Annotated in this window: 65 protein-coding genes and 2 riboswitches (1 of these 67 running past the window's edge); of the genes, 37 read left to right on the top strand and 28 right to left on the bottom strand. The window is 48.1% G+C overall.

Translation table 11 applies throughout. The features are described from left to right. The 12 genes from ACFO8Q_RS18840 to ACFO8Q_RS18785 form a co-directional block, all read left to right on the top strand. Positions 1–312, top strand: partial view of a methyl-accepting chemotaxis protein gene (locus ACFO8Q_RS18840; RefSeq protein ID WP_380027903.1) — the 3' end only. 507 nt of this gene lie to the left of the window's left edge; the window shows 312 of its 819 coding nt (coding positions 508–819); the start codon falls outside the window, past its left edge; its stop codon occupies positions 310–312. 141 nt (positions 313–453) lie between these two features. Beyond that, positions 454–1,224, top strand: a complete 771-nt coding sequence (locus tag ACFO8Q_RS18835) for an enoyl-CoA hydratase/isomerase family protein (protein WP_380027901.1) — start codon at positions 454–456, stop codon at positions 1,222–1,224. A gap of 17 nt (positions 1,225–1,241) precedes the next feature. After that, positions 1,242–3,005 carry an adenine deaminase C-terminal domain-containing protein gene (locus ACFO8Q_RS18830; protein ID WP_380027899.1) on the top strand — a complete coding sequence of 588 codons (1,764 nt, stop codon included), beginning with the start codon at positions 1,242–1,244 and terminating at the stop codon, positions 3,003–3,005. 79 nt (positions 3,006–3,084) lie between these two features. Beyond that, positions 3,085–4,059, top strand: coding sequence for a beta-ketoacyl-ACP synthase III (locus tag ACFO8Q_RS18825; RefSeq protein WP_380027897.1), 975 nt, complete (start codon positions 3,085–3,087; stop codon positions 4,057–4,059). Between the two features lie 377 nt (positions 4,060–4,436). Then, positions 4,437–6,029 carry a benzoate-CoA ligase family protein gene (locus ACFO8Q_RS18820; RefSeq protein ID WP_380027895.1) on the top strand — a complete coding sequence of 531 codons (1,593 nt, stop codon included), beginning with the start codon at positions 4,437–4,439 and terminating at the stop codon, positions 6,027–6,029. 114 nt (positions 6,030–6,143) lie between these two features. Then, complete coding sequence (locus ACFO8Q_RS18815; protein WP_380027893.1) at positions 6,144–7,043, top strand: PaaX family transcriptional regulator; 900 nt, start codon at positions 6,144–6,146, stop codon at positions 7,041–7,043. Positions 7,044–7,183: 140 nt separating this feature from the next. Next, positions 7,184–8,926, top strand: a complete 1,743-nt coding sequence (locus ACFO8Q_RS18810) for an adenine deaminase C-terminal domain-containing protein (protein ID WP_380027891.1) — start codon at positions 7,184–7,186, stop codon at positions 8,924–8,926. A 247-nt stretch (positions 8,927–9,173) separates the two neighbouring features. Next, a complete protein-coding gene (locus ACFO8Q_RS18805) occupies positions 9,174–10,727 on the top strand; it encodes a 4Fe-4S dicluster domain-containing protein (RefSeq protein ID WP_380027889.1) in 1,554 nt (517 codons plus the stop codon). Between the two features lie 114 nt (positions 10,728–10,841). Beyond that, complete coding sequence (locus ACFO8Q_RS18800; RefSeq protein WP_380027886.1) at positions 10,842–13,829, top strand: molybdopterin-dependent oxidoreductase; 2,988 nt, start codon at positions 10,842–10,844, stop codon at positions 13,827–13,829. Positions 13,830–13,931: 102 nt separating this feature from the next. Next, on the top strand, positions 13,932–14,516 hold the full coding sequence (locus ACFO8Q_RS18795; RefSeq protein ID WP_380027883.1) for a chromate transporter: 585 nt from the start codon (positions 13,932–13,934) through the stop codon (positions 14,514–14,516). A gap of 25 nt (positions 14,517–14,541) precedes the next feature. Then, positions 14,542–15,078, top strand: a complete 537-nt coding sequence (locus tag ACFO8Q_RS18790) for a chromate transporter (RefSeq protein WP_380027881.1) — start codon at positions 14,542–14,544, stop codon at positions 15,076–15,078. A 608-nt stretch (positions 15,079–15,686) separates the two neighbouring features. Further along, entirely contained in the window at positions 15,687–16,631 is a 945-nt protein-coding gene (locus ACFO8Q_RS18785) for an NAD(P)-dependent oxidoreductase (protein ID WP_380027879.1), read from the top strand. Positions 16,632–16,687: 56 nt separating this feature from the next. On the opposite strand, the gene ACFO8Q_RS18780 is transcribed toward ACFO8Q_RS18785, so the two are convergent. Then, positions 16,688–16,945 (bottom strand): DNA alkylation repair protein, encoded by a 258-nt coding sequence (locus tag ACFO8Q_RS18780; protein ID WP_380027877.1) that lies wholly within the window; start codon positions 16,943–16,945, stop codon positions 16,688–16,690. A 55-nt stretch (positions 16,946–17,000) separates the two neighbouring features. After that, on the bottom strand, positions 17,001–17,936 hold the full coding sequence (locus ACFO8Q_RS18775; protein WP_380027875.1) for a M23 family metallopeptidase: 936 nt from the start codon (positions 17,934–17,936) through the stop codon (positions 17,001–17,003). Between the two features lie 107 nt (positions 17,937–18,043). Here ACFO8Q_RS18775 and ACFO8Q_RS18770 point away from each other — a divergent pair, with 107 nt between their 5' ends. After that, entirely contained in the window at positions 18,044–18,928 is an 885-nt protein-coding gene (locus ACFO8Q_RS18770; protein WP_380027873.1) for a fumarylacetoacetate hydrolase family protein, read from the top strand. 86 nt (positions 18,929–19,014) lie between these two features. Here the strand turns inward: ACFO8Q_RS18770 and ACFO8Q_RS18765 are convergent, their stop codons facing one another. The 4 genes from ACFO8Q_RS18765 to ACFO8Q_RS18750 all read right to left on the bottom strand — a co-directional run bounded on the left by ACFO8Q_RS18765 (position 19,015) and on the right by ACFO8Q_RS18750 (position 20,419). Next, positions 19,015–19,344, bottom strand: coding sequence for a DUF2512 family protein (locus ACFO8Q_RS18765; RefSeq protein ID WP_380027871.1), 330 nt, complete (start codon positions 19,342–19,344; stop codon positions 19,015–19,017). 94 nt (positions 19,345–19,438) lie between these two features. After that, the gene (locus ACFO8Q_RS18760) at positions 19,439–19,768 is read right to left on the bottom strand and encodes a DUF1811 family protein (protein WP_380027869.1); all 330 of its coding nucleotides are present in this window, start codon (positions 19,766–19,768) and stop codon (positions 19,439–19,441) included. 1 nt (position 19,769) lies between these two features. Then, positions 19,770–20,108 (bottom strand): histidine triad nucleotide-binding protein, encoded by a 339-nt coding sequence (locus ACFO8Q_RS18755; protein ID WP_380027867.1) that lies wholly within the window; start codon positions 20,106–20,108, stop codon positions 19,770–19,772. Positions 20,109–20,140: 32 nt separating this feature from the next. After that, positions 20,141–20,419 carry a YqkE family protein gene (locus tag ACFO8Q_RS18750; protein WP_380027865.1) on the bottom strand — a complete coding sequence of 93 codons (279 nt, stop codon included), beginning with the start codon at positions 20,417–20,419 and terminating at the stop codon, positions 20,141–20,143. An 82-nt stretch (positions 20,420–20,501) separates the two neighbouring features. Here ACFO8Q_RS18750 and ACFO8Q_RS18745 point away from each other — a divergent pair, with 82 nt between their 5' ends. Beyond that, positions 20,502–20,912, top strand: coding sequence for a hypothetical protein (locus ACFO8Q_RS18745; protein ID WP_380027863.1), 411 nt, complete (start codon positions 20,502–20,504; stop codon positions 20,910–20,912). A gap of 15 nt (positions 20,913–20,927) precedes the next feature. Here ACFO8Q_RS18745 and ACFO8Q_RS18740 read toward each other — a convergent pair whose 3' ends face one another. After that, on the bottom strand, positions 20,928–21,446 hold the full coding sequence (locus tag ACFO8Q_RS18740; protein ID WP_380027860.1) for a hypothetical protein: 519 nt from the start codon (positions 21,444–21,446) through the stop codon (positions 20,928–20,930). Positions 21,447–21,594: 148 nt separating this feature from the next. On the opposite strand from ACFO8Q_RS18740, the gene mnmH reads away from it, so the two are divergent. Continuing rightward, positions 21,595–22,656: a tRNA 2-selenouridine(34) synthase MnmH gene (gene mnmH / locus ACFO8Q_RS18735; protein ID WP_380027858.1), complete on the top strand. Its 1,062-nt coding sequence runs from the start codon at positions 21,595–21,597 to the stop codon at positions 22,654–22,656. A 129-nt stretch (positions 22,657–22,785) separates the two neighbouring features. Further along, positions 22,786–23,130 (top strand): YmaF family protein, encoded by a 345-nt coding sequence (locus tag ACFO8Q_RS18730; protein ID WP_380027856.1) that lies wholly within the window; start codon positions 22,786–22,788, stop codon positions 23,128–23,130. Between the two features lie 533 nt (positions 23,131–23,663). Here ACFO8Q_RS18730 and ACFO8Q_RS18725 read toward each other — a convergent pair. The 5 genes from ACFO8Q_RS18725 to ACFO8Q_RS18705 form a co-directional block, all read right to left on the bottom strand. After that, entirely contained in the window at positions 23,664–24,662 is a 999-nt protein-coding gene (locus ACFO8Q_RS18725) for a phosphotransferase (protein WP_380027854.1), read from the bottom strand. 5 nt (positions 24,663–24,667) lie between these two features. Then, positions 24,668–25,117, bottom strand: coding sequence for a dual specificity protein phosphatase family protein (locus tag ACFO8Q_RS18720; protein WP_380027852.1), 450 nt, complete (start codon positions 25,115–25,117; stop codon positions 24,668–24,670). A gap of 88 nt (positions 25,118–25,205) precedes the next feature. Next, positions 25,206–25,742 carry an adenylyl-sulfate kinase gene (locus tag ACFO8Q_RS18715; protein WP_380027849.1) on the bottom strand — a complete coding sequence of 179 codons (537 nt, stop codon included), beginning with the start codon at positions 25,740–25,742 and terminating at the stop codon, positions 25,206–25,208. 105 nt (positions 25,743–25,847) lie between these two features. Next, positions 25,848–26,354 carry a molybdopterin-guanine dinucleotide biosynthesis protein MobB gene (locus ACFO8Q_RS18710; protein WP_380027847.1) on the bottom strand — a complete coding sequence of 169 codons (507 nt, stop codon included), beginning with the start codon at positions 26,352–26,354 and terminating at the stop codon, positions 25,848–25,850. Between the two features lie 19 nt (positions 26,355–26,373). Beyond that, positions 26,374–27,381, bottom strand: coding sequence for a phosphotransferase (locus ACFO8Q_RS18705; RefSeq protein WP_380027845.1), 1,008 nt, complete (start codon positions 27,379–27,381; stop codon positions 26,374–26,376). Between the two features lie 172 nt (positions 27,382–27,553). Between ACFO8Q_RS18705 and ACFO8Q_RS18700 the strand changes: the two genes are divergently transcribed. Further along, complete coding sequence (locus ACFO8Q_RS18700) at positions 27,554–28,273, top strand: DUF421 domain-containing protein (protein WP_380027842.1); 720 nt, start codon at positions 27,554–27,556, stop codon at positions 28,271–28,273. Positions 28,274–28,328: 55 nt separating this feature from the next. On the opposite strand, the gene ACFO8Q_RS18695 is transcribed toward ACFO8Q_RS18700, so the two are convergent. Beyond that, complete coding sequence (locus ACFO8Q_RS18695) at positions 28,329–28,649, bottom strand: hypothetical protein (RefSeq protein ID WP_380027840.1); 321 nt, start codon at positions 28,647–28,649, stop codon at positions 28,329–28,331. A 180-nt stretch (positions 28,650–28,829) separates the two neighbouring features. Between ACFO8Q_RS18695 and ACFO8Q_RS18690 the strand changes: the two genes are divergently transcribed. Beyond that, positions 28,830–28,958 carry a hypothetical protein gene (locus ACFO8Q_RS18690; protein WP_380027838.1) on the top strand — a complete coding sequence of 43 codons (129 nt, stop codon included), beginning with the start codon at positions 28,830–28,832 and terminating at the stop codon, positions 28,956–28,958. Positions 28,959–29,103: 145 nt separating this feature from the next. Continuing rightward, positions 29,104–29,289, top strand: coding sequence for a hypothetical protein (locus tag ACFO8Q_RS18685; RefSeq protein WP_380027918.1), 186 nt, complete (start codon positions 29,104–29,106; stop codon positions 29,287–29,289). 165 nt (positions 29,290–29,454) lie between these two features. Here the strand turns inward: ACFO8Q_RS18685 and ACFO8Q_RS18680 are convergent, their stop codons facing one another. From ACFO8Q_RS18680 to ACFO8Q_RS18665, 4 genes are all read right to left on the bottom strand, one after another. Beyond that, positions 29,455–29,577, bottom strand: coding sequence for a hypothetical protein (locus tag ACFO8Q_RS18680; protein ID WP_380027835.1), 123 nt, complete (start codon positions 29,575–29,577; stop codon positions 29,455–29,457). 50 nt (positions 29,578–29,627) lie between these two features. Continuing rightward, positions 29,628–29,756: a hypothetical protein gene (locus tag ACFO8Q_RS18675; RefSeq protein ID WP_380027833.1), complete on the bottom strand. Its 129-nt coding sequence runs from the start codon at positions 29,754–29,756 to the stop codon at positions 29,628–29,630. Positions 29,757–29,882: 126 nt separating this feature from the next. Beyond that, the gene (locus ACFO8Q_RS18670) at positions 29,883–30,074 is read right to left on the bottom strand and encodes a hypothetical protein (RefSeq protein ID WP_380027831.1); all 192 of its coding nucleotides are present in this window, start codon (positions 30,072–30,074) and stop codon (positions 29,883–29,885) included. A gap of 19 nt (positions 30,075–30,093) precedes the next feature. Beyond that, on the bottom strand, positions 30,094–30,312 hold the full coding sequence (locus ACFO8Q_RS18665; protein ID WP_380027829.1) for a hypothetical protein: 219 nt from the start codon (positions 30,310–30,312) through the stop codon (positions 30,094–30,096). A gap of 239 nt (positions 30,313–30,551) precedes the next feature. Between ACFO8Q_RS18665 and ACFO8Q_RS18660 the strand changes: the two genes are divergently transcribed. Beyond that, positions 30,552–30,770: a spore germination protein gene (locus ACFO8Q_RS18660; protein WP_380027826.1), complete on the top strand. Its 219-nt coding sequence runs from the start codon at positions 30,552–30,554 to the stop codon at positions 30,768–30,770. Between the two features lie 13 nt (positions 30,771–30,783). Beyond that, the gene (locus ACFO8Q_RS18655) at positions 30,784–31,047 is read left to right on the top strand and encodes a spore germination protein GerPB (protein ID WP_380027824.1); all 264 of its coding nucleotides are present in this window, start codon (positions 30,784–30,786) and stop codon (positions 31,045–31,047) included. A 27-nt stretch (positions 31,048–31,074) separates the two neighbouring features. Here the strand turns inward: ACFO8Q_RS18655 and ACFO8Q_RS18650 are convergent, their stop codons facing one another. Beyond that, positions 31,075–31,308, bottom strand: a complete 234-nt coding sequence (locus ACFO8Q_RS18650; RefSeq protein WP_380027821.1) for a hypothetical protein — start codon at positions 31,306–31,308, stop codon at positions 31,075–31,077. 119 nt (positions 31,309–31,427) lie between these two features. Here ACFO8Q_RS18650 and ACFO8Q_RS18645 point away from each other — a divergent pair, with 119 nt between their 5' ends. Further along, entirely contained in the window at positions 31,428–32,114 is a 687-nt protein-coding gene (locus ACFO8Q_RS18645) for a DUF421 domain-containing protein (protein ID WP_380027818.1), read from the top strand. Here ACFO8Q_RS18645 and ACFO8Q_RS18640 read toward each other — a convergent pair. Beyond that, positions 32,071–32,499 (bottom strand): hypothetical protein, encoded by a 429-nt coding sequence (locus tag ACFO8Q_RS18640; protein ID WP_380027816.1) that lies wholly within the window; start codon positions 32,497–32,499, stop codon positions 32,071–32,073. The genes ACFO8Q_RS18645 and ACFO8Q_RS18640 overlap by 44 nt on opposite strands. Positions 32,500–32,622: 123 nt before the next feature. Here ACFO8Q_RS18640 and ACFO8Q_RS18635 point away from each other — a divergent pair, with 123 nt between their 5' ends. The 3 genes from ACFO8Q_RS18635 to ACFO8Q_RS18625 are packed head-to-tail and all read left to right on the top strand — an operon-like array spanning position 32,623 to position 33,737. Then, positions 32,623–33,174 (top strand): Hsp20/alpha crystallin family protein, encoded by a 552-nt coding sequence (locus tag ACFO8Q_RS18635; protein WP_380027814.1) that lies wholly within the window; start codon positions 32,623–32,625, stop codon positions 33,172–33,174. A gap of 6 nt (positions 33,175–33,180) precedes the next feature. After that, positions 33,181–33,576 carry a hypothetical protein gene (locus ACFO8Q_RS18630; protein ID WP_380027811.1) on the top strand — a complete coding sequence of 132 codons (396 nt, stop codon included), beginning with the start codon at positions 33,181–33,183 and terminating at the stop codon, positions 33,574–33,576. Beyond that, a complete protein-coding gene (locus ACFO8Q_RS18625; protein ID WP_380027808.1) occupies positions 33,573–33,737 on the top strand; it encodes a hypothetical protein in 165 nt (54 codons plus the stop codon). Before ACFO8Q_RS18630 ends, ACFO8Q_RS18625 begins: the two co-directional genes overlap by 4 nt. Here ACFO8Q_RS18625 and ACFO8Q_RS18620 read toward each other — a convergent pair. Continuing rightward, the gene (locus ACFO8Q_RS18620) at positions 33,727–34,185 is read right to left on the bottom strand and encodes a hypothetical protein (protein ID WP_380027806.1); all 459 of its coding nucleotides are present in this window, start codon (positions 34,183–34,185) and stop codon (positions 33,727–33,729) included. The genes ACFO8Q_RS18625 and ACFO8Q_RS18620 overlap by 11 nt on opposite strands. Further along, complete coding sequence (locus ACFO8Q_RS18615; RefSeq protein ID WP_380027804.1) at positions 34,182–34,508, bottom strand: YtrH family sporulation protein; 327 nt, start codon at positions 34,506–34,508, stop codon at positions 34,182–34,184. The genes ACFO8Q_RS18620 and ACFO8Q_RS18615 overlap by 4 nt, the downstream gene beginning before the upstream one ends. A 133-nt stretch (positions 34,509–34,641) precedes the next feature. On the opposite strand from ACFO8Q_RS18615, the gene ACFO8Q_RS18610 reads away from it, so the two are divergent. Further along, complete coding sequence (locus tag ACFO8Q_RS18610) at positions 34,642–36,252, top strand: nitrite/sulfite reductase (RefSeq protein WP_380027802.1); 1,611 nt, start codon at positions 34,642–34,644, stop codon at positions 36,250–36,252. Positions 36,253–36,336: 84 nt separating this feature from the next. Next, on the top strand, positions 36,337–37,533 hold the full coding sequence (locus ACFO8Q_RS18605; protein ID WP_380027915.1) for an MFS transporter: 1,197 nt from the start codon (positions 36,337–36,339) through the stop codon (positions 37,531–37,533). Between the two features lie 29 nt (positions 37,534–37,562). On the opposite strand, the gene ACFO8Q_RS18600 is transcribed toward ACFO8Q_RS18605, so the two are convergent. Genes ACFO8Q_RS18600 through ACFO8Q_RS18590 form a run of 3 tightly spaced genes read right to left on the bottom strand, consistent with a single transcriptional unit; the run spans position 37,563 to position 39,491 of the window. Beyond that, complete coding sequence (locus ACFO8Q_RS18600) at positions 37,563–37,778, bottom strand: DUF1450 domain-containing protein (protein WP_380027800.1); 216 nt, start codon at positions 37,776–37,778, stop codon at positions 37,563–37,565. A gap of 59 nt (positions 37,779–37,837) precedes the next feature. After that, entirely contained in the window at positions 37,838–39,202 is a 1,365-nt protein-coding gene (locus ACFO8Q_RS18595) for a PFL family protein (protein WP_380027797.1), read from the bottom strand. A 13-nt stretch (positions 39,203–39,215) separates the two neighbouring features. Beyond that, positions 39,216–39,491, bottom strand: coding sequence for an ACT domain-containing protein (locus tag ACFO8Q_RS18590; protein ID WP_380027794.1), 276 nt, complete (start codon positions 39,489–39,491; stop codon positions 39,216–39,218). A gap of 103 nt (positions 39,492–39,594) precedes the next feature. Beyond that, a riboswitch (glycine riboswitch) is annotated at positions 39,595–39,682 on the bottom strand. Positions 39,683–39,881: 199 nt separating this feature from the next. Continuing rightward, positions 39,882–39,985: riboswitch (glycine riboswitch) on the top strand. 220 nt (positions 39,986–40,205) lie between these two features. On the opposite strand from ACFO8Q_RS18590, the gene ACFO8Q_RS18585 reads away from it, so the two are divergent. The 3 genes from ACFO8Q_RS18585 (at position 40,206) to ald (ending at position 42,844) form a co-directional block, all read left to right on the top strand. Beyond that, positions 40,206–40,706 carry a serine dehydratase beta chain gene (locus ACFO8Q_RS18585; RefSeq protein ID WP_380027792.1) on the top strand — a complete coding sequence of 167 codons (501 nt, stop codon included), beginning with the start codon at positions 40,206–40,208 and terminating at the stop codon, positions 40,704–40,706. Between the two features lie 16 nt (positions 40,707–40,722). After that, positions 40,723–41,607, top strand: a complete 885-nt coding sequence (sdaAA, locus tag ACFO8Q_RS18580; protein ID WP_380027790.1) for an L-serine ammonia-lyase, iron-sulfur-dependent, subunit alpha — start codon at positions 40,723–40,725, stop codon at positions 41,605–41,607. A 103-nt stretch (positions 41,608–41,710) separates the two neighbouring features. Further along, positions 41,711–42,844, top strand: a complete 1,134-nt coding sequence (gene ald / locus ACFO8Q_RS18575) for an alanine dehydrogenase (RefSeq protein ID WP_380027788.1) — start codon at positions 41,711–41,713, stop codon at positions 42,842–42,844. 62 nt (positions 42,845–42,906) lie between these two features. Here ald and ACFO8Q_RS18570 read toward each other — a convergent pair whose 3' ends face one another. From ACFO8Q_RS18570 to ACFO8Q_RS18560, 3 genes are read right to left on the bottom strand one after another with little or no spacing between them, the layout of a single operon-like run. After that, complete coding sequence (locus ACFO8Q_RS18570; protein WP_380027786.1) at positions 42,907–43,368, bottom strand: ferritin family protein; 462 nt, start codon at positions 43,366–43,368, stop codon at positions 42,907–42,909. Positions 43,369–43,394: 26 nt separating this feature from the next. Then, positions 43,395–44,327: a DMT family transporter gene (locus ACFO8Q_RS18565; protein WP_380027783.1), complete on the bottom strand. Its 933-nt coding sequence runs from the start codon at positions 44,325–44,327 to the stop codon at positions 43,395–43,397. Positions 44,328–44,342: 15 nt separating this feature from the next. Beyond that, positions 44,343–45,671, bottom strand: a complete 1,329-nt coding sequence (locus tag ACFO8Q_RS18560; RefSeq protein WP_380027781.1) for a sigma-54 interaction domain-containing protein — start codon at positions 45,669–45,671, stop codon at positions 44,343–44,345. Positions 45,672–45,903: 232 nt separating this feature from the next. On the opposite strand from ACFO8Q_RS18560, the gene ACFO8Q_RS18555 reads away from it, so the two are divergent. The 5 genes from ACFO8Q_RS18555 (at position 45,904) to ACFO8Q_RS18535 (ending at position 50,471) form a co-directional block, all read left to right on the top strand. Next, the gene (locus ACFO8Q_RS18555) at positions 45,904–47,055 is read left to right on the top strand and encodes a branched-chain amino acid ABC transporter substrate-binding protein (RefSeq protein WP_380027779.1); all 1,152 of its coding nucleotides are present in this window, start codon (positions 45,904–45,906) and stop codon (positions 47,053–47,055) included. Positions 47,056–47,131: 76 nt separating this feature from the next. Next, entirely contained in the window at positions 47,132–48,025 is an 894-nt protein-coding gene (locus ACFO8Q_RS18550) for a branched-chain amino acid ABC transporter permease (RefSeq protein ID WP_380027777.1), read from the top strand. A 1-nt stretch (position 48,026) separates the two neighbouring features. After that, the gene (locus ACFO8Q_RS18545; RefSeq protein ID WP_380027775.1) at positions 48,027–48,968 is read left to right on the top strand and encodes a branched-chain amino acid ABC transporter permease; all 942 of its coding nucleotides are present in this window, start codon (positions 48,027–48,029) and stop codon (positions 48,966–48,968) included. Between the two features lie 13 nt (positions 48,969–48,981). Continuing rightward, positions 48,982–49,755 carry an ABC transporter ATP-binding protein gene (locus ACFO8Q_RS18540; protein ID WP_380027773.1) on the top strand — a complete coding sequence of 258 codons (774 nt, stop codon included), beginning with the start codon at positions 48,982–48,984 and terminating at the stop codon, positions 49,753–49,755. Further along, positions 49,752–50,471, top strand: coding sequence for an ABC transporter ATP-binding protein (locus ACFO8Q_RS18535; RefSeq protein WP_380027771.1), 720 nt, complete (start codon positions 49,752–49,754; stop codon positions 50,469–50,471). The genes ACFO8Q_RS18540 and ACFO8Q_RS18535 overlap by 4 nt, the downstream gene beginning before the upstream one ends. A gap of 4 nt (positions 50,472–50,475) precedes the next feature. Here the strand turns inward: ACFO8Q_RS18535 and ACFO8Q_RS18530 are convergent, their stop codons facing one another. Continuing rightward, positions 50,476–51,855: a sigma-54 interaction domain-containing protein gene (locus ACFO8Q_RS18530; RefSeq protein WP_380027769.1), complete on the bottom strand. Its 1,380-nt coding sequence runs from the start codon at positions 51,853–51,855 to the stop codon at positions 50,476–50,478. A gap of 263 nt (positions 51,856–52,118) precedes the next feature. Between ACFO8Q_RS18530 and ACFO8Q_RS18525 the strand changes: the two genes are divergently transcribed. Both ACFO8Q_RS18525 and pruA read left to right on the top strand, forming a co-directional pair. After that, positions 52,119–53,039: a proline dehydrogenase family protein gene (locus ACFO8Q_RS18525; RefSeq protein ID WP_380027767.1), complete on the top strand. Its 921-nt coding sequence runs from the start codon at positions 52,119–52,121 to the stop codon at positions 53,037–53,039. A gap of 47 nt (positions 53,040–53,086) precedes the next feature. Beyond that, complete coding sequence (gene pruA, locus ACFO8Q_RS18520) at positions 53,087–54,628, top strand: L-glutamate gamma-semialdehyde dehydrogenase (RefSeq protein WP_380027765.1); 1,542 nt, start codon at positions 53,087–53,089, stop codon at positions 54,626–54,628. Positions 54,629–54,800: the final 172 nt, after the last annotated feature.

Genomic DNA, 54,800 nt, shown 5'->3' with positions numbered 1-54,800 from the left:
TCCCAGACCAATCTTCTGGGTTTGAATGCTTCCATTCAGGCTGCCCATGCAGGAGAACATGGAAAGGGATTTTCTGTGGTGGCGAGGGAAATTCGAAATTTAGCTGAGCGTTCCGGTGACTCCACTAAAAAAATAGATTTCCAGTTGAAGGAAATCCAATCCTTAGTTGTTTTGATGGTGGATAATATTCAAACATTGACGGGCTTCATCCAGGACAATGCCGCGGGAACGGAAGAGTTAGCGGCTTCGATCCAAGAATTGAATCACTTGGCTCAAACGTTATCAGATATGTCAGTGTTTCAGGAAAAATAGACGGTACCAGTAAACAGCACCTGAAGGTGCTGTTTACTTACTTATTTTAGGTTGACAGAAAATTTTTGAATCTTTATATTATGTATTATAAACGATAATTATAAAAACATAATAATAATATAGATCGGGAGGACAATCGATATGAAAAGTTATGAAACTATCGACTTTTATAAGCAGGAGGGCACAGCACGTCTAATATTGAAGAGGCCGCCGGTCAACGTGCTTACGATTCAAATGATGGAGGAAATCGTTGACGCTCTTGAATCGATACGAAAAGACAACAATTTGCATGCCCTGGCAATCAGTTCGGAGGGAAAAGCATTTTCTGCAGGAGTGGCTGTGGAAGATCATATGGGAGAAAAGGCGGAGCCGATGCTTCACCTGTTTCACAAGATGTTCCATCTCTTGGTCGAGCTCCCTTGTCCAACGATTGCGGTCGTCAACGGGGTGGCGCTTGGAGGAGGATTTGAGCTTGCTGCGTTTTGCGATCTTGTAATTGCTACGGAAAAGGCCAAATTTGGCCAACCGGAAATCAATCTGGCTCTTTTTCCACCTGTGTCGGCGGTGATTTTTCCGTGGTTGACCGGTTTCAACCGAACGATGGAATTGCTCTTGCTTGGTGAAACGATAGATGCCCGCAAGGCCTACGAGTGGGGGTTCGTGAACCGGATCGTATCCGAAGAGGATTTGGAAAAGAATGTTGGAGAAATCCTGGCTAATCTGCGAAGCAAAAGTACAGTGGCTCTCCGTTTGACTCGCAAAGCCGTTCGTGAAGCGATGGCATCTTCGTTTGCGGGATCAATCGGCAAGGTGGAGCAGATTTACTTCCGGGAGTTGATTCAAAGCGACGATGCACAAGAGGGCCTTCGTTCCTTCCTTGAAAAGCGGTCACCTGTCGGGAAAAATTCTTGAGATGGAGGAAAATCGAAGTGAAATCGGAAGCGACTCGTTATGAACTGATTGAAGTTGCGCAAGGCCGTCGCCATGCTGATATTTTCATAAAGGGCGGAACCGTAGTCAATGTCTATTCCGGGGAATTCCTGCAGCATAATGTGGCGATTTACAAAGATCGGATTGCTTATGTCGGAGAAAGTGAAGCTGCGATTGGTCCGGATACCAAATTAATCAATGCGGAAGGAAAGTATGTTTCGCCCGGTTTTATTGAACCTCACGCTCATCCTTGGGTTGTATACAACCCGATCAGTTTCGTCGGAAAAGTAGTCCCCCTTGGAACAACGACAACCGTCAACGATAATTTGTTTTTTTATTTGTATATGGGTGCCGAAGGTTTTAAAAACTTGTTGGAAGACTTGGAGCAGCTTCCGGGAAATCATTTCTGGCTGGCCCGTCTGGTCTCACAAGCGGATTTTCTCGGAGAAAGGGAATGGTTTAATCAACAAGATATTCGTGATTTCCTGGGACTTGAGCAAGTGTTGGGAACAGCGGAAGTGACTCGCTGGCCGCTTTTGTACAACGGTGATCCTTTCCTGATTGACACGGTGGAATATACTAAGGAAATTGGAAAAATATCGGACGGGCATACTGCAGGATGCTCGTATGACAAATTGAATTCGATCGTTGCAGCGGGAATTAGCGCTTGTCATGAAGCGATAACGACTAAAGAATCTTTGGATCGTTTGCGGTTGGGTATGTGGACGACATTGCGAAACAGTTCTCTTCGCCCGGATTTACCGGAAATCATTAAGATGATCACAGAGAAGAAAGTAACGACGAACCGAATCATGATGACGACTGATGGTCCTCATCCTGCATTTATTGAAGAGGAGGGGTTTGTGGACGGTTTGGTAAGAAAAGCGGTTGAACTGGGCTTATCACCAATGGAAGCCATCCAGATGGTAACGATCAATCCGGCCACCTTCTTCCATTTGGATGAGCATATTGGAGGAATTGCACCGGCTCGCCGTGCTGACATTCTTATATTGCCGGACTTAATACACTTCAGACCGGAATTGGTTATGGCGGGAGGAAAAGTGGCAGCCTCAAACGGAGAATTGAACATACCTCTTCCGGAAGTGAATTGGAACAAATATATGGTCAAGAAACCTTTTTCTATAGAAAAATCAGCCCTTGAGGATCCGGAATTGTATCGTCTTCCTCATTTCACTTCAAGTGAGCCTGTGCCGGTAATTAGTTTCCGCAGCACTGTCATCACACACAAAAAAGAGATCCAGTTTCCTGTTGTAAATGGATATGCGGATATTTCGAATCATTCCGGACTTATGTATGCTGCATTGATTGACAGGGAGGGAAGGTGGATTACAAGAGGGGTGCTGGAAAATTTCGCATCTGATCTTGACGGGATGGCCAGCACATACAACACAACAACCCAACTCCTTGTCATAGGAAGAGATTCTGAAGCGATGGCATTGGCTGCCTCACGGGTTCATGAAATGGGTGGGGGAATTGCCATTGTGCAACGAGGAGAAGTGATTTTGGAAATTCCTTTACCGTTAACAGGAATGATGACAACCGATCCTTCTTTTGCAAAAGCAGTAGAGTACCAAAATACGTTCTTATCAGTTATGAAGCAACACGGTTACCCATTCCATGATATTTTGTATACTTTGCTTTTTTTAACTTGTGACTTTCTTCCCGGTTTGCGATTGGTGCCCTTCGGTCTGTTGGATGTTAAGACAAATGAGATTCTTAGGCCTGCAACACCGCTCAGGTGATAAAGTTTGTTGTTTTGGTACTAGGTACTAATAATAAATGATATGATATGATGATAATAAATTTATGAGGTGGTTCTTTATGTATAAAGCGGTCATTAGCGGCATCGGTTCCTATGTACCAGAACAAAGGTTAAGCAATCGGGATCTCGAGCAAATGGTCGATACCTCGGACGAATGGATCATAACCAGAACGGGAATCTCTGAAAGACGCATTGCGGCTTCCTGGCAGGCAACTTCCGATTTGGCGTTTCAGGCTGCTGCCGCCGCATTGAAGGATGCAAACTTATCCCCGGAGGACATCGACTTACTGGTTGTCGCCACCGTAACCCCGGACCATATTTTTCCATCGGTTGCTTGTCAGCTTCAACACAGACTTGGCTGTCGGAATGTGGGAGCATTTGATGTGGGCGCTACGTGTGTAGGTTTTATCTCTGCTCTTAATATTGCCGAACAATTTTTGAAGAACGGGAGGCATCAACATATTCTGGTTGTTGGAGCCGATACGTTGTCAAGGATTACCGATTACACGGATCGATCCACCTGCATTCTGTTTGCGGACGGCGCAGGCGCATGGGTTGTATCTCGCAGTGAAATTTCAGATGAAAAAGGTATTATCCATTCATCTATCCATAGTGCAGGCGAGCATTTTGAACGATTATATGTTCCCGAAGGAGGCAGCCGTCACCCGGCTGGTAAAGAAACAAAAGCAAAAATCGTGATGGAAGGCAATAAAATCTTTAAACTGGCAGTCAACGCAATGTCACAGACAGTACAGGAAACCATGGAAACAACCGGGTACACAGCGGAAGACATAGACTGGTTAATCCCTCATCAGGCGAACCAGAGGATTCTCGAGGCGGTCGCCAAAAACCTCGATTTCGATCAAGAAAAAGTGATCAATACAATCAAATACTACGGAAACAACTCTTCTGCCACGATTCCATTAGCGATGGACACAGCAGTAAAAGACGGCAGGATTCGGCGGGGAGACACGATTATGCTCACCGCATTTGGCGGGGGCTTGGTTTGGGGATCACTGCTTTTCGAATATTGAATATGAAAAAACGAGAAATCTATAGAAATGAATGTGTAGAGATAGAAAAATTCTAAAATTAACTGAACAATAATATTGAAAATATTTAATAAATTCGTTATATTATGTATTGTAGACGATAGAAATAAAAAGATATTGAGGAGGCGAAAACCATGTCAACTGTTGCTCATGAGGTAAAAAGCAAGCAATATATCACTTTGAAAAAGGAAAACGGGATTGCGGAAAGGGGAATTGCAGAACATGTTGTTCCGTTCTGAAGATGCCAAGGAAGGATTAAGTGCGATCTTGGAAAAAGAACCCCTGTATGGAAAGGAATATAGGTGATTGGGTAACCATTTCTAACAGACATTTAATTGCGGTGGAAAGGTTGGTTGCTTATGAATTTTCGAGGAATTGGTGTTCCTTATAATGCTGCCAAACTATTTATCGATGACAACGTAGACAAGGGCCGGGGCAATAAAGTTGCCATCTATTATAAAGACCGGCAAATTCGTTACAAAGAACTGCAAGAAATGGTGAACAAAACCGGAAACGGATTGAAGCAATTACATGTAGAAATGGAAAACCGAGTACTCCTTCTCTGTCACGATTCCCCCGAGTTTATCGTTTCTTTTTACGGAGCTCTCAAAATCGGCGCCGTACCGATCCCGGTGAATACGATGATGCATTCGGACGATTATGAGTATTTCTTAAATAACAGCCGGGCTAAGGTCTTGATCGCGCATATCGATCTCTGGAACACGATCAGTCATTTAAAAGACAGATTTATCTACTTGCAATATGTTGTTTTGATCGATGAAAACGGTTTCGCGTCTAAAGACGAAGGTACTCTTGATTACCGGGAATGGATGTCGAGTGATTCGGTTGATCTGCATGCCGCTCTTACGGTTTCCGATGATCAGGCTTTTTGGCTGTTCAGTTCAGGAAGCACCGGAAATCCTAAGGGAGTGATTCACTTACACCATGATATGGAATTTGCAGTTAACTCTTACGCTAAAAAAGTTCTCAGAATGACCGAAGAGGATGTCACCTTCTCAGCGTCAAAGCTTTTCTTTGCCTATGGCTTGGGTAACGGTATGTATTTTCCCCTGGGATGTGGGGCGTCAACCGTATTGATGCCTGAGCGTCCCCTTCCGGAAAAAGTGTTTGAAACCATAGAAACATACAGGCCGACCATTTTCTTTGGCGTTCCCACTTTATATGGAACTATGATCGATTTTGCCGAACGTTGTGGGAGAAACTACGATTTATCCTCCCTTCGTATATGCGTCTCGGCTGGAGAAGCTCTGCCCGGCCCCATCCTGAAAAAGTGGAGGCAACTGTTTGACGTTGATATACTGGACGGGATTGGTTCCACCGAAGCTTTGCACATTTTTATATCCAATAACATTGGGGATATAAAAGAAGGAAGCTCAGGAAAAGTGGTGCCCGGTTATGAGGCGAAGATTGTAAATGAGCACGGGGTGGCTGTGTCAGCGAATGAAATAGGGGATCTTTTCATTAAAGGTGACAGCGTAGCTCATGGATATTGGAATCTGCACGAAGAAAACAAGAAAAAGTTTTACGGGGAATGGTTTCATACCGGGGACAAATATCTCATGGACGAGTCAGGGTATTTTTGGTATTGCGGCCGCTCAGACGACATGTTGAAGGTAGGTGGAATTTGGGTCTCTCCGATCGAGATCGAGAATTCATTACTGAAGCACCATGCTGTACTGGAAGCGGCCGTCGTGGGAGTCACGATTGAAAACAACCTGGTCCATCCAAAAGCATATATCGTAGTCAAGCAGGGGATAACCCCCTCTGACGGTTTGAAAAAAGAGTTGCAAGAGTTTGTAAAACAAGATTTGGCTGCCTACAAATATCCGCGTATGATTGAATTTGTAGACGAGCTTCCCAAAACGGCAACAGGAAAGATTCAACGTTTTAAATTGAGAAAAAGTTTAAGCAGTGTGCCTGCAAGTGTCTGAATAATAAATAAAATCGAGTTGTTTAACTCCATATAGTACTGCCCTTGCAAAAGCAATCTGTTTCACTTAACCTATATTTATAAATACTCGTATTCTTGCTATGAGGGTGACAGGATGAAACCGAGATCTCTAATGTTTACGCTATATGGGGACTATATTCAATATTACGGGGGAGAAATCTGGGTTGGAAGTTTAATTCGGCTGATGTCAGAGTTTGGGATTTCTGAATCTTCCGTAAGGGGAGCCATCCTTCGCATGGTAAACCAAGAACTGTTAAAGGTGAGGAAGGTGGGCAACAAAAGCTATTACTCTTTGACTGACAAAGCCAAACGGAGAGTCGAAGAGGGGGTAAGGCGGGTCTATTCCATTCGCAATCACAAGTGGGATGGTTATTGGAGGATCTTTACCTATTCCGTGCCTGAAGAAAAAAGAGATTTAAGAAATCAGCTGCGCAAAGAATTGTCTTGGACGGGATGCGGTTTAATTTCTAACAGTACATGGGTAAGTCCAAACCCGTTGGAAGAACAGATTATGGAGATCGTAAAAGCTTATCGGTTGGAGCCTTATACTTTTCTTTTCAGTTCCAGTTCCATTATCTCCCATGATCATAAGGAAATCATTGAACGTGGATGGAATCTGGAAGAAATCGCGACGGAATATCAACAATTTATCGAACATTACGGGATAAAGTATGAGCGATTGAAAGAAGGAGCATGGAACAACACTCTCACCGATCGGGAATGTTTCATCGAGCGTACGGCTTTGGTGCATGAATACCGGAAGTTCCTTTTTAAAGATCCCGGTTTTCCACTGGATCTTTTACCGCCTAACTGGAGCGGCATCAAGGCTCGTGAATTGTTTTGGAATATTCATCAGTTAATTTCTGTCAGAGCGGTCAAGTTCTTCGAAGAATGCTTTCAACAGGGTGCCGATCCATCGGTTTATAACCGGGAAAAGGCGATTAATCCCTTTACTGAAATGCATGTAACAGGGCTTATGCACTTCGTGGAATAGCAGTTAAACCGGTTGATACGCCAAGCGCCCGGAAAAGCGGTGGGCAGGTGTACCAGTCGGTTTTTTTCAATAAATATTACATACTGAATGGTCATTTAGTACATTTATTGGTAATCTATAAAGAAAGGGGGCGCCGGTAAATGAGAAGAAGATTGCGTCCATTGGCTGTCGACAGCTATATGGATTTGCTTGGAGTGGCAAAAGGAAGGGTCAAAGCGGATGTGTATTTGCAGGGAGCTACTGTGATTAATGTATATACGGGAGAATTACAGGAAGCGAATGTGGCGGTAAAAGGCAGACATATCGCCTATGTAGGGCTCTCGGCCGAAATGGTGGGACCTGATACGGAAGTAGTCGATCTTACCGGGCGTTATCTTTGTCCCGGGTATATTGAGCCGCACTGTCATCCGTTTCAGTTATATAATCCTGATTCGTTGGCAAGGTATGTTCTTCCCCATGGCACCACAACTTTGGTGAATGATAACATGGGGCTTTATTTGCTTGTAGAGGAAGATATATTTATCCGCATGATGGACGAGATGGGAACCTGGCCGGTGAAAATGCTATGGAGTGCGAGGCTGGATCCGCAAACTCGTTCGGATGAATTCAAGCGGTTTTTTGAAACGGATCGAATGAAGCGGTTGCTGGCCCATCCTCTGGTTGTTCAAGGCGGTGAGCTAACAGGCTGGCCGCAGCTTTTGGCCGGTGATCGGCAAATGGCAGAGAATTTGCTGTACACCCTCTCGATCGGCAAACGGGTGGAGGGCCATCTGCCGGGGGCATCTTTAGAGACACTGTCGATGTTGGCGGCTGGAGGGGTGACCGCTGACCATGAGGCGATCACCGTGGAAGAAGTCATTCGACGGCTGAGAATTGGACTATGGACAACGCTTCGCTACAGTTCGCTTCGACCGGACCTGCCCGAGATTGTAAAAGGGCTTGCCGATTATAAAGGCGACACCAACCGGATGATGATGACAACGGATGGTTCCACACCCGCTTTCCTGAAAGAAGGGTATACCGATGACATGCTTTGGGTAGCGCTGGAAGCAGGAATGGATCCGATTGCCGCGTATCAAATGGTGACTCTCAATCCGGCAACTTATTATGGACTGGACGGAGAAATAGGGGGAATTGCCCCCGGACGTTTGGCAGATATACTAATCCTGGAGGCTCTGGATCGGCCCACACCGATCGGAGTCCTTGCCGAAGGAAGTTGGATGGCAAGAGACGGGAAACTGCTGCAGGAATGGCCCCAGCTGGATTGGGAAGAGAATGGGCTGCACAAATCCAGAGAAAATTGGCGCGTTACAGAGGCAGATTTTACTGTTGATAGCGAACTGCCAATCATCCGGCTGGAAAATCCGGCCATCACCCGTTTGGAAACCGAGCCCGCTCACGATAACGGTTCTATCAAAGTAGCTGCGCCCATGCATGCTGCATTATTTGGGCGGGACGGAAGCTTCATTGTCGAAGCAGCATTAAAGGGATTTGCCAATCGTCTGGATGGACTTGCAAGCTCCTACACCGCTTCCAAAGGAATATTCACTGCAGGACAGAATCCGGCGGCGATGGCCCAGGCGGTGAACAGGGTTCTTGAGATTGGAGGCGGCATTGTATTGGTCGAAGATGGCAAGGTCCTGTTTGAAATGGAGATGGAGATTGCCGGCGGAATGACCGCGCAAAATATGGACGATCTGATCGAACAGGTGCTGTTGTTGGAAAAGCTGCTGCAGGAGCGGGGATATCCACATTACGATCCGATCTATACATTGCTGTTTATCTCCTCCACACACCTGCCGGAAGTCCGGCTGACACCGGAAGGTGTTCTGCATGTAAAGACCGGGAAGATCATAAGGCCGCCTAAATATCGAAAAGCTTAAGGACGAAAGCGAAAGAACGACCGCAGAGATGCTGTCGTTTTTTATAATGTCCGAAAAGTCGATCTTTTTAGTCTTTTATAAGCGAACGTTATTTCTAGGATAAAACACGTCTATTAGACTAAATGGTTCCATGCGAGTACCCTATTATTAGACAGACTCATGAAAGAGGCACGGGGTAATCGAGTAGATCGACAGATCGTTACGAATCTACGAGAAGCAGCTTTTACGGAGGAGGTTTAGTTGACGCATGGAATCCCTTATCACGCTTGAAACGGTACCTGAGGAGATCAAGTGGGGAAAAGTAATTGATCAAGATAAATGTATCGGATGTCATGCCTGCAGCACTGCCTGTAAATCCGAACATCTAGTTCCACTGAGCGTGAATCGAACCTATGTGAAACAGGTAGAGGTTGGTATATTTCCGGAAGTCAACCGGCATTTTCAGATCAATCGCTGCAATCAATGCGAAGACGCCCCGTGCGTCCCGATCTGCCCGGTGGAGGCGATGTACAAACGCTCGGACGGTATAGTGGATTTTGACCGTGATGTATGTATTGGATGCAAAGCATGCATCGCGGCCTGTCCTTATGATGCTATTTATATCTCCCCGGAAAGCAACAGTGCGGAAAAGTGTAACTTCTGTGCTCACCGAATTGAACAGGGATTAGAGCCTGCCTGTGTGGTTGTCTGTCCGGAAGAAGCGATTATTATCGGAAACTTGAACGATCCGAACAGTGAAGTTTCCAAAATTGTCGCCCGGGACAAAACGAGCGTACGCAAGCCTGAGAAAGGTACAAATCCAAAAGTTTTCTACAAGGGTGCAAGCGATTATACTTTGAATCCGTCAGCGGCCAGATACACGGCCATGCACCTCTTTTCTGAGCAGAAAGAAAAATATCCGGTACTTGAGGAGCCCTTCAGCCGACAAGCCGGAAAAAGCGCCGCTGCAGCGATTGTTGCCTACGATGTACCGCACAAGGCACCATGGGACTGGCGGGTATCCGCCTACACTTGGACCAAGTCCATATCAGCCGGTGTATTCATGATGTTTGCGGTAATAAGCCAGGCGGGTGTTTCGTTTACCATGGACTGGAAGATAGCTCTAACACTCATTGCAGGTCTTTTCCTTGGCTTAACCGGAGCCTTTCTTGTGGGTGACCTTGCTCATCCAAAACGATTCCTTCGCGTGTTAACCCGTCCCCAATGGAAATCCTGGTTGACTCGCGGGGCCTACATCATTCTGGGATATTCGATCATACTGGGAATAAATTTCATAGGCAGTTTAACGGCTTCTGACACTCTGCTGGCCGCGATTCGTTGGCCGGGGTTCATTCTCGCCACCTTTACGGCCATTTATACCGCTTTCTTGTTCTCACAAGCGAAAGGCCGTGATTTGTGGCAAAACCCGCTATTGCCCCTTCACTTATTTGCTCAGGCGATTCTTGCCGGGGCAGGTGTAATGTTGTTGCTCAATCTCGCCTTTCCTCTTCCGGAAGCAGCTATGCCGTGGGTGCGTTGGAGTCTGTTCGGATCGCTTGCTGTCCATCTGATTTTGGTCATCAGCGAAATGGTGATTCCCCATATGACGGCGGATGCTGCAAAAGCAGCTTATCACATGACATTTGGGCATTTCAGGAAATTCTATTGGACCGGTGTTATCGCAGGTACAGTCTTACCGCTTATTCTGCTCTATGTTGGCGGTTTGCCGCTCTTAGGGATCGGTGCAACTCTGGCTTTGATCGGTCTCATGGCTTATGAACATGCATACGTACAGGCCGGCCAATCCGTACCGTTAAGCTGATGTTCTACCGCTTTCAATATTTTGGATCCCCATCAAAGTACTCGGAATCACGCTTTCGGGAGAGAGCGATGCTCCTCTTCACTTTGATGGGTACCTGCAGGAGGGGAACCGATAATGTCGTGGAGTGACAAGGAAAAGAAGACAGAGGGAGAACGGGATTTTTACCGATTTGCCGGGCTGCAATCCTTTCCTCCGGCAGAAAAGTGGGATGATTGGAAAGAACTCGATCCCCTTGCATGGCCAAGACGGGTTGAGAAATCTTATCTGCTGGTCCCGACTGTTTGTTTTAACTGCGAAGCTGCTTGCGGACTAACCGCTTTCGTTGATAAGGAAACCGGAGAAATTCGCAAACTTGAAGGCCAGCCGGTTCATCCTGCCAGCCGGGGGAGAAACTGTGCGAAAGGACCGGCTACTATAGGGCAAGTGACCAATCCGGACCGTATTTTATATCCCCTAAAGCGTACGGGGCCTCGCGGATCGGGTCAATGGGAAAGGGTCTCATGGGAACAGGCGATGGATGATATTGCAGGCCGAATTCGTAAGGCCATTATGGAGGGCCGCCGAAACGAAGTGGTGTATCATGTTGGGCGACACGGTGAAGATGGATACGTGGAGCGCGTGTTAGCTTCCTGGGGCGTTGACGGGCAGAACACCCACACCAACGTCTGTTCCTCCGCTGCTCGAGTTGGATACGCAATGTGGATGGGCATGGACCGTCCGAATCCTGATCATTCGAATGCAAAGTTCATTTTAATGATGAGTTCGCATCTGGAGTCCGGACACTATTTTAATCCCCATGCCCAGCGCATCATGGAGGCGAAGGAAAATGGGTGCAAAATCGCAGTGGTTGATACTCGTCTGTCCAATACGTCCACCAAAGCAGATTTCTGGTTGTCTCCCTGGCCGGGGACAGAAGCGGGGATGTTGCTTGTCATTGCAAACCAAATCTTACAGAAAGACGGGTACAATCCTGAATTTTTGCGCCGCTGGGTGAATTGGCAAGAGTTTCTGGAAGATAAAAAATATCTGTATTCCCTAATCGATACAGGCTTTCTCAGCAAAATGCCCGAGGGTGATTCGTTTGAAGATTTTATTCGCACATTGAAACTAATCTATTCCGGCTATACTCCTGAATGGGGCGAAAAAGAAACCGGGATCAAACAAGAAATCTTTGGACAGATCGCCGATGAAATCATTGCGGCAGGTCCATCGTTTGCCTCCCACATCTGGCGAAATGCGGCTGCCGGTCATATCGGCGGCTGGATGGTTGCACGGAGTCTCTTTTTCCTGAGTGTTCTGGTCGGTGCAGTGGGAACAAAAGGGGGAACGATTCCTAGTGCCTGGACCAAATTTGTGCCGGAGCCACCCTCCGAACCGGAGCCCGTCAGAGAGTGGAATGAACTGCATTTCCCGCTTGAATTCCCGCTTACTCACTTTGAATTGAGTTTTCTGCTTCCTCACTTGTTAAAGCACCAAAACAAAAAGCTCGATGTATACTTCACACGGGTGTATAACCCCGTTTGGATTAATCCTGATGGTTTTGCGTGGATCGAAGCCCTTTCTGACGAATCCAGGGTGGGCATGCATATCTGTTTGACTCCTGTATGGAGTGAAAGCGCCCAGTATGCGGACTACGTCTTGCCGATGGGACTTGGTCCGGAACGTCATGACCTGCACAGCTATGAGACTCACGCTGCACAGTGGATCGGTTTTCGACAGCCTGTTCTTCGGGTTGCCAAGGAACGAATGGGGGAAAACATCAATTTTACGCACGAGGCAAATCCTGGGGAAGTATGGGAAGAGACGGAGTTTTGGATTGAAATGTCCTGGCGGATCGATCCGGATGGAAGTCTCGGAATAAGGAAGCATTTTGAGTCCCCGTACCGACCCGGTAAGAAGGTTACTCTTGATGAATACTACGGCTGGATTTTTGAGAACTCTGTACCGGGTCTGCCGGAAGCAGCCGCTAAAGAGGGTTTAACTCCCCTTGAATATATGCGCCGCTACGGTTCCTTCCTGATCACGGAAGACGTGTACGAACAACACGAGTGGAAAGTGGCGGAGAGTGTCGAAATTGAAGAAATCGACGACAAAGGGAACGCTTGGGCTGCAAAAGGGCCAAAGAAAATCAACTTCCGTCCCTTCCCAAGTCCGCAAAAGGATCATTTGGGGCGAATTCGCGTCGGAATGGAGGTGGACGGAGAAGTTAAGCAGGGTTTTCCAACTCCCTCAGGCAAGTTAGAGTTCTTTTCCACCACACTGCGTGACTGGAATTGGCCGGAGTATGCAATCCCAATCTACCCGCGAAATGCAATAGAACGAGAGAAAATGATACACATTACCAGTCAAGTTCACTGGTCACAGATTGACCATGAGAAGTTGGAGTTTGACCTCTTGCCCACCTTCCGATTGCCGACTCTGATCCACACACGAACGAACGGGGCGAAGTGGCTCTACGAGATCTCGCATAACAACCCCGTCTGGATCAATCCGCTTGATGCTAAGCGGATAGGTGTCGATACAGGGGACTTAGTGAAAGTGGAGACTGAGATTGGTTTCTTTGTCGATCGTGTATGGGCAACGGAAGCGATTCGCCCTGGTGTTGTCGCTTGTTCCCACCATCTGGGACGTTGGCGGCTGCATGAAGATTCAGGCAGTGACCGTTGGAACTCTTCTTTGGTCAGTATCAGTGTGGAAAATGGTCAATGGAATATGACACAAATTCACGGTGTCACCCCATTTAAGAGCAGCGATCCGGACAGTTCCAGGATCTGGTGGAAGGAAGGCGGTGTCAACCAGAACCTGATTCATCCGGTTCAACCTGATCCAATCAGCGGGATGCACGCTTGGCATCACAAAGTGCGGGTCACCAAAGCAGCCCCCGGTGAAAACTACGGCGATATTTTCGTAGACACAAACAAGTCCTATCAAATCTTTCAACGTTGGATGAAACTCACTCGTCCCGCTCCCGGTCCTGACGGGATGCGCCGTCCCTACTGGTTAATGCGTCCGTTAAAACCGCACCCGGATCTTTACAAAGTACAACCAATCGAAACTAACGAAGAGGATCCTGCAGTAGAGAGGATAAAGACACAATCCTAAACTTGGATGTTCATAATCGTTTCCTGAAGTGAGACGATGGATCGGCTGGCGGGTGTTTCCTCGCCACGCCCTTCCATCGGTGTCCCAGGGGGAGGTGAGTTTATGTCTGAACAAAGACAACAGACGCTGGCGCAAGTGGATCGAATCCGCATGTTGTGGGGGATTTTTTGGACGTTTTTCAAAATCAGTCCGCTCACATTCGGCGGGGGATATGTAATGATTCCACTCCTGGAACGAGAATTTGTGGAGCGAAAGAAATGGGTGAAATCAGAAGAAATTGCCGATATTTTTGCGGTTTCTGAGTCTGTACCCGGTTCTATCGCAGTGAACTCCGGAACGTTCATTGGTTTTCGGCTTGCTGGAGTATCGGGAGCAATCGCGGCAATGACGGGAGCGATATCCCCTACTTTCCTGATTTTACTTGCATTCGCAATGCTTTTACTGGGACGCCAGGACTATCCTCTTGTGCAGGCGGCTTTTATGGGAATACGTCCCAGTATCGTGGCTTTAATCATATATGCAGGTTATAAAATCGGGAAAACAGCCGTTATTGACAAAACAACGTTCACAATTGTTTTCCTGACCATCGGGTTTATGCTCTTTACCCACATTCATCCCATCATCACCATCCTATCGGGAGGATTGTGCGGGATTGGGCTGCGAATGATCAAAAACCGCCTCCGGTAAAAAGGTCATTAGGGGAGATTGCCATATGTTACTCGATTTGTTTCTCACTTTTTTCAAAATTGGGTTGGTCAGTTTTGGCGGCGGTTACGCGATGCTCCCCCTGATTGACCACGAAGTAACCGCGCAAGGCTGGATGACGTCGGGACAATTGCTGGACATTATCGTGGTTGCGGGCATGTCACCAGGTCCGATTGCAACAAACAGTGCTATCATGATCGGCTACAATGTCGCGGGTATAGGAGGGGCTGCCGCGGCCATTCTGGGAATGGTCCTTCCTTCCCTTCTCATCATCTTACTGGTCGCTGTGTTTTTTTTCCGCCTTCAGGAATATCCCGTTGTAAAATCAGCATTTTACGGATTAAGACCTGTAATAACGGGTCTGATCTTCTATGCTGCAATTTTATTCGCAATGAGAAATGGAATGATAGGCGGTGAGCAGGGGATACAGCCGTTTTATCTCCTTATCTTTACAACTGCTCTTTCCTTATTCTTCTTTACACGCATTCATCCCGTTTTTGTCTTGATTGCGTCAGGGATTACGGGGATGATTCTATTTACTTGAAGATTACATTGGAGAATAGAATGATCAGATTCTATTAAATTTACTGAAAACTTGCAATATAATATTTATTGTGTGTTAACTGATTTTTTGATTAATGCGTTCAATTTGACAGTTATGAGGGGAGGTCATGTGGTTAAAGCGGATCATGGCCTATACCATACTTGGCATTTCGATTAAGATGACGTTTGAATTTCTCATCAGGTTTTTAAATCAACAGCCACCGTCCAAGGTTGGAAACCTTAGAGGTGGCTTATTTCTTTTTACACCACGATTTCAACGTAATGCTCCTTTACTTGAACTTAATGTTTTCCGCGATGCTCTTGGCAACCAGTACAGGCAGTACGGGAACTGCAAGTAACCCCAATGCGACACCTTTTGCGAAATTCTTCACTCTCATCCTAATCCCTACTTTCTTGATCGGTTTTTGTTAAATTGATTTGTTGAATTGATCTTATCACCTTTCCGACTCTCAGAGAAATCGCACTTTCTAATGGAATGAATAAGCGATCTTTATAGTTCAAACCGCCTGGTGAGCAGTTGCCCATTTTTTCACAAGCACGAACAATCCAGCAGGGTTCGAATACAAAAATAGGGAAGGGGGGAGGCGAGTGGCGGTTTTGATCGTGGAAGATTTGTGGTGTGAGCTGCCTGACTGGTTTTCTTCAAGATATCAAGTGATTCAGGAGCCCTCTCTCTGTAATGAGCTAGAAAAAATAAGGTCTGCTGCACCGGGAATCCGGGCATTGGTGGTACGAAACCGAACCAGGGTTGACCGCGATTTGTTAAATTGTTTGCCAAATGTCAAAGTGATTGGGAGACTGGGAATCGGGCTTGATAACATTGATCTGAAGGCTTGTCGAGAAAGGGAGGTAGTGGTGGTTGCAGCTAAAGGCTGTAATGCCAATTCCGTTGCTGAATATGTCATCGCCGGCATTTTTCAACATGCAAGATTCTTGAGCGCCTGCGACACATTGACCCGATCGGGTTTATGGGATCGAAAGAATTGTATGGGACACGAATTGCATGGAAAGACACTCGGAGTCATAGGGGTCGGGGATATTGGTCAGCGTCTGGCAATCAGGGCTCGCGCTTTTGGGATGAATGTGGTTGCCTATGATCCTTATATAGCAAATTCCCACATGTTGGTGCAGGATTTTGGGGTGGATTTAACTTCTCTGGAGGATGTTTGCCGGATGTCTGATTATATTTCCGTTCATGTCCCTCTCACAACGGCCACCCATCACCTGATCGGCCATCCGGAACTGTCGGTCATGAAAGAGACTGCGGTGATCATCAATACATCGCGGGGAGGCATTATTGACGAACGGGCTTTGCTTTCCTGTCTGGAACAATCTCCACAACGGTTCGCGATTTTAGACGTAAGGGAGGTGGAACCTCCGGCTCCCGAGGATCCCTTTCGTCTGCTTCCCAACGTGATTCTCACTCCTCATATAGCGGGGGTTACGCATGAATCAAGCCAAAGAGTTGCGGAGTTTATATTCCGTGACATCGACCGGGTGCTGTCGGGTCAGCCGCCATTGGGAGCGGTATGATGCGATTTGGCTGACACAGTAAAATCTGAAGCCCGCCTGAGGCGGGCTGGTTGTTTTCAACGAGGGATTTTGGGTTGGGTTTGAGCAAGCGCAACAAACGTTTGTTCATCTTCGACCAACCCGCAAACCCCGCATTGGATACGCCGGGGGGTTCCCTGGTAGGGAATATGGAACGGATCCAGATGCTCTCTGTCATATTGTTCCACGATTTCCCCGGAGTTGGGATCCAATTTTACATATTGGGGCACTTGCTCCAAAATGGCGAAACGAGTGCGGTTGCTTCGGCAGTTTGGACATAAATAAGGTGCGCTCATTCTGACACTTCCTTCGTTTTTTCGATAGTATTGGTAAAAAATGCACCATTTGATACTACTGCTCCAAGAAACTCCACGGGTTGACCGTTACCATTGAACCGCTTTTCATTCCGGTTGCTACGGCAAAGTGCAGGTGAGGACCATAAGATTGACCTGCAGACCCCACTTTTCCAATAAGATCTCCCTTTCGCACCGTTTGACCGGGTTTCACTTGAATGCCGTTTCGGAACATGTGTCCATAGATCGTCATCAGCCCTTGTTCATGGCGTATGACGATCCAGTTTCCGAAGCCTTGTGCGGAGCCGGCAAATAAGACGACACCGTCAGCAGACGCGTGAATGGGATCTCCGAGATCGGCTGCCACATCAATTCCTGTGTGAAACTCCACATTCCCATTGAGGTTTCGCCAGCCGTAGTCGGAAGTGACCTCCTTTGAAACGGGTACCGGCCATGCCAAGAGACTGGCCAATTTTTCAAGATCCAGGTTGTCAATCGAACCTTCTTTTTGAACTTTGCCCGTTGCTTTCATAATGCTGTCAGATACTGTGCGCAATTTTTCGCGGAGCTGCTTCTCTGTTGTTTGCAGTTGTTCTTTCTCCTTGATTGCCTGTTCACGCAAAGCCAATTGGCTTTTCTTTTGTTCACGTTCCTCCCAGTTCCATGACCATACCGGTATTTGGGACGCCATTGCCAAAGGAAGATAGACGATGCTGTATTTTTCGGTCATTGCTTTGACTGTTTGCTGATTTTGTAAAGAGTATGTGCTGGCTTGTCCGCTCTGTTCAGAGATCCTTTCATCAATTTGTTTCAGCTTCTCATTCACATCAAGGATTTGCCGGTGCACTACTTTTACCTGTTCTTGGAGCTGCCGTTCTTGTGTAAGCAGAATGTGAACCGACTCTCTTGCGGGTGAAGCGTTTCCGGCGTGTGCCCGGCCTGCTGCAAGAATTGCCAGGATCCCGCATAAAAGTCCCATTCTTCTTCGTAGCATCCTGAACCTCCAACTGTGATGGAAATATAATTTTTTTCTTGAGAGGAAAATTATAGGGCTTCCTCGAACTCAAACATATACAAGTATGTGACAGATGGGGGAGTTTTATGAGATTTGTTACTTTTTTACAGAATGGATTTCAAAAAATCGGTCTTGTGACGGGAGAAGGAGTACTTGATTTGCATGCGGCAAAAGAAGCGTTGGGGATTTCCGTGAACTTGCCGGAAAGTCTGGTTGAAGTCATTGAAGCGGGAGATTCCGCGATCGATCTTGTACAGTCGATCCAAAAATCAGCCGAGAGCAGCAAGTACATCCTGCCTGTTTCCGATGTGCAGCTGCTTGCTCCAATCCCCCGCCCTCGAAAAAATATTTTTTGCGTGGGCAAAAACTATGTGGAACATGCAAAGGAAATGAAAGCGGACAAGCCCCCGGAGCATCCGATCCTGTTTTCGAAAGCGCCTACGTCCGTCATTGGGCCTGATGCGGATATCGACAGTCATCCCGGAGTTACCGAAAAAATCGACTATGAGGGTGAACTGGCTATTGTCATTGGAAAAAAAGCGAAGTCCGTGAAGAAAGAGCAGGCCTACGAGTATGTGTTTGGCTATACGATTATTAACGATGTGTCCGCCCGGGACAAACAGTTTCGCCATACCCAGTGGCTGCTCGGAAAGAGTTTAGACACATTCTGCCCGATGGGCCCGGTACTCGTACATAAAAGCGAATTGCCAGATCCGCAAAACCTGAATCTTGAGACGCGTGTCAACGGGGAAGTCCGGCAGTCGTCGAATACCTCGTTGATGATTTTTGATATCCCGACATTGATAGCGACAATCACGGAAGGAACCACGCTTGAACCGGGAGATATTATCGCCACCGGAACCCCGGCGGGTGTGGGAATGGGCTTTGAACCGCCTCGGTTACTGCAAGCAGGCGACGTGGTGGAGGTAGAGATAGAGGGGATCGGAGTGCTTCGGAATCAGGTGAAGTAGGGGTCTTCTAAGAGCCCCGGTGACTAGCTCACCGGGGCGTTCTAACCAATAAACAGAATTCTCGCATCTCCAATTTCAATTGTCGGTCAGGTGGTAATTCCGGCCAATTGTCTGTGAAAAAACCATTCCACCACGACTATTCCCACCGTGATTGTAAGTACCTCCCCTGTCCCCAGGGTCCATCCCATCATGCTTCTGACCAGCCACAAAAAGCCGAAAGCCAAAATCCCATCCACAAATGTCGCCACTGTGTTATTACTCAATCTCAAAACGAGTTGGTCGCCAACCAAAAAAGCGATGATCGACAGAAGTAGTGCCATGACAACGCTTTGCAGTAAAGTGGCATCAGAAAACCAGATTAAAAGCGGAATCACGACAGCACCGTTTAATAGGAATTTGATCAGGAATTTGTTCACTGGAATCCTACCTTTCGGATTTAGGGTTCATTGCCGATGAGGTAGTTTGTTCGAAAACATTATTGCTTATCCCTGGCTGGCTGCCGGCAGTTAACTACTCAATCGGCGGTTCTTTTGTCAGCATTGCAATTGGATACGCAGCCGGGAAGGGATTGCTGGAGATTGTGCCGTGAGCCATCACCCCATCAAGGTGGGAGACGGTAAAGATGCTGCCAGGTTCCCCTTCGATAAAATATTCGCCGCCTATTTCGATGGTGTTTGGATCCATCAAATAGGAAGCGGCCAGGTACCAACGGGTGCGGAGCACCATCGCTTGGTCGAAGTCGCCGGCCTCAAACAGTTCAACTCCGCGCATCTTCAGCCGCTCCATCTCTTCCTGCAGTTCTTCTTTCGTCATTTCACTCAGCAGCTTTTCCGGTTTCATATTACGCTTTCCATTCGAGTTGGCGGCCGCCAATCAGATGATAATGCAAATGGAACACCGTCTGCTGTCCATGCTGGCCGATATTGGTGATCACGCGGAAGCCTGACTCGTCGACACCCATTTCTTTCGCCACTTTTTGCAGGGCGAGATGCAGATGTCCGATCAGTTCCTTATCTTCTTCTTGAATGTCCAACACTGAGGTGATGTGCTTCTTCGGAATCGTTAACACATGCACCGGAGCAATCGGGTTGATATCGTGAAATGCAACTACATGCTCGTCTTCATAAACTTTCTTTGCAGGAATTTCTCCGTTGATAATCTTGCAGAAAATACAGTCCATACCCATCCACCTTTTCCTATGTATGATTTTATTTATTTAAACTTCCGCCAGTCCTGGTTGCTCTTGTTGAGAAGGTACTCGAAGTCGTTTTCCAAACGTTTCTGTTCCGCTTTTCGTGCTTCTTCCTCTTGCCGCCGCTTTTCTTCTTTGCGGCGTGCCTCTTCCGCTTCCAGTTCCGCCTGTTGGGTCTTCAATTTGTTCAGAATTTCCGGATCCAGCAGGTCCTTGAGTGTAGCCGGTCTGTCCGCAGCGGACTTTCCTTGTGTACCGGGAAGGTTGTGTCCTGCACGCGGCCGATTTTTCTTCGCCATGGTTCTCACCTCGTTGTTACTCATCCACATTATAGCAGTTTCAAAAAGGGTATTCTATAATGGAGAAATTGGAGGCGATCGTATGTTGTATTATCCGAAAAGCTTGCAGGCAGAAGACGGACGACTGGTTGTGCACATTCCTGAATCTGCATTCTTTATTGAAAAATGGGCGGGTCTTGGCGAGAAGTTCACCGGTTTATCCATTCGTTGGGCGGCCGGCAGGGATGTGCAGGGCGCTCTGGTGGTGATCGGGGTGCGCCATGAGGGAAGAGGCTTTGATGTGGCGTTTCGAAAAGAGGCGTGGGATCAATTGGCGCAAGAACCGGAGTTGCTTGTCATCCGGTACGGAGCTGATTTCAACGATTCCAGCAAGGAAACAGTCATAGAAATCCCCGATGGTTCTTTTGGGGATTTCATCGAGACCTGCCAACGTCAGGCGGCCGACGATCCGCAGAAGACAGTAATCGGGGAATTGGCTCGCTATTTCGAGTAGTCATCTTTGAGATATTTACATATTTCCGGTGGGCGGATCCGAGGTTCTGCTCGGTTCCTGCGGGCGTTGATCAGGATTGGTGCGGCCGTTAAATAAGGTTTCTGTCAGGCCGTCCAGTTTATCCATCACCTTACCGAACCCATATCCAATCAGAAACGAAAGCGCAATTTTTGGAATCAACGAGTCGCTTATATCGATCAACAGGATTCCGCTTTGAAACAGTAGTACGGTCATAACAGCCGTTCCGCCGCTCATGATGGGACGAAGAAAGTACCAGAGCCACCATTTGTGAATGTTCAGTTTGTCATGGATATTGTACCAGTAAAAAAGTCTCAAGCAATATAAAGTCCCACCGATAACTCCTGAGAAAGCATAATATTGGAATTCCCTAAACAGGGACAAATTCACTGCACCCAATGCGGCGTCGTTTAAAGTGCCGCTTTTCAGAAGTGCAATCCATACAAAGCTCCCGACAAACAACAGCAGGAGATACCCTAACACCATTGCTTTCATCCAACGTTCTTTGCTTGCCAATAGTTCCTCACCTCGCTTTCTTTAGGTGGTTACCACATCCTATGAGAGCATGTTCGGGATTGTACCGGCCTGGTGTCGCTGGGAATGCACATTTTCGGTATAATGAGTGGAAGAGACCCAGTATTCCGTCAACTAAAGGATGAGTAGCATGTTTCGAGATGTTCGATACGATGAGATAAAAAAACGCAAGGATTGTGTGCTGATTGATGTACGCTCAGAAGGGGAGTATGAGGAATCCCACATTCCGGGAGCCGTAAACATACCGGTGTTTACTAATGAGGAAAGGGCCCAGGTCGGAACGGTGTACAAGCAGATCGGCCAAGAGCAAGCCAAGGAGTTGGGGTTGCGGATCGCTTCGGCGAAGCTTCCCGAATTGGTAAAGGCTGTTTCCGAAGCGGCGGAGGACAAGGAGCCAGTTGTGTATTGCTGGCGTGGAGGCATGCGAAGCAAGAGTATAGCGACTGTTCTAGACTTGATGGGCATGCCGGTGTACAGGCTGGAAGGCGGCTACCGGGGATATCGGGAAAGTGTTGCGGACCGGCTGGCCAATTTTGAACTGAAAGCAAAGTGTGTTGTCCTCCACGGAATGACCGGGGTCGGAAAGACCGAATTATTGAACCGGCTGGCCGCTGATGGCGAACCGGTTATGGATTTGGAAGGGATGGCGGGCCATAAGGGGTCGGCGTTCGGGTCAATTGGAGAGAAACCGCGCAATCAACGGATGTTTGATTCTTTGCTGCTGCCGAGGCTGGAGGAATTGGCGGAGAGTCCCTATATCATCATTGAGGCAGAAAGCAGACGCATCGGGCGGGTCAATATGCCGGATTTTCTGGTGGAAGCGAAGCAAAAGGGACTCCATATCCTGTTGGAAGCACCGCTTCACATCCGCGTAAAACGGACTCTCGATCAGTATGTTGTCGAGGATCCGGAATTTCAGGACAAAGTAAGTGGGGCGCTCCGATCCATTGAGAAAAAATTGGCCCATGAGGATCGTCAATTCGCTTGGCAAGCGGTGGAAGAGAACAGGTACGAGGATTTGGTTGAACTGCTTCTCGTAGAATATTATGATCCCCGCTACAAACATACAATGCAGCAGTACTCGGGGGAGTTTATCAAACTGGATGCCACTGATTTGAATCGGTGCACGGAATCGGTGAAACAGACAATTCGTGAGGAGTTGGGGTTAAAAAGCGGAATTGTAGTGGAATGATAGCTAGAACGTGCCTCAATTATGGGGTGCGTTTTTCTTATGATGCGTGCCCGGGTCTTGAATAGGCTGTTGTCGGTTGCGGTTCCATTTGTCCCTGAATTTACTGGAACGAAAAAGGAGGGATCTACAATGGCTGATAAGGAGCACCGGCATGAATTGGAGTACATTCATTGGCGGGGCGGGCCGATTCACTTTCATGAATATGCAACTCGCACTGCAGTAGCCAAAGGCCATACACATCTGATGGGTGGCGCTACGTCCGCGGATCCCGGCGGGGTGGATGAGCATGTCCATGCTTATGATGGAGTGACCACGTTTGATCATGGTCATGTTCACCGGTTTCGCGGCGTAACCGGACCGGCAATTCCCCTGCCAGGTGGAGGACACACCCACGAGTTTGCAGGGGAAACTTCCTTCGCTGACGGTCATACCCATGCTTATTACGGCAGGACCGGCGGAGAAATCCTCCCTTGAAGAAGTGCTTTTTCCAGAATTGCAAAGTGACGGGACTCTCTGCATCGATTAAGAGGGGCGATTGATCGGACTAAAATAGACGGATTGCAGAAGATAATTGTCAGTTACAATAAACCTTGTCCCGGAATTAACTGAAAGTACGCAAGGGAAGTGGCATCTAGTAAAACAAGAGAGGGGGGATTCTCATGGCAGGAGTATTTGGCGGATTCACTCGCTGGGCGGTCGTGTTCCTGATCATTTTTGTACTGTTTATTCTTCTGGTTCCCGGAACTTACTAAAATCTGTTCGAAAACCCATGCTGACAAAGGGGGTTCCCAGGAGGAATCCCTTTTCTAATGTTCTAAAAAACCATTCCGTTCCCAACTGAATAGATTGTGGATAGGCGCACTATCTGCCGCAAAAGAAACAACTCCCTCGATTGAACGGGGAGTCCGATTTCTTATAGAATCCGGGAACAGGTCTGATTGGACGCAAGTACGTGACAATTTAACCGGAGCCGCGCGTACTTGAGCCGGTGCAAACAAAAGGAAGAATTATATGATTTTTGGATTGTACCGTATGAGCAGCGATTGTTTTGCCATGTCGTTGTCGACGGTTTCCTGCAATTTGAGAAGCAGGTCGTGACTTGCTTCAACATTGTCGAAATACCGGACCATCCGGTTATAAAATCTTCTTGGGAAAGCCAGGTAAGAGAAAAAAATCTTCCATTCTTCCCTGCTGACCGGAACGGATAATCGGGATTGATAGGCCTGAAGGAACGTATGGACAATCAACGGATTCCACTGATACGGAGCCGCGTGATACTGAAGAAACTGGGCCAAATCCAGCACCCGTTCCGCATAAACCATCGTCTCAAAATCGATAAACCAGATCTGGTTATCGGGATCCAGCATAATATTTTTGTGATGGAGTCCGCCATGACACAAAACGGCCGACTCGGGGCAGGTTTTCAAAAGCGAGTCGGGCGATACTCCCTGAAGATACTCATAGGCGAGTGAACAGCGGTAATGTAAAAAATCCAGGATTTGAACTTCCAACGGATTGGCGGAACGGTGCTGCTTCCAGGACCGAATTTTGTAATACGCGTCGACCAGAAATTTTTGACGTTTCCCCCACTCGAACCGGTGGCTTGCCTGCTCGGGCATGACACCTTTTGCGGCATGATGAAAGTCTCTCAAAGCAGTTCCGATTTTCTCCAAAAAAGGGAAGCTTTCTTTCGGAACTTCAACGACATCCAACCATTCTTCCATAAAATAGGATTCCCCGTCATAATCAATCAAATATTCTCTGCTGTTGGAAAGAAGAAAATCAGGCATGCGCTCAAACCCGTTTTGCCTGATTTTCCGCAAACAATTTGCAATAAAAGGGAGATCCGGCAATTCTTCCGCATTTTTGAATCCAAAAATTCCGAAAGGGGTCTCCACCTTATAAACGGCCCGGACTTTTTCCAGAGAACGGACTTGCAAGCCGTAATGTTTCAGAATCAACGATTTAACGGTATCCGGAGGAAGTTTCACCTCGGCTCGAATCAAGTTTCTCATCCTCTTATCGATATGGATTTCAAATAGGCTTCAAACTGGGATAACAAGACCATATACCTTTCGTTCGGATTCAGGTCGTGTTTCCTTTGGCGAACTGTTTGCAGCGCTTCATGCCGGCTCAAGCCAAAACGCTGCATATAAAAGGCTGTCAAAATAAAGCCGAGCCGGTTAATTCCGTCCGTATCATGGACATATAGAACATAACCCGTATCCAGCACAGCATTCATCATCCCTGTTGCGGCAATCACCCAATGAAGCTGCGGCGGCTCCTTAGCCGAAATAGGAGTCCAGATCAGCAATCGATTGGTAAAATCGAATGGAGGTTTATCCTGTTCCTCGCGAAGATTGAGAATGGCGTGCACTTTTTGCTCGATGAACTTCCAACCGTTTTCATTCAATTTGCGGCCGGCATAGAGGTGATTCGGAATGATTTCCACGATGTCCATACGCAATCTCCTCACACAATATTTTGTCTCCTCCACGGGGAATTTGACATACTACGGCCGGAGTTTGACAATCGGTTTAAAATCGTTATCAGTTTATGTTTGATCCTTCATGTCCTGTCACCGATATATAGCCGCGGGCAGATAAGTAGTCGAGGATCTTTCTTGCCGCTTGGACAGGCGAAGATTTGTCCGTCTCAATCACAATTTCGGGACGGTCGGGTTCTTCAAAATAATGGATTGTAGAAGGATATCTCTTGTATTTGCCATTTGTATCTCTTTCAAGCCGCGTATCCAGCGGACATTTCAAGTACACTTCAATGAAATCTTTTATGTCGGTACGGGCCAATTCTCGCATTTTCCGCAAGCGTCCCACGGATGAAATCAGAACGATCACGTTATGTTTAGATAAAAGCTTGGCCACATAGATCAAATTCGTGGATTTTTCCCTTTGACGGGTTTCCCAGTGAGGGCTTAAGTCCTTGGTAAGAGAACGGGGCACTTCGTCACTGTCGAGAAGCTCCACGATGTAACCGCTTGATTTCAGCTCCTTCTTCACTTGTTTACTAATCGTTGTTTTTCCGCAATTCGGCAGACCTGTAAGCCAGATTACCACTCCTTTTTGCATCTTTCCAAAACCCCCTTCAATCGGACTTTATTTAGGGTATTCAAATAAAATAAGCTCCGTTTGGACTTGCATACCCTTTCCGAATGAGCGGGGAAAAAATGGATATCAGTGGATATAGCCGCGGTCTTTGAGATGCTGCAAAATCAAGCGAACACATTCCTCAGGCGACATTTGACCGGTCTCCAGAAGAATGTCGGGGCGTTCGGGTTCTTCATAAAAATGGAAGTAATCGCTGTGCGTTTGATATTTGCCTTGGACATCCCGTTGCAGACGTATATCCAGAGGACAGTTTAAATAGATTTCCAGATAATCCGGAATTTGTTCCCTGAGACGTTCCCGCAACTGACGAAATCTTCCGACCGAAGCAATCAGAACAACAGTTTCATACTCATACAATAACCGGGACAGAAAAGACAGGTTCTCATATTTTAGCCGCTGTCTTTCTTCCCAGGTATCCGCTTGGGGCTTGATGATTGCCTCAGGCAGAGTGTCGCTGTCCAGCCGTGCCACCCGGTATCCTCTTTGTTGCAATTCGTCCGACAGCAATCGGGTAAGCGCAGTCTTTCCGGATTTCGAGTGGCCGGTAAACCAGAGAACCGCTCCTTTTTGCAAGTCCTTCTCCCCTTATTTATTAGATCCGGTTAGGAGGAAATTGTTGCAGGAACATTTCTTTCCCCAAATCCTGATCGATGATTTTTTTTAATTTGAAGTAAGCTTTTACTGTCGGCTGCTGAGTGTCAAAATATCGGTTCATCCAGGTATAAAACCTTCTGGGAAATGCCAAATACGAAAAAAAGCATTTCCATTCTTCACGGGCGATCGGGGTGGACAGACGCGACTGGTAGCCGTGGAAAAAGCGGCGAATAACACTGGGATTCCATGCGTGAGGGGGAGCGTGATAATGAAGCAGTTGAGCGAGGTCAAGCACACGTTCGGCATAAATCATGGACTCCCAATCAATAAACCAAATCTCCTCCTCTTTGCCGACCAGGATGTTTTTATGATGGAGGCTGCCGTGACACAGAACCGCCGCTTCCGGAGAATCGGCCAAAAGGTTGGAGTAGGAAACCTCTTTCAAATATTCATGCGCCAACCAGCACCGGTATTGAAGAAAATCCAGCATCTGGCGCTCCAACCCGATCCCGAGTACGGTCCTGTCCTGCTTCTTCCAGTTCAGGATTTGCAGATACGCATCCCTGAGAAAATCACGGCGCTTCCCCCAGCCGAAGCGCGAACTATCCGGAGCGGGCAGCAAACCTTTCGCGGCGTGATGAAAGTCGGCCAGGGCGATGCCGATTTTTCCGATCACGGCCGCATTTGCTTTTGATACTTCTTCAGCGTCAATCCACTGCTCCATGTAGTAAATTTCCCCGTCGTACTGAACGAGGGATTCCCCGGTGTTGGTAGGCAAAATATCGGGTAAATGGGGAAATCCATTTTTTTTTATGTGTTCTGTACAATTCCTGATAAATGAGAGATCCGGCAACTCGGCAGCGTTTTTAAAACCGTATGCGCCGTGTTCGGTTGCAACCTTATAGGCGGCACGCACTTTTTTTAATGAAATGACATCAAGATCATAATATCTCAGAATAATGGATTTGATGGTCGACCGGTCCAGGTTGACGTCGGCTCTGTACACCCTACCACCCTTTCAGACACTGGGGATTCAAATGCGCGTTACCTCTCCCTTTGTCATATGTATGCAGGTCGAAATGATTGGTGTATACAGAGAATTGTACATGAAGCTGGAGGGTAATTTAATACTGATCCGGATTGGATGGTTATACTTGCCAATCGACAGAGGTGGGAACATGGCGTTTCATTTAGGGGATATTGTGACTCGGACATTCCTTGGTTTTGGATTGTTGCTCCTGTCGGCCCTTGTGTTGGGTAAAAAAATGATTTCGCAAATGAGCTATTTTGATTTTGTAACCTATATCACACTCGGATCGTTAACGGGGGCCATAATCCTCGATCATCACATTTCTCTTGCAGATTTGATTCTGGCGATTGCCGCGTTCAGTTTCATCAGTTTTCTTACGTCTGTTGTTTCCCTTAAGAACCGCAAGGTGCGAAAAATAATTGGGGGAACCGCCCTTGAATTGATTCGAGAGGGAAAGATTCTTGAAGAAATGTTGGAACAAAGCCGCATTTCAATGGAGAATCTGGTGTCCCAACTCCGGCTTAAAGGCGTATTCGAGATTCAGACTGTGAAACAGGCGTTTCTGGAGCCAAACGGAGAATTAAGCGTTCTTCTTGCAGCTGAGGCACGCCCGTTGACTTTGGGAGATTATCAGCGGGCACCGGTTCCCGAAGAAAATCTTCCTGTAGAATTGATCATCGACGGTACTGTAATGACAGAAAAGCTTGTAAAAGCAGGTCTCGATCTGGCTTGGCTGCTGCAGGAACTCGACAAGCATGGGGTGAACGACTACAAAGATATTGCTTATGCGGTGCTCACCTCCAAAAACAAGCTTTACTTGGACAAGTATCGTGATGATTTACACGGAGCCCCGCGCACTCGAGGCTGATGGAATGCAAAAGACCAACGGATGTGCCATGCGTCCGTTGGTCATCCGGTTGCTTTTACCACCAATAAGGACCGAACAAGAGGGGAGTCAGCGCCAGTAAAGCCAAGAAAGGCAAGAAGAAGCGGCCAAATCCGAAACCATAGGGATAGGGATAATAAACATTTTCGCCTTTTACGGCTCCCGGTTTATCTGCTGTAACCGCCTCGGCCTTTGTCGTTTTCCCTGCCGTTACAACCGCTCTTCTTGGAAGAGGCTCCAGCCAGATTCCGTCCGTTGTCACCTCCCGGACAATTCCATAATGCTTGATTCCGTCATGACACTGTGCACAAACGGGCTGCCCGATAAATTGCCTCGCGTAGCTGTAAGAAATAGCCATTTATCTCTCTCCTTTCTGGGATTTTCCCTACCATCTTACGAAAAGCGGAGCATAACGGCGCTCCGCTTTTGTTGATTATTCACGAACCCGGCGAAAATAGATGACTGTCCGTTTCCATTCGAGCCTGCCTTGAATTAATTATGAGTGTGTTAACAATCCAACAAAGGGAGGAAAGCAAGAATGGACGGATACGGAATCTTTGGGGGATACACCCGGTGGGCGGTTGTGTTTTTAGTGATCTTCGTCTTATTCTTCCTGTTGGTTCCCGCTGGAGCAGCTACGGTTTGCAAGACAGTTCCGGTTTACTAGCACCGGGGGAAAGGGCTGGAGTCGAATCCGGCCCTTTTTAATGTACTGTCAATAAAATATAGACATCTTACCGAAGATACCAGTCCGTTTCAACAAAGTTTGTCCGCGAATTTACTATAGCTATACAAGGGGAGGAGGGAAAAAAGTGACTGCTGGAATTGGTGTATTCGGAGGCTTCACTCGGTGGGCTGTTGTGTTTCTGATCATCTTTGTGCTGTTCTTCTTATTGGTTCCGGGGTATGGCTATGGGGCTGTGGCTCGTCCATACGGTGCATATCCAGGGGCGGTGTATCCCGGAGCGGTTGGCGTTCCTTATGGCGGACTCTATTAAACCTACTGATTCAAGCGTTATCCAGGCAGTAATGAAAAGGGATTCCGTGAAGAATCCCTTTTCCTGTTCGATCCATTTGCCATTCCAACACTCCTTACGCATCACAAACAGGGCCCGGGTGTTCCTCCCCGGGCCCTGTTTGTGATGCGGCAGTATTTGTGTCCATCAAGGATCAACTACGGGTGCTACGGCTGCTCCGGCATAACCAGGCACAAGCAAGATGAACAATACAAAGATGATCAGGAATACGACAGCCCATCGGGTATATCCTCCAAAAACACCGTACATGGAAACTTCTCCTTTCCTCATCTTAATGTGTGGTTGCCAGATTCAACAACTCAGTAAACGGGAGTTGTGGTGCAAACGGTGGTTGCCGCAGGAACCAACAGGATAAACAGAACAAAGATAATCAAAAAAACGACAGCCCACCGGGTATAGCCTCCAAAAACGCCAACATATCCATCCACTGAGAGCCCGCCTCCTTTGAAGTAGTCTACTCCAGTAAATGCGGAGGAGGTGTTTGCCGTAACGTACATTCGTCTAGAGTGAGCAAATCTCCGCGAGTGTCATACCTCTAACCCGGCATTTTCTCGTTAACGGGGAGGAGCGGTCGGAACAGGAGCCAGCAAAGGCCCTACAGCTCCTGTAGAAGTCGCAATCGCTGTTGGAGTGATGGTTTCTGCGTCCCCGAGAATGACAACCGCCGAATTGGAGATAGCGTTGATTTTTAAATAGCCAACTTGGATATCGCCATTTTGTACTTGCATATTGATATGGATTGACATTTGAAAAAACACCTCTGGATTATGGTTCCTGCATAAAATCTCCAACAAAATTAAGATCGTTTGCCTGATTGTCGGTCCGATCCGTAAAGTGGAGCCTGGTGGCGGTGTGGAGATGGCGGGCACGTGTGATAAAGCTCGGTGCACCGCGAGGTAACGCCGTACTGGAGGACCGCACGAATGGAGATACTTGTCCTGCGTCACCAATCTGTACGACTCCGGCCAGCAGCACCAGGTTCACCTTCATCATCCCTACTCGGGTCATCTTTGGACGATCACGATAGCGTGCCATGGGATTAGAGAGCGGAGGCGATATTCATATCGCTCAAGTCCTGAACATTGGTATTGTGTTTGGGCAAGACAGAAGCCCTCCTTTCATTTCAAGACATCTATATGAAATAAAAAATAAATTGGTTACCAAACCCTGTTCTTTGACGTACAGTAAAAGAGAAACCAATGTGCCAGGTAGGGGGAATCCGAATGCCAGCAATCCTTGGCGCCTTAAAAGTAATCAGTGTCGGTAGCGCTGGAGTGGTTCATATCGGGGATGTTGCCATCATCGCTCCCAAAGCTGCAGCCAAAACTTACGCAGGATCTGGCTCTTTCAATACGGGAGATTTTCCGTCAACATACAGTGTCGTGAGCTCTACAAATACAAACGATCAAGACATTGCGGATGAAAATATAGTGGGACTGTAAAATGGGGAGAACTATGAAAGTTGTACAGACGATTCATATCGGATCAATCACGATTAATACTATAGGGGGGGCGTCCGTTTTGCAGATCGGAAGCAGCGGACTGATCCAGGCGCATTCCGAATCTTATGAGACAACTGAAGTGGTTAAGGAGCCCGGAAGACCGCCTCTGGCACCTCCAATTACAGACACTCCTTCCCTGGAGGATGGTGTTCAAGTGCAGGCTCCTGAAGCCATATTAGGCGGTGAACCTCCCTTAAATGTAGAACAAGAACCCTAGCCTTGAAAAAGGTAGGGTTCTTGTTCGTTAGAATTCATTTTGTCCCCACGTGTCATCGAGACAAAAAGCATATTGACGGGCAGCTTCAAAATACCGCTCCCGGGCTGCAACACATTCCGCCGAATTGTTTCCATAAAGCCTGCAGACACTTGCCCGCTCGGCAGCAAGACGATTGGTGCGAGCCCATTGGGGAAAGCAGGGATCCAGGATACCTAATGGCGGTGCAGGGAGCAGCGCGTAAAACGGATGGTCGAATATCATGAACAAACCCCTTTTTTCAAAGTGATGTATATGCCTACTTTATGATCCATCGATAACCGGCGGTGCAACATGAATCGAAGTTGGACGGATTGCCATACTAAGGCTTGGGGTGATGATTCATGGGGATGGATATTATTCAATTGTTCTGGGAGGTACCGATCATTTTCTTGTCCCTGTTTCTTTTGACAAGAATTGAAGGGAAAAAACAGATCTCTCAACTTACCTATTTTGACTATGTGACAGGCATCACAACAGGTTCAATCGCTGCCGCCGTGCTTGCGGATCAGGAACTGCCTGTGGTAAGAGGGATTGTCGCACTCGTTCTCTGGGCAGCGTTTTCCATTCTTGCGTCCTTGTTGTCGGTTAAGTCCAGAAAAATCCGCAAATGGTCGGAAGGCGAAGCCGTTGCTGTGATTAAAGAAGGCAGGATCTTGGAGAAGAATTTAAAACGTCTGAGGTTGGACGTGGATAATCTGCGGATGCTGCTGCGGGGAAAAAACGTTTTTTCGATCGCGGATGTGGAATTTGCCGTTATGGAGACAAACGGCAGCTTGTCTGTTCTAAAGAAAGCAGAGAAAGAAACCGTAACGCGAAAAGATATGGGACTGCAAGTCCAACAAGCAAAACCCGGAAGGGAAATCATTGTAGGCGGGGTGCTGGATCAGAAGAAACTTGCGGAACTTGGCTTGTCCGAGGCGTGGCTGCAGCAAACACTGCAGCAGAACGGATTTCAGCAGATTGAAGATGTGGGATATATGGAAATTACCGGTGAGGGACAGGTATATATTGATCCTTTAGATAAATAGACCAGGCAAGAATTTCTTTCTCGATCTCCAACAAAGTCTGATAAAGCGGAAGATAATATTCTTTTAAGTCGGGAAACCTTCTCCCCAATTCCGGAATAAATTCGGCCAATTCACGTACTTCATGCAAAGTCAGTGATAGAATGGTTCGGACCTCTACGTCTAATTGAAAGTACATGAGGAATCCGGACAGAAGGATGGCTCTTTCCAGTTTTTGGCCGGCAACTGCAAAATCCCGGAACACGTGTTTCCTGTTTCTTAAATACAGGGCCGTGTCCGGTTTTTTTTCTTCGATTTGTCTCGGTACCGGCGGCACAGCCTGTATCACTCTGAGGTTCCAATTCTGAATTTGTCTGGCCAACTGTAAAATCGGCAAAATCTCCAACACCTCCATTACTTCCTATGTAGAAACGGTGTTCTTGGTGCAAAATCGTACGTCCGCTGGCCGGACATTTTTTATTTTCACCAATAGGCATTTGTCTGCATACGGTAATCACAGGAGGTGGACCGGATGAACAACAATCCGTTTGATTCCTTACGTCAATTGGGACAACTGGGGGAACAGCTGCAAAAAATGTTTGGGGAAGATTTCATGAAATCTGTGATGGGATCGAACACCTCACTTCCTAACATGCCGGGGTTTCAGTCAGCGGTTTCGGGAGCCAATGGGCAGCATTTTCCTTCAGATCCGTTCCAAAATGTTTTTAATTGGTCGGGAGGCAATTATCCCCGGCTTGATCTGTATCAAACCCGCAATGAAGTGGTTGCCGTTCTGGAACTGCCGGGACTTGAAAAGAGCAGCGATGTGAAGGTTTATGTCGAGCCCAACAAGCTGGTGGTGAAAGGGAATCAGAGTCGCCGCTATTCAGGGATCGCAAAAGAACAGTTTCTGATCTCTGAAAGAAGGAATTCCTTTGAAAGGGAAATTGCGCTTCCAGTTAAGGTGCTCGCACGAAAGGCGAGAGCGTATTACCGGCATGGATTGTTAGAAGTGCATCTGATAAAGGACGGAGGCAGCAAAGCGGAACCCAGTGGCAATTCAATCCCAATTGATTTTGAATAGATTGGGGTGAGCGATATATATTCTCCATGGTATGAGGAACTCTTCCAGCTTAAGAAACGACTGGATCAGATCGAGGAAGAACTAAAAAAACTGCGTGAACAGTCAAGAGTCGGCACGATCGAATATCACATTGAGAATTTGACGGTGGAAAGCATTCAGAATGGAATCTTGGATTTGGGGGTTCATATGGGAAACGAAACGGATAAGCGGATTATGTCGGGTGGTGGAGATCAGGAAGCGTCAAACAGGAAGCCGTTGAAGGAAAGAGTGCAGGTGTTGGAAGGTGATTTGCAGGAGGTGAAAGATAAGCTGCAAGGATGGGAAGAACGGCTGCAGACGCTGGAGAAACAAAGCCGGGTGATGGATGAACGGCTCCGTTATCTGGAGGCGATGCATCCATGAATGTAACGTATACAATCAAGATCCTGCAGATCGGTTCCTTAGAGGAAAGCACTTTACAAATCGGAGTCTCTTTGCACGGAGATTCTTGCCAAGATGAAGATGAAAAGGGGAAAAACGACGATAACGGGATCGATCAACAAGAGGAGGGAATCAAGAGCTGACTGCTTGCTTGATTCCCTCGACCCATATTCGAAGAGTTTCACCTATGTAAACCGCCTCCACACGGATTTGATAAGACTGATTATCGACAGTTACAATGCGACCTTCAATCAGATCTGTCACCAATTTCGGGTCCGAATCCAAGAAGCTTAATTCTTTATCCAGGAGTGCACGAGTCCGATTTTTTACATTTTTGACAATCGCAAGTTTCGTAAACTCATCGGGAGCGTTTGCTTCCACTTCAATGGTACGTACTCGCCGGATGCTTTGCCGTTGTCTGTTCAGCAAATCTTTCTTGAGAGAATCAATTTCTTCAAGGAGTTCTTTATTTTCCTGTCTCAATTGGTTTCTTTGCAGGTACAGGTGATCCAGGTCATGCCCCTTAACCGCAACAATAAAGGTTGCCCCTGCAACCATGCCCACGAGGAAAATGGCGATCTTCTCCATCATATCCCTCTCCCCGCGGTAATCCATTTCACCAGATAATATCCGACTTGACAACCCAGAAATGCCGAAACCAGATAGGCGAACTGCTTTGCGACCGAATCAAATTTGAAATCCCACATGCTGTCTCCAATAATTTTCAATGCATCAACTGAACCGCCGATCGCCGCAACCAGCGCCCATATCTTGAGCTGGTCTGCCAATTTGAACATCGTAGCCATCGGAGGGTGATGGGTAAGCATGGCCCCGAGGGCTCCGACCATCGACCCACCGAGCACCATTCCCAACGCTACGCAGAAGTTAAAGATTATCGTCGACAGAAAGCCCATGCCGATTCCCCCTCTGTGAAAACATATGACAAGCCCATCCACAAAATTCCCTAGACAATTTGCACTTCCGATTGTATGATAAGAGAAATAGATTATATCCTACTATTTTTGTAGGAATAGGGGAGGATTAAGGGTGGAAAGAGCTTGGACAAAGGATCCTTCAAAGTTAAATAAATTTGAACTGTACAAGCTGGAAAAAGACGGACTCGATATTTTAAACGACCTGAAGCGTTTTGCGGAGCAAGGGTATGAAGTGGTAACAGAGGACGATCTCAGCCTTTTGAAATGGGCGGGCGTATATGCGCAAAAGCCGAAGTCGGATGGCTATTTCATGATGCGTGTGAAAGTTCCCGGCGGAATCATGAATTCCGATCAGGCGCGTGCACTGGCAGGCGTTGCCCGGGACTATGGACGCGATGTGATTGACGTTACCACCCGTCAAGCGATTCAGTTCCATTGGCTGACTGTACAAAGCCTTCCGGATATTTACGAACGTTTGGATAAAGTGGGGCTGACTCCAATTGAAGCTTGTGGCGACTGCCCTCGCGCGATTATTGGGAATCCGCTGTCGGGCATTGATCCGAATGAACTGTTGGATGCGAGCCCGATCGTCGAGGAAGTTCATACATTCTTCCACATGAATCGGGATTTCTCGAACCTGCCGCGGAAATATAAAATCTCAATTTCCGGAAACATGTACAATACCGGGCATGCGGAAATCAATGACCTGGCGTTCACTCCGGCTGTCAAAGAAATTGACGGAGAAGAAGTGAAAGGCTTTCATGTAATGGTTGGCGGTGGATTGTCTGCAAAACCACACTTGGCCAAGAAGCTGGATATTTTCGTTCGTCCGGAAGAAGTGTTGAAAGTGGCGATTGGCGTAACAACAATCTTCCGTGATCACGGATATCGCGAGAAGCGTCATCATGCCCGCTTGAAGTTTTTGGTGGCTGATTGGGGTCCGGAGAAATTCCGTGAAGAATTGTTGAAACTTACCGGTCCTCTCCCAACTCAAGGCAAAGACATGACGCTTGGATGGAGTGCGAGCTATTTCTACGGCGTGCATAAGCAGAAACAGCCTGGCTTAAACTATGTTGGATTGTCCGTTCCGGTGGGGCGTCTCTATACCGAAGAAATGGAAGAATTGGCCCGACTTGCGGATAAATACGGAAACGGTTCCATCCGTACCTGTAACTCGCAAAACCTCATCCTGGCTAACATTCCGGATGAGAAAGTGAACGAGTTGTTGGAAGAACAGCTGTTAAAGCGTTTAACTCCATTCCCGAAGCCGTTTATGGCCTATGCTGTGTCTTGTACGGGGAATGAATATTGCAACCTCGCGCTTGTGGAAACTAAAGAGCGCATGCGTTCAGTTGCCGAATATCTGGATCAACACGTAGCACTGGACACGCCAATTCGACTCCATATGATTGGCTGCCCGAACTCTTGCGGTCAGCAGCAAATTGCCGATATCGGCATGCAGGGGTCTCTGACCAAAGTTAACGGTGAAATGGTGGAAGCCTACGATCTCGCTGTCGGGGGTATTCTCGGTCCGGATGCTCAATTTAACACGAAGTTGAAAGGCCGTGTTCCGGCAGACAAACTCCCGAATGCAATCGCACATCTTGTCAAATTTTATAAGGAAAGCAGACAAGAAGGCGAATCCTTCCACTCCTTCGTGAAGCGTCTGGGTGTTTCTGCATTCCAGGAAAAGCTGGAAGAGTTTTTGGCAGTAACGGTGTAAGAAGGAAAAATTTCAACTATAATGAAGAGACCATACACAGCCATGATTTACCGCTGTGATGGTCTTTTGCTTTTACTCGAAAGGATGACTGTTGTGAATCCGAAGCTCATCATCTATCTGGTCGCTTTTGCCGCATTCCTTGGACCATTTACGCAAACGATATACGCCCCGATTTTGCCTGAAATTCAATCAGACTTTCGGACTTCCCAGTTTCTTGTCAACATGAGCATCTCGATTTTTACGATTGTATTGGCTGTTATGCAAATTGTTTATGGACCGCTGACGGATCGCAAGGGACGGCGAAAAGTCCTGCTGCCGGGAATTGCACTGTATATCCTCGCTTCCATAGGGTGCGCCTATTCCGATTCGATTCATCAATTGCTTGTGTTTCGGGCAATTCAGGCAGCGGGAATAGCTGCAGGCTCCGTCGTAGCCACGACAGTCATCGGAGATTTATTTGAAGGGAAACTGCGGGGAAGAGCAATGGGCACCTTTCAAATGCTCGTAGCTTTAGGGCCGGTGGCAGGACCGGTGATTGGAGGATTCGTGGGCGGCCGATTCGGCTATCAAGGAATATTTGTCGTGCTGGCAGCAGCCGGCGTCCTTATGTTTGCAGCCAATTTTCGCTATCTTCGAGAAACAAAGCCTGAAGGGGGGGCAGGGGATTCCTTCCAAATCCGTGACTTTCTTTCCATCCTGGTTCATCCCACCGGGTCGGCCGTAATCCTGTTGGGATTCATTCAGTATTACACGTTTTATAACTTTCTTGTGTTTCTGCCCGATATTCTTGACCGTTATTATAAATTGTCGGCCGAGGGAAAAGGGATGGTGTTTTTGCCTTTGTCCCTGATGCTGGTTGCAGGAAGTTTTCTGGGAGGCAGGCTGCAGGAAAGAGTTGATGCACGGAAGGGTCTGATTGCTACATCTTTCTTCAATGTCATGGCGATCGTGTTGTTTGTTTTTGTTTCGAAATTTTCACTTGCGCTTCTGGTTGCAGGCATTTTCCTGTTTGGACTCTTCTTTGGTCTTTCCCTGCCGGTTCAAACCACATTATTGACCGAACCGTTTCTTCGTCAGCGTGCCACCGCGATTGGTGTCTATAATTTCTTCAGATATATGGGGATGGCCGCCGGTCCTTTGATCGGAAGTTTCTTATACCGATGGGGGGAGATCCCTCTGCTGTTCGGTTTTGCTGCAGCTGCCTTCGCCGGAATCGTACTGTTTGCCCGGAGACAACTGCTGACTGCCGGGCATCTTTCGGTTTCCTCAAGCGGAAAGTAAGCGAGTAAATTTCCCGATGGAGGACTCGTTTATAGATTCTGCTTGATTTTCTGCAGCAACTGTTCGGGCGAGTATGCTTCTATCAATTCGCCATCGACAATCGCAAACGGAATCAAAAAACAAGCGTTGCAGCGGTCGAGACACGGATGAATGACGAGCTCGACGTCCGGAAATACAGCATGGATTTGATCAATCAGTTGTCGAGCTTCGTTCGTTTCGCAAACCTCAATGATCATCCGCTGCATACCCCCATCCCATTTGATTCCTTCGTTGGTCAGCGTCAGCAGGTTGTGTGCTTGATTACTTAATTGGTCAGCGATTGTATGGGGGCCGGAATACGCCCTCCCCGCCTTGCAAACCCTTGTGAGGAGAACGGGATCATTTCCATCACAGGAGCCCTTCCCAATAATCCGCCAAACTCTACCATTTGACCAGCTGTGGCACCGGGAACAGGAATCACGCGAACGGCCGTTGTTTTTTTGTTGATCATCCCGATTGCCATCTCATCGGCAATCAAACCGGACAGCGTTTCGGCAGTCGTGTCGCCGGGAACGGCTATCATGTCAAGTCCCACCGAACAGACGCAGGTCATCGCTTCGAGCTTGGAAAGACTCAACGCTCCGGCTTCGACTGCCGCAATCATTCCATTGTCCTCGGACACCGGGATAAATGCTCCAGATAGTCCGCCTGGGTACGAAGTAGCCATCGCGCCGCCTTTTTTCACCGCATCGTTCAGCAGAGCCAATGCGGCAGTTGTGCCATGTGTACCGCATCGTTCCAATCCCATAGCCTCCAAGATCTGTGCAACACTGTCGCCCATGGCGTTTGTCGGAGCGAGGGAAAGGTCAATGATGCCGAAAGGTACGCCGAGTTCTGCAGCCGCTTTTCGGCCTGCCAATTCTCCCACACGGGTGATCTTGAATGCGGTGCGTTTGATCGTTTCCGCTATCGTGCCAAAATCGGCGCCATTTTCCAACCGTTTCAAAGCGGATAGGACAACTCCCGGACCGCTGACTCCCACGTTGATGACAGCATCAGGCTCCCCGAACCCATGAAAGGCACCCGCCATAAAAGGGTTATCCTCGACCGGATTGCAGAACACAACCAGCTTGGCGGCTCCAATTCCGCTTCGATCGGAAGTCTGTTCTGCGACGTCTTTGATAGTTCGTCCCATCAGGTACACTGCGTCCATGTTGATCCCCGCTTTGGTGGACGCGACGGATACGGAGGAACAGACCCGATTTGTCCTGGAGAGGGCATCGGGCAGTGATTGGATCAACGCCTGGGCAGAAGGAGTCATTCCTTTGTGAACAAGGGCCGAGTACCCACCCAGAAAATCGACTCCCAGCTCTGCGGCCGATTCATCCAATTGCATGGCGATTTCAACATAGCCATCCTTATCAAAACCGGGGAGTGCGTGGGCGATTGGAGTGACCGAAATTCTCTTGTTTACCACCGGTATTCCAATCTCTCGTTCAATGCTTTGAACGACTGGAACCAGACGGGATGCATATCGAAGAATCTTGTCCCGCACCCGGTTTTTTGTCGCAGTTAATGTATCGGCACGGCAATCATCGAGGTGAATTCCCATGGTGACAGTTCGAATATCAAGATGCTCCGTTTCGACCATGCGAATGGTTTCCAGTACTTCCTGTTCCGTATAGCTCATGCTCTCACCCCGCTTAAATCCGGTGCATCGAGCGGAACAACTCTTCGCTCTGCACGGTAATTTTAACACCAAGCCCAAGGCCTACTTCATCCAGAATCGATTGCAGTTCCTGAATCGAACAAACCGATTGCTTCAGATCGGCTACCAGGATCATCGTAAAGAATTCCCCGACAATTGTCTGCCGGATATCAAGAATGTTGACCTTATTGGTGGCCAATGTTTGGGTAACCCCGGCAATAATACCGATTCGGTCAATCCCTACAACTGTGATCAATGCTCGTTGTTCCATGGTGTCTCTCCTTATCATGTGCTTGTTATGAAAAAAAGACCATTCAAGCGAATGGTCAAAGAAGCCACGAATAGAAAACGTCTGCAGAAGACGACTGAAGTCCGTGCACTCCTCTGTCCTTTTGCCTGAGAGTTTCGCGTAATCGCTTGCCCCTTCGGCGCCCTGAGCAGGGTCTCTCCAGAGGTTCGTCCCGTAACGGTTGACCGAAATGTGCGGTATTTCCGAAACGTTCATCCGACCTGATTGCATACTACCAGTCTCTTTGCTGTCCGTCAATCAAATCTTATTCCCTTAGAATGGGCGGAAAATCATATTTTCAATTTTTACCGGTTGGGATATAATAAAAGCAAATCAACACGAATGAGATTTCACGGAACTGAATAGGTGCGGATGACTGCTGTGGGAGAGACCGAACAACCGTTCGGCACCGAAGGGGCAAGTCCCAAAAATTCCTTGGGACCAATCTCTCAGGTAAAGAGGACTGCAGCGGGACGCCACTCTGGAGAGAGCCATGAGCCACCAAAGGGGAAAACTCCCGGAAGACGAAGGGAGTTAAACTTTCCGGTAAAAGGACAGAGAAGGGTAGAAACTCTACCCTTTCCTGTCCTTGTTGTATTTTGAAGGACAGAGAGGGTAGATCATTCTACCCTTATTCTGTCCTTCTTTTCTTTAGTCGATATTTAAAATCCTGCGTCGTTCTGGAGGGGTGTTGGTATGGAATACAACAGTTGTTTCGACATTATTGGTCCAATAATGGTAGGCCCGTCGAGTTCTCATACCGCCGGTGCGGTAACGATTGGAAATTTTGTATATCAGATTCTGAATGGAGTACCGGATCGGGTAGAAATTACATTCTTCGGCTCTTTTTCTCAAACCTACAGAGGACATGGCACGGATAAAGCAATTATTGGCGGATTGTTGGGGATGGGCACCGATGATTTGAGAATCAAACAGGCGTTGGAGTTGGCTGAGGAGCATGGCATGAAGATGATGTTCAGGCTGGAAGAAGAATGCCCCTATTTTGACCATCCCAACACCGTTCTCATCCGGGCGGAAAAGGGGAAAGAGTCTGTCGTGGTGGGGGGTGTATCCCTGGGGGGAGGACTCTCCAAGGTGTTCTTGATTGATGAAATTCAGGTTGACATTCCTTTGAATGCGCCCCGTTCAGTTGTTCTTCACAAGGGAAATCTAACACGCAAGATACATTTCAGGTGAGGTAGGTGAATACAGCATGGATTTTAAGTCGATGGCGGAGCTCCTGGATCACTGCGAACGGAAAAAAAGGAGCATTGCCGAAGTCATGCTCGATGTGGAAGCAAGCAAGACAGGCCGCTCCAAGGCAACCATAATCGAAATGATGAAGCAGCGTCTGATGAAAATGAAGGACGCTGTTGATGCAGGAGTGTCGGACCGATCAACGGCGCCAAGCGGAATCTCCGGCGGAGATGCCTGCCTGATGGGACATTATAAGGACAAAGGCGAGTACCTTTCGGGAAGCTTTATTGTCGATGCGATGCGTTTCTCGTTTGCCACTTCCGAAACCAATGCCCGAATGGGGGTAATCGTTGCGACTCCGACCGCCGGAGCAGCGGGGATTCTTCCCGGATGTCTGTTCTCCCTGCGTGAGAATGCCGGACTCTCTTACGAGAAGTTGGTGATGGGATTGTTCACCGCAAGCGCTCTCGGGTATGTAATCGCCAACCGGGCGTTCATATCGGGGGCGGCGGGAGGATGTCAGGCGGAAGTGGGATCTGCCACCGCGATGGCCGCGGGAGCCATTGTCGAATTAAAGGGCGGAACGCCGGTTCAAGCAGTTAACGCCACAGCGATTGCCCTGAAATCCATGCTGGGGCTGGTATGTGATCCGGTTGCCGGACTCGTGGAAGTTCCCTGTATCAAACGAAATGTCATCGGGACGGCGATCGCTTTTTCCGCTGCAGACATTGCCTTGGCGGGTATCACAAGCCGCATTCCCTGCGATGAGGTGATCGCCGCAATGTACGAGATCGGAAAGAAAATGCCTGTCACATTGCGGGAAACGTCCTTGGGTGGATTGGCAATGACACCAACGGGGAAAGAGATCAAAGATCGGATACTAAAAAAGGAATCGTTTTAGAAGGCGCCGGGTTCGAGAAATCAATCGTTTGTCCCCAAAATGTATCATTTCACAATGCAGTAGAAAAATATTTGGGACAGTACAACGAAAGGATGTTGCGAATATGATTATCGGCGTGCCAAAAGAAATTAAAAACAACGAAAACAGGGTTGCCCTCACTCCTGCGGGTGTGGAAGTCTTGAAAAGCAGCGGTCATGACGTGTATATCGAACAATCCGCCGGTCTTGGAAGCGGTTTTCCGGATGACGAATACCGACAAAAAGGGGCTCAGATCCTTGACACGGCTGCAGAGGTATGGGCGAAGGCGGATATGATCATGAAGGTCAAAGAGCCGCTCCCGGAGGAATACGGGTATTTTCGCAAGGGATTGATCCTCTTCACCTATCTGCATCTTGCCCCTGAACCGGAACTGACGCGAGCATTACTCGAGAAGGAAGTCATTGCAATCGCTTATGAGACCATTCAACTGGATGACCGCAGTCTGCCCCTGCTGACTCCCATGAGTGAAGTCGCGGGACGGATGTCGGTTCAAATTGGGGCTCAATTCCTTGAGAAACCGTACGGCGGAAAAGGGGTTTTGCTTGGCGGAGTTCCCGGGGTGCCGCCCGCGGAAGTCGTCATCATCGGCGGCGGAGTGGTCGGTACGAACGCAGCAAAAATGGCATTGGGAACGGGCGCAAGAGTTACCATTCTCGATGTGAATCCCGATCGTCTCCGCTATCTGGATGACATTTTCGGGGGACGTGTGGCAACCGTGATGTCAAACTCCCACAATATCGAGGAGGCGGTTCGCAAGGCGGATCTGTTGATTGGCGCGGTCCTCATTCCGGGAGCCCGAGCTCCCAAACTGGTGAAGGAATACATGGTAAAAGGAATGTCCAAAGGTTCGGTAATTGTCGACGTGGCCATTGATCAGGGTGGATCGATCGAAACGATCGACCGGGTGACGACCCATTCGGAACCGACCTACGAAAAGCATGGCGTAGTTCATTACGCTGTTGCGAATATGCCCGGGGCGGTTCCGCGAACCTCCACCCTCGCCTTGACGAATGTCACACTGAGTTACGCCCTGCAAATTGCCAACAAAGGCTACAGACAGGCGATTTCCGAAAATAGGGCCCTTGGCCGCGGCGTAAACATTATATACGGCAAAGTTACGTATGAAGCGGTGGCCACCGCGTTGGGACATAAGTATGTCCCTCTTGATCAGGCACTCCGTGAACAAGTGTTTGCGTGAGCTTCCGTTGAACCGCAACACCCCCTGCCATCCGTTGTGTGGCGGATCGCAGGGGGTGTTCTTTACAGCTCGTGATAAATAAAAGCAAATCGTTGGGCGTGTTCCATTTCGTCCGTCATGGCTTCAAAAAATACATCTCGAATCGCGGGAATTTGAGTCGCAAGATACATCTCCCGGTACAGCTCAGCTGCTTCCAGTTCATGATCAAACGCTGTTCTTATCCCCTCTTTGTAACTTTCAAAGGCTGTTTCGGTGATCCCAACGGGTGCCTCTCTTCCGGTCAACTGGTGATACAAAGCAGTAAACATTTTATAATGCTTAATTTCGTCATCATGCGCATGTTTGATAGAAGCACGTTGTCTCTCATCCGGTGCCATGTTCATCAATTTCGCATAGAAACGGACCGCCTCAGCCTCGCCGTTGATTGCCTTTTCCAAATTGGACAGAAATGCGGCATAGTCTTTAAAGCCCGCTGTTTGCATTGTGCCGCCCATCTGCCTGACTGTCAGGTAATAAGGATACATGAACCACGCCTCCCAGGTAATATGCCCTAATAAGGTATGCATTCCCCGGCGCGTTTGCTCTTGTTCGGCTTCGGAACAGGATTATGATTCACAGTAAAAAGAACGATGCCTGTCAGCAGGACGATACCACCTGTCACCTGTTGGAAGGACACAATCTCGCCAAAGACGAAATAGGCGAGAATGGAAGAGCCAACTGCTTCACCAAGTATACTGACAGATAAGACGGAGGCCGGGATCCAACGAATTACCCAATTAAAGATGGAATGCCCTAATAATGTGGGGAAGATGGCGAGACAGACAAACCATAACCAGTCGATCGGCTGTGGCGAGAGAATGCTCCCTCCCCCCGAAAGGACATATACGAACAATGCAATCGTACTGATACTATACACCAGGAAAGTATACGTTGCAGAGTCGGCCCGGGTCCGAACATGCTGCCCAATCAGCCAATAAATCGACACCAGAAACGCAGAAAACAGAGCTAAGAAGTCTCCGAAAAGAATGCTGGTTCCGGAAGAGAAATCCCCCCACCCAATGACGATCGAGCCAATGATGGCCAGAATCCCGCCTAACCAGGAGTTCCGTGACATACTCTCTTTGAATATCCAGATCGAGCCTATAAAAGTAAAAAGAGGCTGCAAGGACACAAAAACGACTGAACTGGCGACTGAAGTATACTGAAACGACGCAAACCAGGTGACGAAGTGAAAAGCCAGAGCGATTCCAGAGACTAAACAAAGCCAGTAGTCACGTTTGTTCAGGGATGCAAGAGACCTCAGGACTGTTGATCGGATTGACAATAGAAAAGGGACCATCAACACGACGGTAAAAAGCAGTCGAAAGGAAGCGGTCAATCCCGGGGAGGAAGAAGACAGCTTAACAAAGACTGCAGATGATGAAACCGATACAACAGCGATTAGCAGCGCTAAATAAGGTGGAAAAGCAGGTTTGTCCGACATGGGTAAACTCCTGTTCTAGAGTCCGTATTGTTTCATCTTATAGTACAAAGAACCGCGGGAAATCCCCAACAAACGGGCGGCGCTTGCTTTATTCCCCCTGGTTCGCTTCAATGCGTCTTCAATTTTTGAACGTTCCATTTCTTCAGACAACGTCGGTAATGGCAAAGAGCCTTCCGCGAGATCCGCCAATGTGACCAGCCGAATGGCAGGAGGCAAGGTATCAAGTGTGATTTGAGCCCCATTTGAGACAATTGCCAAATGCTCCATTATATTGCGCAGTTGCGGCAAATTACCCGGCCAATGGTATGTGGTCAAGGCCGCCATCACCTCTGAAGTAAGGCGGGGGGCCGATTTTCCGATCACCTGTGCCGATTCGCTGAGAAAGAGGTGACAAAGTTCCGGCAAATCTTCTTTTCGTTCGCGCAAGGCAGGAACCGACAGTGAATGAAAAGCGTAATAGAGTTCTTTTAGAAACAGGCCTTTTGAGACCATCTCTTCAAGATTGGCAGTGGACGATGCCACTATATGACAGCGTAACGGAAGCGGGAGGGTTCCCCCAATCCGATAAAATTGACCTTCGCTGAGGGTTTGGGCCAATTTTGATTGCGTAGACAACGGCAATACGTGAATGTTCTTGAGATAGAGGGTTCCGTCAATGGCAAGCTCAAATTTTCCGGGGCGTTCCTCCTGATTCCCGCCAAAAGCTTTCCCATCATAGCCGAACAGTTCGGAGTCCAAGAGGCCACTGGGGATTGAATCGCAGCTGATTGACAGAAAAGGGCCGGAACGCTTCCCTGCATGGTGTGTCATTTTGGCTAAGGTTTCCTTTCCTACACCGGTCTCTCCGGTAAGCAAAAACGAATACGGCTGTTCGGAAGTCTGGGTCAATAACTGAATCACCTGCTGCATGGAACTGTTTCGATTGACTAGCGGATAATCTGAATGCGCATGAATCCGGTCATCGGGTTTGCTGTAGAGTTCTTCGCTTAATTTCACGGTATGTGTGATGTCTTGCTCAATGGCGATCGCACCAATTAATTCGCCGTCTTTATCGTAAATGGGAACAGCGTTAATGAAAACGTGCTTGTCAGGACGGGGGTTATGATAAACCTGATGAACCGGACATCCCGATTCCATCACCTGAAACAGCATGACAGATCCTTTCTGAAAGAATTCTCCGATTTTTTTGCCGACGATTTGGTCCTTTTGAATCCCATAGATTCTTTCGGCAACATTGTTCCAGTAGAGAACGGTTCCATCTCGATCCACACCGGTCACAGCGTCATTAACCGAATCGAGCAGCACATCAAAATACGCTTTCATTTTGCTGTCTATGGTTCCCATGATTATCACCCACCTCTAAACTATCAATATTATTACAAGTTTTTGTATAAAAGTGCAAATTAGTGGTTGTCGAAATAGATGGGTCTAGTGTAGAATTAGCTCGTCGGTGTTCAAGATTTAGACACATTATAACAAAAACGTCTAATTTTAAACACTGAAAATTTTTTGACAATCACCTAACGGCTGGTAGTTTGGTGGAAAGCTCTTTATCTATTAAGGGGGTCTTACAGAAATGAAAGTATGGAGAAAAGCGGGTCTTGGACTGTCGATCGCATCTTTGCTCGCACTTACTGCTTGTGGTTCAGGAGGTTCTTCAGGTGGTCAGGGCGGTGCCTCCAGCAGCGAAATCTTAGTTGGTGTACAATCGCCAACCACCGGATCGGAAGCGAAGATGGGGCAGGACATTAACAATGCGGTTCAATTGGCCGCTGATGAAATCAATGAAAAAGGCGGTATCAACGGGAAGAAAATCAAGCTAGTGTTTGCAGATGACGCATGCGATCCGCAAACGGCCACTGCAGCTGCCAATAAGCTGGTTTCGCAAGGAGTTGTGGCAGTGGTGGGAGGATATTGTTCAGGTGCTACGCTGCCGGCTTCCGGCGTGTATCACAATGCGGGAATTCCGATGGTGGTAACTGCAGCTAACTCGGCAAAGATTCCCGCTCAAGGGTATAAGGAAATCTTCCTTACAAACGGAACTACCGTTCACCAAGCTGAAGCGGCGAGTGAGCACATGTTGAAAGCACTCGGTGCGAAGCGAATCGCAATTGTCCATGACAATTCGGCATTTGCCAAGGATCTGGCAGAGATCACAAAGAAAGCTGTTCAGGAGAAAGGCGGAGAAGTGGTTGCGTTTGAAGCGGTCAACCCGGAAGAGAAAGATTTTACCAGTCTGCTTACTAAACTAAAGAGCGCAAAGCCTGATGCGACATATTGGACCGCTTATTATGCGGCTGGCGGGCTTTTGATTAAACAATTTAAGCAATTGGGTGTTCCCGGTGCAATCGGCGTAGGAGACGGTGCAAACGACAAAACTCTGATTGATATAGCAGGAAAACAAGCGGCTGAAGGAACATTCGTAACAACCAGCCCTACACCGGAATTCATCCCTTCCGCCAAATCGTTTACAGATTCCTATAAAGCCAAGTTCAAAGGGGAACCGGGACCTTATTCCGCTCTCTCTTATGACGGAATGCGTTTGTTGGCGGATGCAATTGCACGTGCGAACACAACAGATAAAGCTGCCATTGTGAAAGCCCTCAAAGAAACAAAAGGTTTCAAAACCTTTGGCGGTGACATCTCCTTCAAAGAAGATGGCACACTGGAAAAATCCAACTTCATTGTCATACAGGTGAAAGACGGTAAGTTCTCACTGCCCAAATAAGTATTGAAGTCAGCAGGAATCCCGGGGGGACCCGGGATTCATTACTGCCAAAGCGCAAATGGAAAGGAGTGGAACAATGGACATCCTCGTCCAACAACTGACGAATGCATTGGTGATAGGTTCATTCTATAGCTTGATTGCTCTTGGCTATTCGATGGTATACGGAATTATAAAACTATTAAATTTTGCTCATGGGGATTTGTATATGGTTGGGGCATTCGCCGGCTTCACCGTGTTATCGTTTTTCACGGGTGAAACAGGAGTGCTCGGAATCGCGGTTGCATTTTTCGTTGCGATGATTGTCACGGGACTTTTGGGGATGGGGATTGAACGGATTGCCTATCGTCCGTTATTGTCTTCATCACGTCTCACAATTCTTATTACAGCGGTTGGCGTTTCGTTAGTGCTCGAAAATGGGGTCATGCTTCAAACCGGACCAAGTTTCAAGGTGTTTCCGAATCAACTCCCTATAACGGGGTTCCAACTTGCAGGAGCAACTGTTACGTATTCACAGGTCGGACTTATCCTGCTGTCGGTTCTTCTTATGATCGCTTTGCAGTGGTTTGTCCATGGAACTATGTATGGAAAGGCCATGAGAGCTATTTCAATTGATCAGACAGCGACTTCGCTCATGGGAATTCCGGTACATCGGATTATTAGCATGACGTTTTTTATCGGTTCTGCATTGGCGGCAGCAGCCGGTATGATGGCAGGACTGTATTACGGACAGATCAGTTTTATGATGGGGTTTATCGTAGGTTTGAAAGCCTTTACAGCAGCTGTAATTGGAGGTATCGGGAGCATTCCGGGCGCGATGCTTGGAGGACTGGTCCTTGGTCTGCTTGAAACATTTGGAACGATCTATGTAGGCGGCGAATGGAAAGATGTATTCGCATTTGCCATTCTGATTCTCATTCTAACTTTGAAACCGACAGGATTGCTCGGGGAAAAAGTAACGGAGAGGGTGTAGGATGAGGAATAACACGAAGCTTGTCAATCTTGTTGCGTTGGTTGGTTTGGCCATTCTTTCGTTTCTATTGCCTTTGGTGAGCAACAACTACTGGATGGATGTGGCGACCATGGCCCTTTTTTATATCGTGCTTGCGCTGGGCCTTAATATAGTTGTTGGGTACGCAGGGTTGTTGGACCTCGGATACTCCGCTTTCTTTGCGGTGGGTGCCTATACCACGGGGATACTGATGACAGAGTACAAGGTATCTTTTTGGATTGCGTTTTTGTTGGCAGGAGTGCTGGCGGGATTGGTTGGCCTTATTATTGGGGCTCCGACTCTTCGCCTGCGCAGTGACTATCTGGCGATTGTAACTCTCGGTTTCGGGGAGATTATTCGGATTTCCGCAAAGAACCTGGAGATTACAGGCTCCGCTTCGGGGATCTTCGGGATTCCGCGGCCGCAGATCTTTGGTTATACGCTTTCGAACATAACAGACTTCTACTATGCGATGCTGCTGCTTGCAATTCTTACTTTGTTCGCTGTCTATCGTCTTGGACAATCGAGAATCGGCAGGGCATGGCAATATATTCGGGAAGATGAAGACGCAGCGGAAGCTCTGGGAATCAATCGGGTCCGGATGAAGCTTCTTGCTTATGCGATCGGTGCAGTTTTTGGCGGACTTGCGGGCTCTTTGTTCGCTGTGAAAATGTCGGCGATCGCCCCGGAAAGTTTTAATTTTATGCAATCCGTGATGATCCTGCTCGCAATTGTACTCGGCGGACTTGGCCGTTTGCCTGGGGTTGTGCTTGGCGCCGTACTGGTAATCATACTGCCTGAAGCGATGCGGAATTTCTCGGATTGGCGATTCCTGTTATTCGGGCTGGCTTTGATTCTGATGATGCTGTTCCGTCCGCAGGGTTTATGGTCGGCTCGCAAGGACGTACTGGCGGAAGAGAATTAGAGGGGGTGTTACGATGTCGATTCTGAAAGTGAATCACCTTACCTTACGGTTTGGAGGTCTGACCGCTGTTAACGACTTGAGTTTTGAGATCCCGGAACGGGCGATCATGAGTGTAATCGGGCCGAACGGGGCGGGCAAAACATCTGTTTTTAACATGATTACCGGTTTCTATAAACCAACGAGCGGTGAGATTCTTTTTGACGGAACCAATGTTGTCGGCAAGAAGCCAAGTCAGATCACGCAAATGGGAATGGCTCGCACATTCCAAAATTTGCGTCTGTTTCCATCGCTGTCGGTGCTGGAAAACGTGATGAGCGGAATGCACAGCAAAACATCACAAGGAGTGATTGGTGCGCTCTTCCGGACACCTGCTCAAAAGCGGGAAGAAGAATTGATTCGTTCAGTGGCTGAGTCCTGTATGGAGTTTGTGGGAATCACTCAGTATGCCGGCCGGTTGGCGAAAAATCTGCCCTACGGGATTCAGCGTTACGTCGAAATTGCCAGAGCGCTTGCAACCAAGCCAAAATTACTGCTGTTGGATGAACCGGCTGCCGGATTGAATCACAGTGAAAAACTCGAATTGATTCAACTGATCAAACGGATTCGCGAAGAGTTTAATCTTACGGTAGTTTTGATTGAACATGACATGGGGTTGGTTAATCGGGTGTCGGAGAGAATCGTAGTGCTCAATTACGGACAGAAGATCGCGGAAGGGACTCCTGCCGATGTCCTCAACAATCCGCTTGTAATTGAAGCCTACCTCGGGAAGGAGGAGGATGCGGTATGAGTAATGTGCTGGAACTCTCCCAAGTGGATGCGTATTATGGAAAGATCCAGGCGCTGAAAGGGATTGCTCTTTCGGTGAAGCAAGGCGAAATCGTCACCTTGCTCGGAAGTAACGGTGCAGGCAAAAGTACCACACTCAAAACGATCTCCGGATTGGTCCGTGCCCGAAACGGAAGCATTCGCTTTATGGGGGAAGAGATTAGCAAGCTCACCCCGCATGAGATTGTGGAACTCGGAATTGTGCACGTACCGGAAGGACGTCGCATCTTTACTTCGATGTCCGTTACCGAAAATCTGGAACTGGGTGCTTTCACGAAACGAAAAGATCCGAAGTTCATCAAACGGACACTGGAACACGTATTTGAACTGTTTCCGCGGCTGAAAGAGCGGAGAAATCAAAAAGCGGGTACGTTCTCCGGCGGGGAACAGCAGATGCTGGCAATTGGCCGGGCGATCATGAGCGATCCCAAGCTTCTTATGTTGGATGAACCTTCGATGGGGCTGGCACCGATTGTGGTGCAGGACATTATGAAAATTATCAAAAAGATCAATGAACAGGGCACGACCGTCCTGCTCGTCGAACAGAACGCCAAAGCTGCGCTGAAATTGGCTCATACCGGTTATGTGATTGAGACGGGCCAGATTACGATGCACGATCGTGCCGAGAAACTTCGGGAAGATGACAGCATTATCAAGGCCTATTTGGCACATGCGTAAGCTGTTACGTGAGTCCGTACTTTCGCATTTTATTGTATAAAGTGCCGCGTGACATCCCAAGCAGCTTGGCAGCCGCTGCCTTGTTTCCGTACGTGGTCCGCAGCGCGTTGTGGATCCGCTGGAGTTCCGATTCGGTTCCCCCTTGCTCGTCCGGGGGGCGATGGACGGGGGCTGCAGTCGGAACTTCCGAGTCTAAACGAGGCACTTGAATCGATAAAGGCAAATGGTCGCGGCGGATGCAGTCGTCTTCGGTCAGAATCACCAGACGTTCAATCACGTTTCGAAGCTGACGAATGTTCCCGGGCCAGGAGTAATTCATTAAAGTCACGATCACTTCCGGTTCGAAGCGTGGGATCGGTTTGCCGTGCTTTACGGCCATTTCCCTGGTGAACAGCTGGATCAGGTCGGGGATATCCTCGACGCGATCCCGCAACGGCGGGATTTCAAGCGCGACGACATTTAGACGATAGTACAGGTCCTCACGAAATGCACCTTCCGCAATACGTTCTTCCAAGTTTCGATTCGTTGCCGCAATGATGCGGACATCTACTTGAACAGGTTCGGTCCCGCCTACCCGGTAAAACTGCCGCTCCTGTAACACACGTAATAATTTGACCTGCATTTCAAGCGGGAGCTCACCAACCTCATCGAGAAAAAGGGTCCCTCTGTGTGCCAACTCCAATTTGCCGGGTTTGCCTTTGCGGTCTGCTCCTGTGAAGGCACCTCCCTGGTAACCGAACAATTCGCTTTCAAAGAGGGCGGCGGGAATCGCTCCACAATTGATTGCTATAAAAGTATGTTTGGAACGGGAACTCGCCCGGTGGATCGCATGGGCGAACAGTTCCTTTCCGACGCCCGATTCTCCGGAGATCAAGACGGTCGCGTCAGTCGGAGCTACCCTTCGGGCAACCCGGATGGAGTGGGAGATAGCCGGACCGCTTCCTTTAATTCGGTAAAACGGGTCATCGGTAGGGGCGTACCGAGTGATCTCCTCTTCAAGTGTACGCAGCTGAGAAGTGGTTGTAAAAAGCTCGTTCCCAAGTCGAACCAGCTTGGTGACATCCTGCTCGGATGAGATGGCTCCGATGATTTCGTCTCCTGCAAGAATGGGCGATGTATTAACCAGCACATGGGTTCCCGGACGAGGTTCGTGGTAGGCCTGCCGAATCGGCCGGCCTTCATCAAGAATCTGGGCAATCATCAAGGAATTCCAGCCAAAATCCGAAATGTTCTTGCCGATGATCTCGGATGCCGGAATATCATACAAGTCTTCGGCTGCCCGATTCCAATGAATAACGGTGCCCTTTGAATCAACGATGGTGATCGCTTCGTTCACGGTATCAAGCAATGTCTTGAGAATGTAATCGGATTGGGAAACTTGCATCGTCTGAACCTCTTTTCACTTCCTGAAGGTGTATAACATCCATACAGGTATTGTACATGTTGTGGCAGATTTGATCAAATCTGTTCAATGTTAAACATAATTCGCAGTATTTTGAACATATATGTTCATTTTCGATGGGGAATTGTCCCCGATTTACTTCCGAATCCATTCATCTTTAGTTGGCACGGGTTTTGCATAACTGTTTTGCATAAATATATAGAGACAGCACGTGATCTACCGACATCAAGAAAGGGGAGTTTTTCTTGGAACAGTTAATGCGTGATACCCTGCTTTTTTTGTCCAAGAATCGGGCTGCGAATAAGGCAGCGAAAAAATATGGTCTCCGGTTTGGAGCCAACAGGTTTGTAGCAGGAGAGACAATTGAATCCGCTATTCGGGCGGTGCGAGAGCTAAATAAACAGGGGATTGTCGCTACGCTCGATCATTTGGGTGAATTTGTCTACAGCAAGGAAGAAGCAATTGAGTCGGCCGACTATTGCATCAAGACGTTAGATGCGATTCATCAATCGAAGGTAAAGTCCAACTTGTCTCTGAAGATGACGCAGCTTGGTCTGGATATCTCAAAGGACTTGTGCATGGACAACATGCGCCGAATCCTCGACCGCGCAAAAGAATACGGCAACTTTGTGCGAATTGATATGGAAGATTACGCCCATAACGAGATTACGATGGACATATTTAAGGAATTGCGGCGGGAATACGGCGCGACTGTCGGATTGGTGATTCAGGCATATCTGTACAAGGCAGAAGCTGATATTGACGATTTGAACCAGTTCAAGCCGAACCTTCGTCTGGTAAAAGGCGCTTACAAGGAATCGCCGGAAGTCGCGTTTCCAAACAAGGAAGATGTAGACCGCAACTTCATCAAGATCATCGAAAAGCATCTTTTGTACGGCAACTATGCGGCGATTGCGACACATGACGAAAAAGTAATTGAACATGTGAAGAAATTCGTCAAAGAACATAATATCCCGAACTCCCAGTTCGAATTCCAAATGCTTTACGGAATTCGGGTTCAACTCCAGCAGCAGCTGGCTAAGGAAGGTTATACAATGCGTGTTTATGTGCCTTATGGGAACGACTGGTATGGCTACTTCATGCGCCGTTTGGCAGAACGCCCGGCGAACGTTGGCTTCGTGGTGAAGTCCATGTTTAAAAGGTAGCCGCCATTTCTATACACAATTTTGAGAGCCTGGGGAGGAGTTAGAAAATGATCGAATTTCGCAATGAACCGTTCACAAATTTTGCCGTTCCTGCAAACAAAGAAGCGATGCAAACCGCACTTGCAAAGGTAAAAGCTGAACTTGGCAAGGAATACCCGCTGGTGATTGGCGGAGAAAAGATTTTTACCGAGAAAAAAGCAAAATCGCTCAATCCCGGGAATTTGGATGAGATTGTGGGAATTCAGTCCCAAGCGGACAAGAGCTTGGCGGAGAAAGCAATCCAGGCTGCCCTCGAAACATTTAAGACCTGGCAGTATGTAGACCCGCGCGAGCGTGCAGGGTATCTGTTCAAAGCGGCTGCCGTGATGCGCCGCCGCAAGTTTGAGTTCGCCGCCTGGATGGTCTATGAAGTAGGGAAAAACTGGGCAGAAGCGGATGCAGACGTTGCAGAAGCTATCGATTTCATGGAGTTCTACGGCCGCGAGATGATTCGCTTGGGCGCTCCGCAGCCTTTGGTGCCGCTTGAGGGTGAAGATAACCAGTTGTACTATATCCCGTTGGGTGTCGGAGTGGTGATCCCGCCCTGGAACTTCCCATTGGCCATCATGGCCGGCATGACTACGGCAGCGATTGCATCGGGCAACACCGTACTGCTGAAACCGGCTTCCACTTCGCCGATTATCGCTGCGAAGTTTGTCGAACTGATGGAGGAGATCGGACTCCCTGCAGGTGTGATCAATTTTATCCCGGGTTCCGGATCGGAAATCGGCGATTTTATCGTGGAACATCCGAAGACCCGCTTCGTATCGTTCACCGGATCGCGTGACGTTGGGCTCCGGATCAACGAACGCATTGCAAAAACGGCCGAGGGACAGATCTGGATCAAGCGTCTGGTTGCGGAAATGGGCGGCAAAGATGCAGTGGTAGTCGATGCGTCAGCCGATCCGGAAGAAGCCGCAACCGGAATCGTGCAATCCGCTTTTGGTTTCCAGGGCCAGAAATGCTCCGCTGGCTCCCGTGCGATTGTACACAAAGATTTGTATGATGTTGTCCTGCAAAAAGTAATTGAAAAAACAAAGGCGCTGCAGGTGGGGCTGCCGGAAGAGAACTATGCGATCGGTCCGGTGGTGGACGAGAACGCGTATAATAAAATTCTTGAATACATCGAGATCGGGAAAGGCGAAGGCCGTTTGGTTGCAGGCGGCGGAAAAGCCGAAGGCAACGGGTACTACATCCAGCCGACGATCATTGCCGATGTGAAGGAAGACGCACGGATTATGCTCGAAGAAATCTTCGGTCCGGTCTTGGCCGTATATAAGGCCGACAGCTTCGAAAAAGCGATTGAAGTATTCAACAATACGGAATATGGCTTAACCGGGGCGTTGTACAGCAACAACCGGGAACACCTTGAATACGCCCGCAAGCACATGCACTGCGGAAACCTCTACTTCAACCGGAAATGCACCGGTGCACTTGTAGGAGTTCACCCGTTTGGCGGATTCAATATGTCGGGTACCGACTCCAAAGCGGGCGGCCGGGATTATCTGCTGCTCTTTACACAGGCGAAAGTCGTGTCGGAGCGGTTCTAAGATTCTAGAATAAATGCGAAGCCCCTGTAGAGAGTATCTATAGGGGCTTTAGTTATCTGCAAATGTGGTGGGTCCCTTCACAGGGGCTTTTCTTTTATCGCTCCTTAAATTGCAAGAATAAATGCAACAACACACGATAATCCATAATATGTAAGATTAAACGACCGATTTT

The sequence above is a fragment of the Effusibacillus consociatus genome (assembly GCF_042652925.1).
Lineage (GTDB): Bacteria > Bacillota > Bacilli > Tumebacillales > Effusibacillaceae > Effusibacillus > Effusibacillus consociatus.
The sequence above is the reverse complement of the archived record's forward strand: the minus strand, read 5'-3'. Positions and strand labels throughout refer to the sequence as shown.

Excerpts from the sequence above, each read along its gene's own strand:
- ACFO8Q_RS18835 (WP_380027901.1), top strand. The coding sequence starts at position 454 with ATGAAAAGTTATGAAACTATCGACTTTTATAAGCAGGAGGGCACAGCA.
- ACFO8Q_RS18825 (WP_380027897.1), top strand. The coding sequence starts at position 3,085 with ATGTATAAAGCGGTCATTAGCGGCATCGGTTCCTATGTACCAGAACAA.
- ACFO8Q_RS18820 (WP_380027895.1), top strand. The coding sequence starts at position 4,437 with ATGAATTTTCGAGGAATTGGTGTTCCTTATAATGCTGCCAAACTATTT.
- ACFO8Q_RS18815 (WP_380027893.1), top strand. The coding sequence starts at position 6,144 with ATGAAACCGAGATCTCTAATGTTTACGCTATATGGGGACTATATTCAA.
- ACFO8Q_RS18810 (WP_380027891.1), top strand. The coding sequence starts at position 7,184 with ATGAGAAGAAGATTGCGTCCATTGGCTGTCGACAGCTATATGGATTTG.
- ACFO8Q_RS18805 (WP_380027889.1), top strand. The coding sequence starts at position 9,174 with ATGGAATCCCTTATCACGCTTGAAACGGTACCTGAGGAGATCAAGTGG.
- ACFO8Q_RS18800 (WP_380027886.1), top strand. The coding sequence starts at position 10,842 with ATGTCGTGGAGTGACAAGGAAAAGAAGACAGAGGGAGAACGGGATTTT.
- ACFO8Q_RS18795 (WP_380027883.1), top strand. The coding sequence starts at position 13,932 with ATGTCTGAACAAAGACAACAGACGCTGGCGCAAGTGGATCGAATCCGC.
- ACFO8Q_RS18790 (WP_380027881.1), top strand. The coding sequence starts at position 14,542 with ATGTTACTCGATTTGTTTCTCACTTTTTTCAAAATTGGGTTGGTCAGT.
- ACFO8Q_RS18780 (WP_380027877.1), bottom strand. The coding sequence starts at position 16,945 with ATGAGCGCACCTTATTTATGTCCAAACTGCCGAAGCAACCGCACTCGT.
- ACFO8Q_RS18775 (WP_380027875.1), bottom strand. The coding sequence starts at position 17,936 with ATGCTACGAAGAAGAATGGGACTTTTATGCGGGATCCTGGCAATTCTT.
- ACFO8Q_RS18770 (WP_380027873.1), top strand. The coding sequence starts at position 18,044 with ATGAGATTTGTTACTTTTTTACAGAATGGATTTCAAAAAATCGGTCTT.
- ACFO8Q_RS18760 (WP_380027869.1), bottom strand. The coding sequence starts at position 19,768 with ATGAAACCGGAAAAGCTGCTGAGTGAAATGACGAAAGAAGAACTGCAG.
- ACFO8Q_RS18755 (WP_380027867.1), bottom strand. The coding sequence starts at position 20,108 with ATGGACTGTATTTTCTGCAAGATTATCAACGGAGAAATTCCTGCAAAG.
- ACFO8Q_RS18750 (WP_380027865.1), bottom strand. The coding sequence starts at position 20,419 with ATGGCGAAGAAAAATCGGCCGCGTGCAGGACACAACCTTCCCGGTACA.
- ACFO8Q_RS18745 (WP_380027863.1), top strand. The coding sequence starts at position 20,502 with ATGTTGTATTATCCGAAAAGCTTGCAGGCAGAAGACGGACGACTGGTT.
- mnmH (WP_380027858.1), top strand. The coding sequence starts at position 21,595 with ATGTTTCGAGATGTTCGATACGATGAGATAAAAAAACGCAAGGATTGT.
- ACFO8Q_RS18730 (WP_380027856.1), top strand. The coding sequence starts at position 22,786 with ATGGCTGATAAGGAGCACCGGCATGAATTGGAGTACATTCATTGGCGG.
- ACFO8Q_RS18720 (WP_380027852.1), bottom strand. The coding sequence starts at position 25,117 with ATGGACATCGTGGAAATCATTCCGAATCACCTCTATGCCGGCCGCAAA.
- ACFO8Q_RS18715 (WP_380027849.1), bottom strand. The coding sequence starts at position 25,742 with ATGCAAAAAGGAGTGGTAATCTGGCTTACAGGTCTGCCGAATTGCGGA.
- ACFO8Q_RS18700 (WP_380027842.1), top strand. The coding sequence starts at position 27,554 with ATGGCGTTTCATTTAGGGGATATTGTGACTCGGACATTCCTTGGTTTT.
- ACFO8Q_RS18695 (WP_380027840.1), bottom strand. The coding sequence starts at position 28,649 with ATGGCTATTTCTTACAGCTACGCGAGGCAATTTATCGGGCAGCCCGTT.
- ACFO8Q_RS18690 (WP_380027838.1), top strand. The coding sequence starts at position 28,830 with ATGGACGGATACGGAATCTTTGGGGGATACACCCGGTGGGCGGTTGTG.
- ACFO8Q_RS18680 (WP_380027835.1), bottom strand. The coding sequence starts at position 29,577 with ATGTACGGTGTTTTTGGAGGATATACCCGATGGGCTGTCGTATTCCTG.
- ACFO8Q_RS18670 (WP_380027831.1), bottom strand. The coding sequence starts at position 30,074 with ATGTCAATCCATATCAATATGCAAGTACAAAATGGCGATATCCAAGTT.
- ACFO8Q_RS18660 (WP_380027826.1), top strand. The coding sequence starts at position 30,552 with ATGCCAGCAATCCTTGGCGCCTTAAAAGTAATCAGTGTCGGTAGCGCT.
- ACFO8Q_RS18655 (WP_380027824.1), top strand. The coding sequence starts at position 30,784 with ATGAAAGTTGTACAGACGATTCATATCGGATCAATCACGATTAATACT.
- ACFO8Q_RS18650 (WP_380027821.1), bottom strand. The coding sequence starts at position 31,308 with ATGATATTCGACCATCCGTTTTACGCGCTGCTCCCTGCACCGCCATTA.
- ACFO8Q_RS18645 (WP_380027818.1), top strand. The coding sequence starts at position 31,428 with ATGGGGATGGATATTATTCAATTGTTCTGGGAGGTACCGATCATTTTC.
- ACFO8Q_RS18635 (WP_380027814.1), top strand. The coding sequence starts at position 32,623 with ATGAACAACAATCCGTTTGATTCCTTACGTCAATTGGGACAACTGGGG.
- ACFO8Q_RS18625 (WP_380027808.1), top strand. The coding sequence starts at position 33,573 with ATGAATGTAACGTATACAATCAAGATCCTGCAGATCGGTTCCTTAGAG.
- ACFO8Q_RS18620 (WP_380027806.1), bottom strand. The coding sequence starts at position 34,185 with ATGATGGAGAAGATCGCCATTTTCCTCGTGGGCATGGTTGCAGGGGCA.
- ACFO8Q_RS18615 (WP_380027804.1), bottom strand. The coding sequence starts at position 34,508 with ATGGGCTTTCTGTCGACGATAATCTTTAACTTCTGCGTAGCGTTGGGA.
- ACFO8Q_RS18605 (WP_380027915.1), top strand. The coding sequence starts at position 36,337 with ATGACTGTTGTGAATCCGAAGCTCATCATCTATCTGGTCGCTTTTGCC.
- ACFO8Q_RS18600 (WP_380027800.1), bottom strand. The coding sequence starts at position 37,778 with ATGCAGCGGATGATCATTGAGGTTTGCGAAACGAACGAAGCTCGACAA.
- ACFO8Q_RS18595 (WP_380027797.1), bottom strand. The coding sequence starts at position 39,202 with ATGAGCTATACGGAACAGGAAGTACTGGAAACCATTCGCATGGTCGAA.
- ACFO8Q_RS18590 (WP_380027794.1), bottom strand. The coding sequence starts at position 39,491 with ATGGAACAACGAGCATTGATCACAGTTGTAGGGATTGACCGAATCGGT.
- ACFO8Q_RS18585 (WP_380027792.1), top strand. The coding sequence starts at position 40,206 with ATGGAATACAACAGTTGTTTCGACATTATTGGTCCAATAATGGTAGGC.
- sdaAA (WP_380027790.1), top strand. The coding sequence starts at position 40,723 with ATGGATTTTAAGTCGATGGCGGAGCTCCTGGATCACTGCGAACGGAAA.
- ald (WP_380027788.1), top strand. The coding sequence starts at position 41,711 with ATGATTATCGGCGTGCCAAAAGAAATTAAAAACAACGAAAACAGGGTT.
- ACFO8Q_RS18570 (WP_380027786.1), bottom strand. The coding sequence starts at position 43,368 with ATGTATCCTTATTACCTGACAGTCAGGCAGATGGGCGGCACAATGCAA.
- ACFO8Q_RS18565 (WP_380027783.1), bottom strand. The coding sequence starts at position 44,327 with ATGTCGGACAAACCTGCTTTTCCACCTTATTTAGCGCTGCTAATCGCT.
- ACFO8Q_RS18560 (WP_380027781.1), bottom strand. The coding sequence starts at position 45,671 with ATGGGAACCATAGACAGCAAAATGAAAGCGTATTTTGATGTGCTGCTC.
- ACFO8Q_RS18555 (WP_380027779.1), top strand. The coding sequence starts at position 45,904 with ATGAAAGTATGGAGAAAAGCGGGTCTTGGACTGTCGATCGCATCTTTG.
- ACFO8Q_RS18550 (WP_380027777.1), top strand. The coding sequence starts at position 47,132 with ATGGACATCCTCGTCCAACAACTGACGAATGCATTGGTGATAGGTTCA.
- ACFO8Q_RS18545 (WP_380027775.1), top strand. The coding sequence starts at position 48,027 with ATGAGGAATAACACGAAGCTTGTCAATCTTGTTGCGTTGGTTGGTTTG.
- ACFO8Q_RS18540 (WP_380027773.1), top strand. The coding sequence starts at position 48,982 with ATGTCGATTCTGAAAGTGAATCACCTTACCTTACGGTTTGGAGGTCTG.
- ACFO8Q_RS18535 (WP_380027771.1), top strand. The coding sequence starts at position 49,752 with ATGAGTAATGTGCTGGAACTCTCCCAAGTGGATGCGTATTATGGAAAG.
- ACFO8Q_RS18530 (WP_380027769.1), bottom strand. The coding sequence starts at position 51,855 with ATGCAAGTTTCCCAATCCGATTACATTCTCAAGACATTGCTTGATACC.
- pruA (WP_380027765.1), top strand. The coding sequence starts at position 53,087 with ATGATCGAATTTCGCAATGAACCGTTCACAAATTTTGCCGTTCCTGCA.